Source organism: Nonomuraea sp. NPDC050394, assembly GCF_044459065.1.
In the GTDB taxonomy this organism is placed as follows: Bacteria; Actinomycetota; Actinomycetes; order Streptosporangiales; family Streptosporangiaceae; genus Nonomuraea.
Window position 1 is genome coordinate 277,264 of record NZ_JBITIO010000004.1, and the last position, 57,671, is coordinate 334,934.

Consider the following 57,671-nt stretch of genomic DNA (forward strand, 5'->3'; position numbering starts at 1 on the left):
CCGCGACGTGGGAGCAGGGAGAGGACGGCGAAGACCACGACGGCCAGCGCGCTGCCCAGGGCGGCGAACCACCCGTACTGCAACACCGGCTCGATCGCCAGGAATCCGCCCAGGTCAACCGAGATCCGGTCTCCCGCGCCCTGCGGGTCGGCCACGAACAACACGAGAACGGCCGCCGCCACCGCGCCGGGAATCGCCGCCAGCCCGGCCCACGGCCGGCGTCCCGTCATCAGCCCGGCCACCCCGAACCCGCCCGCGACCAGCCCGGCGATCAGGGTGTAGACGCCGAATCCGTCGTCGATGCCGCGCACGGTCCTGACGACGCCCGCGCCGATCAGGTCGCTGCGCGCCGAGAGCCCAGCCCAGGGCAGGATCGCGCAGACCACCAGCAACGCCCCTGCCGCGACGACGGCGAGCGCGTATCCCCTGCGTGCCTTGCGTCCGGGCCTGCCCGACACCCGCGGCGATAGGTAGTCGCCCACCCGATCACCATAAGCCCGCCCGGCGTCCCGCACCACAACCCCGCCGGGGGCTCAGTCGAAGAAGCCCAGCCTGCGCAACTGCTTCGGGTCGCGCTGCCAGTCCTTGGCGACGCTGATGCGCAGGTCGAGGTAGACGCGGGTGCCGAGCAGCGCCTCGATCTGCTTGCGGGCCCTGGTGCCCACGTCGCGCAGCCGTTCCCCCTTGTGGCCGATGATGATGGCCTTCTGCGAGGGACGCTCGACGAACAGGTGCGCGTAGATGTCGAGCAGGTCGTCGCGGCCCTCGCGGGGCAGCATCTCGTCGACCACGACGGCGATCGAGTGGGGCAGCTCGTCGCGTACCCCTTCCAGCGCCGCCTCCCTGATCAGCTCGCCGACCAGGACCTGCTCGGGCTCGTCGGTGAGGCGGCCGTCCTCGTACAGGGGCGGCGACTCGGGCATGTGCCGGACGAGCACGTCGGCCAGCGTGCCGAGGTTGTCGCCGGAGGTCGCGGAGACCGGGACGATGTCGGCGAACTCCCCCAGCTCAGAGACGGCCAGCAACTGCTCGGCGATCTGTTCCTTGGAGGCCAGGTCGCACTTGGTGACCACGGCCACGACGGGCGTCTTCTTCACCGCGGCGAGCTTCTCGGCGATGAAGCGGTCGCCCTTGCCGATCGCGTCACCGGCGGGCACGCAGAAGCCGATGACGTCCACCTCGGTGAGCGTGGACAGCACCAGGCTGTCGAGGCGCTCGCCGAGCAGGGTGCGCGGGCGGTGCAGGCCCGGAGTGTCGACGATGATCAACTGGGCGTCGGGCCGGTGGACGATGCCCCGGATGACGCGCCGGGTGGTCTGCGGCTTGGACGAGGTGATGGCCACCTTGGTACCGACCAGGGCGTTCATCAGCGTGGACTTGCCGACGTTCGGCCTCCCCACGAAGCAGGCGAAACCGGCGCGATGGTTGTCTGGCGAAGTCACATAGTCGATTGTGGCCCATCAGCCACCGTGCTGCCGCCACCAGGCATACGCGTCGGGCAGCACGTGCGGCGACCACGCGGTCATGTCGAGCGCGGCGAGATCTCCGGGAAGGGCCCAGGTGAAGTCGTTGATCTCCTCCCCGTCGGGGGTGGGTGTGGCGGCTCCGGTGAGCACGCAGACGTAGGCGGCGATGACGTAGGCGACCTCGTGGCCGTTGGGGTAGTGGGTGCGGAAGTCCGGCCCGCCGTACACGCCGATCAGGCCGCGTACCGAAGCCTCCACGGACAGCTCCTCGCGCAGCTCGCGCACGACGGCGTCCTGCGGCTGCTCGTCGGGGTCGATGCCGCCGCCGGGCGTCGCCCACTTCCCGACGTCGCCGTGGCGCGCGAGCAGCAGCCGCCCCTCCGCGTCGAACACGCAGGCCGTCACCGAGGGCAGCACCAGCAACCGCCCGCCCACCGCGGCCCTGAGCTCGGCCAGGAACGGCGACATCGCCATGTCAGCCCCTCAGCCCCTCAGCCGGCCGTCGGGACCGGCCACGAGCAGCTTGCCGCCCAGCTCGCCGACCACCGCGGCGTCCGCCTCGCTCGGGCCCTCGCCCTCGGTGACCAGCGCGGCGGCCTCCAGGCTCCGCGCGCCGCTGGAGATCGCCATGGCCGCCGCGACCTGCACGGCGGAGAGCGTGAGCGCGTCGAGCGCGACGTTGGTGGCCGAGTAGGTGCGTCCGGTCTCGTCGCGTACGGCGGCGCCTTCACGCGAGCCGTTGCGCGCCCTGGCCGACCGCGCCAGCGTGATGATCTTGCTGTCTTCGGGATCGAGAGTCACGGAAGACTAGGTTAGGCCCTGGCCATCCCGAGCACCGACTGCGCCAGTTGTTGCGTGCGTTTTGGATCGACCCGCTTGAGCCCGGTGTGCACCAGTGACACCAGCGTGTCCCCTTCGCGTACGAGCAACACGTTCAGCGCGTACGGATATCCGTTGAGCCGCCCCGCCAGCTCCGCCGCCACCGCCTCGTCGCCCATGCCGCCGACCGGCAGCGTACGCAGCCGCAGGTCGGTCCCGGCACCGGCGTTCACCGCATGGCACTCCCGCAGCGCCTTGCCGAGGTCGTCGATGTGCCACTCGGCCTCCGCCCCCGCGTACCGCGCCAGCGCCACCCCGGCCGTCTCCCCCAGCGCGTTGCCGGGATAGCTGGCCGCCGCCTGCGCGGTGAGCGCCCGCCGCGGCGCCTTCCCCGCCACAGGGTCGAGTACGGCACGGCAGTTCCGGTCACGGGCGGCGAACGGAACCTTCCACGCCTCCTGCGGCCGTGGCGAGAATCCGTCGGGCAGCTTGGGATCCTTGTTCAGGATCTCCTTGAGCCGCTCCTGCGCCCGCATGTCGAACTGCGCGTCGACGGTGCCGCCCCCGCACGCGGTCAGCCCCGCCATGAGCAGGGCGCCGGCGATGATCCACACTCCGCGTTCCATGTTCCCCCCGGAGTGCGATCTCCCCGGAACACGAATGCGGCAATCCACCGGAGAAGCCAACAACCGGTCAGATGCCTATGGAAACGCTTAAGGGTGCTCTCGCCCGGTTTATCGGACGAGAACACCCTTTACGCCGAGCAACGTCGCGATCGGCTAGCTGACCGAGACGTTGCCGTCCCCCCAGGGGCTACCTCGCGCCGCGAACCCCACCCGGCGTCCGGATCACCCCTCTGCGACACCCACCGCACTGGGCGTCTGTGAATAGATTGCGGCACCTCGCTTGCATTTCGCTTGTAGAACACTTAATACGACTTTGTACGACTTCCCGTGGCCCCTCACCTGCGAAAACCCCACCCGACGCGCACCGGGCCCCCACCCGGCTTGCATCGCCGAGGCGGCGGCCCCCGTGCGGGGCGATGCCGAAGGGGCAACACCCCGGAGCCGCGACCCCAGGCGGCCCGCACGCCCGGCAGGCCTCAACCCCGACGGGCAGGCGGCTCCGAGGCCCACGAGCGCTGCCGAGGCGGACCACCTACCGCCCTGGCAACCCCTCCTGGTGGCATCGACCAGGAGGGCGCAACCCATCGGGTGGAGGGCGCCCACAGGCGGGCCCGGCGCCCGTGCACGAGGAGGTGAGGTCAGTCCTGTTCGGCGGAGGCGGGAATGGGTTCGTCGGATTCGGGGCGGGCGCGGCGTACCACCACCGTGCTGATGCGGTTGCGGCGCCCGGCCAGGCTCTCGGCGGTCAGCTCCAGCCCCGCCACCCGCGCCTGCGACCCCGCGATGGGAACCCGCCCCAGCGCGTGCGCCAGCAGTCCGCCCACCGTCTCGACGTCGTCGACCTCGATCTCGGTGTCGAACAGCTCGCCCAGCTCGTCCACCGGCATCCGCGCCGTCACCCGCATCGCGCCGTCGGACATGGCCTCGACCCGGGGCGCCTCCTGGTCGTACTCGTCGGTGATCTCGCCGACGATCTCCTCCAGGACGTCCTCGATGGTGACCAGCCCGGCGGTCCCGCCGTACTCGTCGATGACGATGGCCAGGTGGATCTGGCGCGCCTGCATCTCGCGCAGCAACTGGTCGATCGGCTTGCTCTCCGGCACGTACGTGGCCGGCCGCATGATGGACTCGACCTTCTCCGTGCCCTCGCCGCTCTCGTGCACGCGCCGGGTGATGTCCTTGAGGTACGCGATGCCGATCACGTCGTCCTCGTTCTCCCCCACGACCGGGATGCGCGAGAACCCGCTGCGCAGGTGGAGCGAGAGCGCCCGGTCGAGCGTCTTGCCGCGTTCGATGAACACCATGTCGGTACGCGGCACCATGACCTCGCGCACCAGCGTGTCACCCAGCTCGAAGACCGAGTGGATCATCTCCCGCTCGTCCGGCTCGATGACCCGCCGCTCCTCGGCCAGGTCGACCAGGTCGCGCAACTCCGCCTCGGAGGTGAACGGGCCCTCGCGGAAGCCCTTGCCGGGCGTGAGCGCGTTGCCGAGCAGGATGAGCAGCTTGGGCAGCGGACCGAAGATCTTGGTGAGGCCGTAGACGACGGGGGCTCCGGCCAGCGCGATCGGCTCCGCGTGCTGACGGCCCAGCGTACGGGGAGAGACTCCGACGATCACGTAGCTGACCACGATCATGACGGCGGCGGCGCTCACGTAAGCCCAGCCCTGATCGCCCTGAACGTCGATGAACAGCAACGTCACGATCACCGTGGCGACCAGCTCGCAGCTCAGCCTGAGCAGGAGCAGCAGGTTGAGCGAGCCGGACGGGTCGGTGACGATGTCCTGCAGGCGCTTGGACCCTCTCCTGCCCTCGCGCACGAACTCCTCTGCCCGCACCCGGGAGATGCGGGTCAGCGCCGTCTCCGCACTGGCGATCAGGCCGGCGATCACCACGAGGAGGATGGCCAGAGGCAACCAGGCGTTCACCGCGGGGAGCGCACCTCTTTCCACGACGCGAGAAGCTGGGCCTGCAGCCCGAACATCTCCTTGTGCTCCTCAGGCTCGGCGTGATCGTAGCCGAGCAGGTGGAGGATGCCGTGGGTGCACAGCAGCTCCAGCTCGTCGGCGGCGCTGTGGCCGGCCTCGGCGGCCTGCCTGGCCGCGACGGGCGGGCACAGCACGACGTCGCCGAGCAGGCCGGGCTCCGCCGGGCCCTCGGAGTCGCCGCGGGCACCGCCGCCGGGACGCAGTTCGTCCATCGGGAAGGCGAGCACGTCGGTGGGACCCGGCTCGCCCATCCACTTCTCGTGGAGGTCGGCCATGGTGTTCTCGTCCACGATGAGGAGGGACAGCTCGGCGAGCGGGTGGATGCCCATCTCGCCGAGCACGTGGGTGGCGAGGGCGACGAGCGTCTCCTCGTCGACCCCGTCCCCCGACTCGTTGTTGATCTCGATGCTCACGCGCCCTCCTTCGCCGGGCGCGCGAGCGCGAGATCCGGTAGCTCTCTCATCGCCTGGGCCCCCGCTGCTGCTGCTTGACGGACTTCAGCTCCTGCTGCTTCAGCACGTCGTAGCGGCCGTAGGCGTCGACGATGTCGCTGACGAGCCGGTGGCGCACCACGTCGACGCTGGTCAGCGTCGCGAAGTGGATGTCGCGGATGTCCGAGAGGATGCCCTGCACGACGCGCAGGCCGCTCTCGGTGCCGGAGGGGAGGTCGACCTGCGTGACGTCGCCCGTCACCACGATCTTGGAGCCGAAGCCCAGCCGGGTGAGGAACATCTTCATCTGCTCGGGCGAGGTGTTCTGCGCCTCGTCGAGGATGATGAAGGCGTCGTTGAGTGTACGGCCGCGCATGTACGCCAGCGGCGCGACCTCGATCGTGCCCGCGGCCATGAGCTTGGGGATCGTCTCGGGGTCGAGCATGTCGTGCAGCGCGTCGTAGAGCGGCCGGAGATAGGGGTCGATCTTCTCGTAGAGCGTGCCGGGCAGGAAGCCCAGCCGCTCCCCCGCCTCGACCGCCGGCCGGGTGAGGATGATCCGGTTGACCTTCTTCTCCTGAAGCGCGCGGACCGCCTTGGCCATCGCCAGGTAGGTCTTGCCCGTGCCGGCGGGGCCGATGCCGAACACGACCGTGTGCTTGTCGATGGCGTCGACGTAGCGCTTCTGGTTGGCCGTCTTGGGGCGGATGGTCCGCCCCCTGGAGGACAGGATGTCGAGCGACAGCACCTCTGCGGGCCGCTCGGAGGTCATCTTCATCATCGCGATGCTCCGCTCGACGGCGTCGGGCGAGAGCTCGCCGCCGTTGCGCAGCACCTCGACCAGCTCCTCGAACAGGCGCACGACGGCGCCGCTCTCGTCGGGGGTACCGGTGATGGTGATCTCGTTGCCCCGGACGTGGATGTCGGCCCGGAAGGCGCCCTCGATGACGCGCAGCAGCTCGTCACGGGAGCCCAGGAGGCTGACCATCGGGTATTCGTCCGGGATCAGCACCTTGGCCTGAGTGCGCGAGGGAGGTGCCGTGCGTCGGGATTCGTGTAGTTCGGACATGGGTCAGGCCCTCGGGCCTGATGCCTCCCGGTCTTAATTCGGGTGTACTTCTCTGGCCCCATGGTAGCCGGGAGTGGCCCGCGCGCTCGCGTCAATATCAGCCGGGAGGCCAGGTCAGGTTGCGCCCCCCGAGAACATGCGCGTGCACGTGGAAGACGGTCTGCCCCGCGCCGGCCCCGGTATTGAACACCACGCGGTACCCGGTTTCGGCCACCCCTTCCTGTACGGCCACCGCGTGGGCGGCCTTCAGCACGTCGTCGGCCAGCCCGTCGTCGGCCACGGCCAGCGCCGCGGCGTCGGAGTGGTGCTCCTTGGGGATCACGAGCACGTGCGTGGGCGCCTGCGGGTTGATGTCACGGAAGGCGAGGGTACGGTCACTCTCGTGGACGACGTCGGCCGGGATCTCCTTGGCCACGATCTTGCAGAAGAGGCAGTCGGTCACGGGAGTAGCCTATCGAGGCGACCCGTTGCCAATCGGTAATCCTGCGTACCGTGCGCCGGAAGATCCGCGCGGTTAGGGTGTGTGTGCGACACTTCAGCACAAAAGACGATTCAGGCTCGGGCGAGGCCACCTGGCGAGGACACGACTGGGTAATGCACCCCAAGGAACCGGGAAAACCTCAAGAACCGGAAGAGCGTAAACCCGCAGGGAAGGCCGAGCGTCCCATTGATGTGACCACCGAAACCCTTCTGGCCGACAGGTCGCTGGGGGCGGTGCCGGTCGGATGGGACGCCGACGTGGCCGTTACCGCGCTGTACAGTGCGCACTTCCGGTCATTGGTTCGTCTCGCCGTGTTGCTCGTGCGCGACATAGCAACCGCGGAGGAAGTCGTGCAGGACGCGTTCGTCGCCATCCATGGCGCCTGGCGCAGACTGCGTGACCCCGACAAGGCACTCGCCTACCTGCGGCAGTCTGTCGTCAACCGGTCCCGTTCCGTTCTGCGTCACCGAGCCGTCGTGGAGAAGTACGCACCCAAGGGCCTGCCAGACGCCCCGAGCGCCGAGAACGGCGCCATCGGCGAGCTGGAGCGCTCCGCTGTCATCGAGGCATTACGCGCGCTGCCGACCCGGCAGAGAGAGGCCCTTGTCCTTCGTTACTACGGAGATCTGTCCGAGGCTGAGATCGCCCATGCCATGGGCATCAGCAAGGGCGCGGTCAAGAGCCACACCGCCCGTGGCATGGCCGCCTTGCGATCCGTCCTGGAGAAGATGTCATGACCCAGCCGCCCGACGAGTACGGCGACATTCTGCGCCGCGTGCTCCGCGCGGAGGCGGACGCGGTCGTGCCGTCTCCGGAAGGTCTGGAGATCATCCGCGGCCGCATCGAGCGGCGGGGCGTGCGCAGCGTGTTGTGGTGGCGCATCGGCGCCGCCACGGTCAGTGCCGTACTGGTCGCGGGCACCGTCGTCATGGTGGTTCCTTCACTCAGGGAACGGGTCATCACCCCCACTCAGATCCAGCCGGTGGAGGACTCGACGGTCCCGCCGGACAACTCCTCCACCAACCGCCCGCAGGACAAGCCCAGCCCGAGCAGGTCAGAGCCGGCGATCCTGCCGGCCGACCCGACGCCCACGCCGACGTCGCCCGGTCAGGCCACCGAGTCGGCCAAGTCGACGGCGAAGCCGTCCCCCAGCGGCAGCGTCACCCCGACGCCGACGCCGTGCCCGTCCACTCCGGAAGAGGAGGCCGCCCCGCGCGAGGACTGCCCCACGGCGTCCGCCAGTCCCACGCCCTCCGGCCCCACCGACACGCCCATCCCGTCCGGCAGCTGCCCGCCGGAGGAGTGCCCGCCGGACGACCAGGCGCCCGCGCCACCCACCGACCTGACGACGCCGCTGACCTCCAACCAGGTGAACTGAGGTCTCACCAGCGCCCGGTGCGCGACATCAGCACCGCCGCCGCGGCCACTCCCGCGGTCGAGGTCCGCAGCACCGTAGACCCCATCAGCGCCGGTACGGCTCCCGCCGTCACAAACCCGGCCAGCTCGCCTTCCGAGATCCCGCCCTCGGGCCCGACCACGAGCACGATCTCCCCGCCGGCGGGCAGGCTCACCCGCGACAGCGGCTCCGCCGCCTCCTCATGCAGGACGAGCGCCAGCGCCGCCCGCCCGAGCAACGCCTCCACCTGAGCGGTGGAGGCCAGATCGGCCACCTCGGCCCCGTGGAAGCGCCGTGCCTGCTTGCCCGCCTCCCGCGCGGTGGCGCGCCACTTTCCGAGCGCCTTGGCGACCTTGTCGCCCTTCCACTGGGTGATGCTGCGCGCGGCCGCCCAGGGCACGATGCGGTCGACACCGGCCTCGGTCATCATCTCGACGGCCAGCTCGCCCCTGTCGCCCTTGGGCAGCCCCTGGACCACGACCACGCGCGGCGCCGGGGCCGGGACCTCGTAACGCTTGAGCACGTCGAGCAGCAGCCGGTCCTTGAGCGCCTCGCGCACGACGCACTCGGCCACCGCTCCGTCGCCGTCGGTGAGGTCGACCCGCTCACCTGCCCGCAGCCGCCTGACGGCCGCCGCGTGGCGGCCCTCCGGGCCGTCGAGCACCGTCTCGTCGCCGCCGAACGTCTCGCGCCCGGCCAGGAACACCGGAACGCTCATGGCCGCCTCCGCTCGCCGTACAAGGAGGTCAGCGGCCGTTGAAGGCGTCTCGCAGGCGGGAGAAGAAGCCCTGCTGACCCGGCGCGAACTTGCCGGGCGGGCGCTCCTCCCCACGCAGCTTCGACAGCTCGCGCAGCAGCTCCTCCTGGGCCGGGTCGAGGCGGCCCGGCGTCTCCACGTTGACGTGGATGAGCAGGTCGCCGCGGCCGGAGTCGTTGAGGCGCTGCACGCCGCGACCGTACATGGAGATCACCTGGCCGGACTGCGTGCCGGGCCGGACGTCGACCTCCTCCGCGCCGTCGAGCGTCTCCACCGTCAGCACGGTGCCGAGGGCGGCGGCGGTCATCGGGATCTGGACGGTGCAGTGGAGGTCGTCACCGCGCCGCTCGAAGATCTCGTGCGGCCGCTCGACGATCTCCAGGAAGAGGTCTCCGGGCGGGCCGCCGCCGGGGCCGACCTCGCCCTCACCGGCCAGCTGGATGTGGGTGCCGTCCTCGACGCCCGCGGGGATGCGGACCTTGATCGTACGGCGGGTGCGCACCCGGCCGTCGCCCGCGCACTCCTGGCACGGGTTGCGGATGATGGAGCCGAAGCCCTGGCACTGGGGGCACGGCCGCGAGGTCATGACCTGGCCCAGGAAGGACCGGGTGACCTGGGAGACCTCGCCCCGGCCGCCGCACATGTCACACGTGTCGGGGTGGGTGCCCGGCGCCGCGCCGGCGCCCTGGCAGACCTCGCAGACCACGGCCGTGTCGACGACCAGTTCGCGCGTGGTGCCGAACGCCGTCTCGCGCAGGTCCAGCTCGACGCGGATGGTGGCGTTGCGCCCCCTCCTGGCCCGCGAGCGGGGGCCGCGCCCGCCGCCCGCCGAACCGAAGAAGGCGTCCATGATGTCGCTGAAGGGGAAGCCCGCACCGAAACCGGCCGCTCCGGCGCCCGCGCCGGCGGTGGCGAAGGGGTCGGCGCCCAGGTCGTACATCTGGCGCTTCTGCGGGTCCGACAGCACCTCGTACGCCTGCGTGATCTCCTTGAAACGCTCCTGCGTCGCGGGATCGGGGTTCACGTCAGGGTGCAGCTCACGGGCCAGCCGGCGATAGGCCTTCTTGACCTCGTCCTGACTGGCGTCACGGCGCACCCCGAGGGTGCTGTAGTAGTCGCTGTTTGCCACTTATCGACCTCTTAAGAAGCAGCCAGGATCTGGCTGACGTAGCGTGCCACTGCGCGCACGGCGCCCATGGTCACCGGGTAGTCCATCCTCGTGGGGCCGAGGACGCCCAGCCGGGCCAGTTGGTTGTCGCCAGAACCGTATCCGGTGGCGACGATGGACGTACCGTGGAGATAGGGGTTTTCCGCTCCGATGCGCACGGTGAGCGCGGTCGGGGTGTCCGTTGTCGTCTCGCCGAGCAGGCGCATGAGCACGACCTGCTCTTCCAGCGCTTCGAGGACGTCGCGCAGGCCGATGGTGAAGTCGGCGCCGGCCAGGTTGGCCGCGCCGGCGAAAACGATCTTCTCGTCGTGCCGTTCGACGAGCGTCTCCAGCAGGACCGACAGAATCGTCGCGACGACCGGCCGGTCCTCCACCGGAAGCCGTTCCGGCAGATCGGCCACCAGGTCGGGCACCTCGGCCAGCCCGCACCCGTCGAGACAGGCGTTGAGCACGGCGCGCAGGTGCGCGATCCGGGGATCCTCGATGACCTCGGGCAGCTCGACGACGCGCTGCTCGACCCGGCCCGTGTTGGTGATCAGCACGAGCATGATCCGCCGCTCGCTCAGCGGCACGAGCTCGACGTGACGCACGCTGGAGCGCGTCAGCGTCGGATACTGCACCACCGCGACCTGCCTGGTCAGCTGCGCGAGCAGCCGCACCGTGCGGGTCACCACGTCGTCGAGGTCGACCGCGCCGGCCAGGAACGTCTCGATGGCCCTGCGCTCGGCCGTGGACAGCGGCTTGATCTGCGAGAGCCGGTCGACGAAGAGCCGGTAGCCCTTGTCCGTCGGCACCCGGCCCGCGCTGGTGTGCGGCTGGGTGATGTACCCCTCCTCCTCCAGCGCGGCCATGTCGTTGCGCACCGTGGCCGGGGAGACCTTGAGGTTGTGACGCTCGGCCAGCGCCTTGGAGCCCACCGGTTCGTTGGTGGACACGTAGTCCTCGACAATCGCACGGAGGACCGCGAGCTTCCTGTCGTCGAGCACGTGTGCACCTCCTACCTCTTCCCTTGGGAAACACCAGGTCTGGCACTCGGTGTTCCCGAGTGCCAAGTGTACGGCTCTCACCCACAAGGTGCGATAACCCACGTGCTAGCGGACGGCAAGCCGGTACGGCCACACTTGCGGGTATGAGTGATGATTTCCGGCAGGGTGGAGGATGGCAGCCTCCTCAGCAGCCTCCGTACGAGCCTCCGCCGCAGGGCGGGCCCCCGTACGGCCCCCCGCCGCAGAGCGGTCCCCAGTACGGGCCTCCGGGCGGCCCGCCGTACGGCCAGCAGCCGTCGGGCCCCCAGCAGGGCCAGCCGCCCTCAGGCCCGCAGTACGGCCAGCCGCCCTCAGATCCGCCGTACGGCCAGCCGCCGTCAGGCCCCCAGTACGGCCAGCCGCCGTCGGGCCCCCAGTACGGCCAGCAACCCCCGTATGGCCAGCCCTCCTTCGGCCAGCAGCCCCAGTACGGCCAGCAGCAGTTCGGCCAGCCCCCGTACGGCGCCCCCCAGTTCCCCCCGCAGGTGGACGGCAAGCGGCTGCGCCCGCCGCTGTGGCAGATCGCCGCGGCCTGGGGCGTGGCCGTGGTGTTCGTGATCGCCGGCATCGCGCTGTTCGCGGGCGGCGTGACGAGCGGCGTGAGCGGCGCCGCCCCGAGCAAGACGTTCCAGCCCGGCCAGCCCGCCACGGTCACCATCGACCCGGCCGACCGGCCCGCGCTCTACCTGTCGCGCGGCACCCAGGTCAGCTGGGAGTGCCAGATCAACGGCAACGCCAAGCTCGTCACCACTCCCGTGAACCAGACCGTCGAGCTCAACGGCACGAGCTGGGAGCTGATCGCGCTGGTCAACGCCCCGGCCGCCGGTGACTACCAGATCAGCTGCACGATCGAACCCGACGCGCAGACCCGCTTCGGCGTCGGCAAGGACCTGGCCTCTGCGGCCGGCGGCATCATGGGCGGCGTGGCCGCGCTGTTCATCCTGCCCGCGGTCGGCGTGCTCATCGCGGTGGTGTGGACGGTCATCGTGCTGGTGCGCCGCAGCGGCCACCGCAAGCGCCTCGCGATGGGCGGGTGATTTGCTACGGTCCCCGTGTGTACGACGGTGATGTGCTCGCGGGGAACTGGCGGCGTCCGGGCAAGGGCAAGATCCCTCAGGTCCCGGCGGATCTCGACCTGGTCGTGGAGGACGCCGGCAGCGGCTTCTGCGGCGCCGTGGTGGCCTGCGACAAGGAGGCCGTCACGCTGGAGGACCGCTTCGGCAAGCGCCGCCTGTTCCCGCTCGCGCCCGCGGCGTTCCTGCTGGAGGGCCGGCCGGTGACGCTGGTGCGGCCGGTCGCCCCGGCGGCGGGCGGGACGAGGCGCAGCGCGTCGGGCTCGATCGCCGTCGAGGGCCTGCGTGCCCGCGTGGCCCGCGAGAGCCGCATCTACGTCGAGGGCGTGCACGACGCCGCCCTCGTGGAGAAGATCTGGGGCCATGACCTGCGGGTCGAGGGCGTGGTCGTGGAGTACCTGGAGGGCGTGGACGACCTGCCCGCCATCGTCGCGGAGTTCGGCCCGTCCACCGGCAGGCGGCTCGGGGTCCTGGTGGACCACCTGGTGCCCGGTTCCAAGGAGAGCCGGATCGCCGCCCAGGTCAGCTCGCCCGACGTGCTGATCGTCGGGCACCCGTACATCGACATCTGGCAGGCGGTGAAGCCGTCCGTCCTGCGGATCCCGGGCTGGCCGGACGTGCCGCGCGGGGTGCCGTGGAAGGAGGGCGTGATCGCCGCCCTGGGCTGGGGCATGGAGCCCGCCGCGGCGTGGCGGCGCATCCTGGGCGCCGTCTCGACCTTTTCCGACCTCGAGCCCGAGCTTCTCGGCCGGGTCGAGGAGCTGATCGACTTCGTCACGGAGGCATCATGAGCCAGGACCACCCCCAGCCTGACGACGACTCCACCCGCCGGGTGGAGCGCTCCGACATTCCCGACTACAACCAGCCGCCCTCGGGAGGCTACGGTCAACAACCCTCAAGCGGGTACGGCCAGCAACCTCCGGGCGGATACGGTCAACAGCCCTCAAGCGAGTACGGCCAGCAGCCCCCGAGCGGATACGGCCAGCAACCTCCGAGCGGGTACGGCCAGCAGCCGTCGGGCGGATACGTCCCACCTCCCTCGGGTGGCTACGGCCAGCAGCCGTCAGGCGGGTACAGCCAGCAGCCGCCCTCCGCCACCTACCCCTACGGGCAGCAGCCATCGGGCCCCCAGGGCTACGGCCACCCCCAGCAGCCCCCGCCCGGCTACGGCTACGCGGTGGCCCCCCAGCCCCACACCCCCGGCATGTACGGCCCGCGCCCCGGCACCGACGACACCACGATGGCGATGTTGTCCCACCTGCTGGGCCTGCTGGTCTCCTGGATCGGCCCGCTCATCATCTACCTGATGAAGAAGGACGAGTCCCCCTACGTCCGTGACCAGGCGGCCGAGGCGCTGAACTTCCAGATCACGATGTTCATCGGCTACGTGGTCTCCTTCATCCTGACGATCGTCATCATCGGCTTCCTGCTGCTGCCGGTGGTCTGGATCGTCTCGCTGATCTTCCACATCCAGGCGGCCATCGCCACCAACAAGGGCGAGAACTACCGCTACCCGATCAGCATCCGCATGATCAAGTAATACGGAGAATCACGGTTCGATCACTCTCCGGAATGATCCCAGCTCCCCGGGTGACGATGGACGGGTCACTCACGGGGAGGTCATGGTGCACGAGCGCCTGCGCAACACCACCAGATACCTTGCGGCCGCCGCCTACCTGGATCCCGGCTTCCGCGACCGGGCGCTGTACGCGCTGATCGAGCGCCGCCACCACGCGGTGGCGCCCTCGGTCGGCGGGTTCGACCTGGGCCCCGTGCTGCGGCACTGCCTCTACTCGCGGTCGCTGCTGACCGTCAGGGAGGCCGCGGTCACGGTGATGCTGCTGCTCGCGCTGCTGTTCAACTTCGAGGCCACGACGCCGTGGCTCATGGTCCTGGGCGTGCTGGCGGCCTTCGCCTCGGGCGGCTTCGGCAGCCTGGGGCAGCGCAGGCGGCTGAGCCCCGCCCTCGTGGCCGGTCTGGTCATCGGCTTCTTCGCCCTGGTGGTCGTGCCCGCGCTGCTGCTGACCAAGTACTTCGGCGCGAGCGGCTCGGGGATCGAGGAGGACGACGGCTCCGGCTGGATGGCTCCCCTGATGCTCGTGGCCGCCATCGCCACCGTGCTGGCCTACCGGGTACGCGTCTACCGGATCCTGTCGGAGCGGCTGCGGCCGGGCGCGGGCCGTACCGGAGCGGAGGCGGGGCCTCGGATGACGGAGGTCAAGCTCGCGCAGCACGGCAACCTGACGCTCTACTCCGGCGAGAACCCGTTCGTCGGCGCGGGCGAGCTCGTGCGGGCCTGGACGATCGCGGCCGAGCTCGACCGGCGCACCGGCGACGCGGGCCGGGCGCCGGCCATGGTGGACGCGGTGGACCTGCACGAGTTCGTCGGCGAGCGGCTCGGCCAGATGCGCACGGCCGCCGAACCCGCCATGCCCGTCCACCTGGACATCCTCGACCACGTGATCGCGCAGGGCCGCCTCAACCAGCTCCACGGCGAGCACCCGCTGCTGCACGGCACCCGGCCCCGCTACCAGCTCAGCGACCGGGAGCTCCAGGCGGTGATCCGCAACCCGCAGTCGGGCGCCCGCCACTACCGGTGGATCGTGGTCGGCACCAGCGGCGAGGCCGTCACCGACGTCGAGGGCGAGGAGGTGCTGCCCGCCGAGGACCGCGACACCACCGTGTCGATCTTCATCCACCTGGCCGTCGAGGGCCGGATGCTCTACACCGAGTTCATCGTGACGGCGCTGCCGCCCGTGCGCGGCGCCTATCGGGCGGTGGACGAGCTGCCCAGGGAGGCCGGCGCGGCGCTCGTGCTGGCGGCGCTCAGCCGCGCCCCGCTCGCGCTGGCCCGCGACGTCGTCGGCGCGCCCGCCCGGCTGCTGCGGCGGATCTTCATGGCGATGCGGCTGCCCGAGGACCCGGACAAGTTTGTGGTCTACGACTACGGAGCCAGGATCAGCCTGCGCGAGGCGGGTGCCGAGCCGCACATCAACACCTTCCTCGAAGGGCTGGACGCGTTCAAGTACGCCAAGCTCGTGGAGGAGCGGCTGAACAACGCGGTGCTGGACTTCCTGGAGCAGCGCGGCGTGGACACCGCCGCGTACCGGCAGCAGATCGCCGCCGTCATCAACAACGGCACGGTGGTCAACGGCGGCACGTTCAACGGGACCAACGTCGGCGGCCAGGGCGCGCAGTTCGCCGCGCCGGCGGGCAAGGGGGCCGCGTGAGCACGCCCGAACCGCCGGCGCCCAACTACGGGACCGTCGTCAGCGGCGGCACGTTCACCGCGAGCAACATCGGCGGGCAGGGCTCGGTCTTCCAGCCCGGCCAGGCGCGCCCGGTCCCTCGGGACGAGCTGGGGCGGCTGCGGAGCCAGGTGGAGGCGCTCCTGGCCCTCGTGGAGACGCACGCGGCCGAGCTGCCACAGGCCCGGCAGGCCCGCCGTGACCTGGAGGAGGTGCTGGCCGAGGCCGAGGCCGAACCCGGGGAGCGCGACCCGGCCCGGGTCGCGGCCGCCCTCGACCGGCTCGGCACCCGCCTGGCGCCCGTCACGGCCCTCGCCGCCGCGCTGGGCCCGATCGCCGACCTGGTCGCCGCCCTCCTGTGACGAAGGTCAGGACGACGGTCAGAGCGTGAGGTCGCGGATCAGGGCGTCGGCGAGCAGGCGGCCGCGCAGGGTCAGCACCATGCGGCCCGCCTTGAACGCCTCCTGCTCCAGCAGCCCGTCCCCCACGGCCCTGGCCACGGCGAGCCTCGCGCCGGGCGCCACGTCGCCCAGCGGGTAGCCGGTGATCAGCCGCAGCTCCAGCATCAGCCGCTCCACCTCGCGGTCGGCGTCCTCCAGCACCTCCCTGGCGTGTGCCGGGGAGAGGCCCTGGGCGAGCCGCTGCGCGTAGGCGGCCGGGTGCTTGACGTTCCACCAGCGGGTGCCGCCCACGTGGCTGTGCGCCCCCGGCCCGACGGCCCACCAGTCGCCGCCGGTCCAGTAGAGCAGGTTGTGCCGGCACCGGCCGGCCTCGGAGCCGGCCCAGTTGGAAACCTCGTACCAGGAGTACCCGGCCTTCGCCAGCAGCTCGTCGGCGATCAGGTAGCGGTCGGCGGCCACGTCGTCGTCGGGCATCGGCAGCTCGCCGCGCCTGATGCGGGCCGCCAGCCGCGTGCCCTCCTCGACGATGAGCGAGTACGCGGAGACGTGGTCGGGCCCGGCGGCGATCGCCGCCTCCAGCGACGCCCGCCAGTCGTCGTCGCTCTCTCCCGGAGTGCTGTAGATGAGGTCGAGGTTGACGTGCGCGAACCCGGCCTGCCGGGCCTCACGTACGGCTTGCGCCGCCCGCCCCGGCGTATGGTGCCGGTCGAGCACCTTCAGCACGTGCTCCTTGGCCGACTGCATGCCGAAGCTGATCCGGTTGAAGCCGCCCGCGCGCAGCTCGGCCAGATAGCCGGGGTCGACGGACTCGGGGTTGGCCTCGGTCGTGACCTCCGCGCCGGGGCGCAGGCCGAACTCCTCGTCGATTGCCGCCAGGATGCGGGCCAGGTCGCCGGCGGGCAGCAGGGTGGGCGTGCCACCGCCGAAGAACACCGTCTCGACGGGCAGGTCGGCCGTGCCGAGCACGCGGCGCGCGAGCCGTACCTCGTCGATGGCGGTGTCGGCGTAGTCCCGGTGCGAAGCGCCGGGGCCCAGCTCGGCGGCGGTGTAGGTGTTGAAGTCGCAGTAGCCGCAGCGCGTGACGCAGAACGGGACGTGCACGTAGAAACCGAACGGGCGCTCACCGAGGCCGCGCAGGGCGCTCTCGGGCAGCTCTCCGGACGGGGGCGCGGGATCGCCGTCGGGCAGGGTGGATGGCACCCCTCCAGTCTGCCTTCTGCCATTGACTGCCCGATCACACCGTCCTACTGTCAGGTCATCTTAAAGGAAAGTTTCCTATCAATTCAGGAGACGCCGCGTGAAGAAAGTCCTGCTCGCTCTCACCCTCTTACTCGGTATGACGGTGGTGTCGGCCCCGGCAGAGGCCCACGGTTCCGACTACAAGAGAGTCGCCTACTTCGTCCAGTGGGGCGTCTATGGCCGCAACTACCACGTCAAGGACATGGAGACCAGCGGGGCCGCCCGCAAGCTCACCCACATCAACTACGCCTTCGGGTTCGTGAACCAGCAGGCCGAGTGCTACTCCGCCGACGCCTGGGCCGACTGGCAGCGTCCCGTGCCCGCCGAGCAGAGCGTGGACGGCGTGGCCGACGCGCCCGGCCAGGCACTCAACGGCAACCTCAACCAGCTCAAGAAGCTCAAGGCCAAGTACCCCAAGCTCAAGGTCCTGATCTCACTGGGCGGCTGGACCGGCTCCAAGTACTTCTCCGACGCCGTCCTCACCGCCGAATCGCGCAGCAAGCTCGCCAAGTCCTGCATCGACCTGTGGCTGCGCGGCAACCTGCCCGGCCTGGCCGACGGCACGGGCGCCGGCGTCTTCGACGGCATCGACCTCGACTGGGAGTGGCCCGGCTACCCCGGTGCCCCCGGCAACGTCGTGCGTCCCGAGGACAAGCAGAACTTCACCGCCTTCGTCGCCGAGCTCAGGTCGCAGATGAACGCTTACAAGCGGTCCGCCCTGATCACGGCCTTCCTGCCCGCCGCCACCCGCGTCATCGACGCCGGCCTCGAAGTGCGCAAGGTCTTCCGCAACCTGGACTACGCCACCATCCAGGGCTATGACCTGCACGGCCCGTGGGACAAGATCACCGGCCACCACTCCAACCTCTTCAACGACCGCCGCGACCCCAACGAGATCCGCGAAAGCCTCGACCAGACGGTCAACTACTACCTGGAGCGCGGCGCACCGATCCGCAAGCTCGTCGCCGGCGTGCCCGCCTATGGCAAGGGCTGGACCGGCGTGCCCGCGGGCCCGGCCAAGGACGGCGTCTACCAGCCCGCCACCGGCGCCGCCCCCGGTAAGTGGGAGGCGGGCTCCGAGGACTACAAGGACATCCTCGCCAAGCCCGGCAAGCGCTACCGCGACGTCAGGACCGGCGCCGTGTGGCTGTACGACGGCAACGAGTTCTGGACCTACGACGACCCGATCGTGATGCTGCAGAAGGCCGCCTACATCCGGCACAAGGGCCTGGGCGGCTACATGATGTGGTCCATCGACGGTGACGACGCCAAGGCCTCGCTCACCTCCGCCCTGTACAGGGTTCTGCGCTAGAAGTCGGACGGCGCACGGGCCGCACCAGCGGGGGGCTGCCCGTGCGCCGCCCCCCGCAGGTTGGCCGGCCCGTCAGCGCAGGAGGCGTTCCGCGCGCCGGTCCCAGTAGGAGCCGTGGCCGGGGAAGGCCAGGATGCGGGTCAGGACGTCCTTGTCGCCGTGGTAGGCCAGCACGGACTCGGCGATCGTGACGCTCCCCTCCGGGCGGGCCACGATCTCGACCGGGTCGCCCACGCCCAGCTCGCCCGTCTCCACCACGCTCAGGTACGCGCCCACCCGGCCGGCGTCGGTGAAGCGCTTGAGCCAGCCCGGCTCGTCCATCCAGTTGCGGAACACCACGCACGGAATGCGCGGCCCGCTCACCTCCAGCAACGCCGTGCCGACCCGCCAGCGCTCGCCCAGCACCGCCCCCGACACGTCGACCCCGGACGTGGTGAGGTTCTCGCCGAACTGGCCGTCGCGCAGCTCCCGCCCCAGCTCCCCCTCCCACCAGTCATAGTCTTCGCGGGCATAGGAGTAGACGGCGTGCGTGGGCGCGCCGTGGTTGGGCTGGTCGGCCCGCTCGTCGCCCTCCAGCCCGTTCTGCCGAACGCCGACCCGGCGTGTGACCGCCTTCTTGTCGATGGCGGTGCGCCCCAGCTTGCCCGCCCACTCGGCGTCGACCGCCCGCCCCACGTTCACTGAGATCAGCCGCATGGCTCCGACGGTAACCGACCCCGCGAGGCGGGGGCACACGCGGTCACCGGCTCAGCCTCAGGTCGGCCAGCTGTAACAACGTCGACAGCGCCGCCTCCCGCGCCTCCTCATCGTCACCCTCCTCGCCGAAGCACTCCGCGGCCACGTCGAGCACCGCCCGGACCACCGCCGCGTCCGGATAGGGCACCTCAACCCCCACCGTGCCGTCGGCGGCCACCTCGGCCGGGCGCAGATGCAGGCGGAGCAGCCGCCGCGTCTCCTCCGCGATCGCGACACCCAGCAGGGCCGCCCTCTCATACCGCTCAGCAGCGATCACGACACTCCTCCTATCGCACTCATGTTCGAGATTCGAAAGGCTAGAGTGCGGCACCGACAAAAATGCCGCGCCGGGTAGGGTCGAACGGTGTGCGATCCCCTCGTGACCACTGTCCGCCTGACCGTCGAACTCGGCGGCAACCCCGTCCTCACCGGCCACGACCTGGTCGTACGACCAGGTGAGCTGGTCGCGGTCGTGGGCGAGAACGGGTCGGGCAAGTCCACACTGCTGCGCTGCCTGGCCGGTCTCCAGCCGCCGACGAGCGGGAAGGTCACGGTCTTCGGTGCGCCTCCGGCCGACGTGGCGGCGTTCTGGCGGCGGGTGGCGGTGACGGGGGACGAACCGGCCTGGTATCCGGGTCTTACCGCCCGGGAGCACCTTGAGCTGGTGCTGGCCGTACACGATGGGCCGCGCATGAGCGTGGAGCGGGCGCTGGAGCTGTTCGACCTCGGTCCGCGCGCGGACGCCGTCCCGCTCAACCTCTCCACGGGCCAGCGCCAGCGTCTCGCCCTGGCCGCGGCCCTGGTACGGCCCAGCCGCCTCCTGCTGCTCGACGAGCCGGAACGCGGCCTGGACACCGCCTTCCGCGAGCGCCTGGGCACCCTGCTGCTGGAGTACACGGCCGGCGGCGGCACCGTCATCATGGCCACCCACGACCCCGCCCTCGCCGCCCGCGCCCGCCACGTGTCCCTCGCGGCCCGGGTGGGCGGACGATGACCGCGATCCGTGAGATCAGGGCGCTCGTCCGGACCAGGTCCGGGCGGCGGCGGAGCCTGAGCGACCGGTACGCGGCGCTGTTCGGGCTGGCGATGGGCTGCGCGATGCTGGCCCAGCCCGTCTCGGCCGCGTTCGAGTCGATGGCCGCGCCCCCGCCGCCGGAGCAGGTGGGCGCCGGGCTGGCGCTGGTGACGCTCGTGCTCGCGGGCTTCCTGTGGGCGGCGCGCACGATCGGTCCCGTCGTGGTTTCGGCGGCGGACGCGGCCTGGCTGCTGCTGTCCCCGCTGGACCGGCGCGGCGTGCTGGGACGTTCCGCGCGGACGCTGCTGCTGGTCAGCCTCGTGGTCGGCGCCGGTCTCGGGCTGGCGGCCCTGGCGGCGACCGGCGCGCCCGACCTCCTCGTCTGGCGGCTGGCCGGCGCGCTCGTGGCGGTCGTCTCGGTGAGCGCGGGCGGGATGGCGATGGCCGTGCTGGCCCAGACGTCCGACCCGTGGGACCTCGCGCTGCGGGCGGTGATCGCCGCGCTGGTACTGACCGCGGTCGTCCTGATGCTGGTGGCGGGCCACCACGTGCCGGCGGCCGCGCCCGCCTGGTCGGCCGTTCCCGCCCTTGTCTCCGCCTTCCTGGTACGGCGGGCCCGGTCGGCCCTCGGCCGTATCCCCGCCCACCGCCTGCTGTCGTCGTCGGCCAGGGCCGGCCATCTGGCCAACGCCACCGTGAGCCTGGATCCGAGCCTGCTGAGCTGGCTCGCCGAGGACAACCACTGGCGTGGCGCCCGCCTGCGCAGCAGGCCGTGGCCCGGCCTGCCCGCGGTGTTCGCGCCCGCGTGGCAGGAGGTGCTGCGGCTGGCGCGGCGGCCGGCGCGGCTGGCCGTACTGGCGGGCTCGACGGCGGTGCCCGCGCTGATGGCCCGGGCGGCGGGAAGCGACGCGGTCGCGCTGGTGGCGGTGCTCGTACTGGGCGGCGGGCTGGCCGCGGCGGCCTCCGCGGTGTCGGGGGCGCGCTGGGACGCCGACAACCCGGCGCTGGCCCGCCTGCTGGCGCTGCCGGGGCGTGGGCTGCTGGCGGCGCGGGCGGTGCTTCCCGCGGTGCTGGCGGCCGCGTGGATGGGGGCGGCGCTGGCGCTGTTGCCCGGATCGGCGGGGGCGCTGCCGTGGTTCGCGCCGCTGGCGGCGCCCGCGCTGGCCGCCGCGGCGTTGCGGATGGCCAGGCGGGCTCCGGTGAACCATGCGATGCCGATCCTCGACACGGGGGCGGGCGCGATTCCGACCGGGCCGCTGTTCTGGGGGCTGACCGGGGTCGATCTGGCGGTCATCGGCTGCTTTCCGATGGCGATCGCCCTGGTGACGGGGTTCTCCGGCGTGCTGCTCGCCGTACAGGCCGTCGTGGGCGCGGCGGTGCTCGCGGGCTATGTGAGCCGCCAGCATCGCTAGGCAATCGATAGCGATCGCAGTACGATTGCGGGTATGGACGTCCCACGGGCGCAGGCCGCGCTCCGGCAGATCGCCAAAGGGTTCGAGGAACTCGCCACCGCCCTGGGCGGCCCCGAGGAGCCCGACGAGCCGGAGCGCACCGCGCGCGTCATCGCCGAGTGGGGGCGCAGGGGGCTGACGAAGCAGGAGGCGTCGGCGCTGTTCAGGAAGCACGGCTTCGCCCCGCAGACCACCGGCGGCTGGGCCCGCGGCGACTGGATCGCGATCGGCGAGGACGGCCTGCGCTACCTCACCGGGCGATCACACGACTGGCTGGAGGAACGGCCATGAGCTTCGCGGTACGCATCGCCGTACGCGGATATGAACTCGACACGCAGGGCCACGTGAACGGCGCCGTCTACCACCAGTACGGCGACCACGCGCGATGGGAGTGCCTGCGCGCGGCCGGGATCACCGTCGAGGACCTGCTCGCGTCGGGCGTGGGGCCGATCACGCTCGAGAACACCATCCGATACCACCGTGAACTACGCGGCGGTGACGAGGTCGAGGTGAGCTGCGGGTTCGAGTGGGGCGCGGGCAAGACGTTCAGGGTCGTGCAGGAGTACCGGCACAGGGACGGCGGACTGGCGGCCGAGCTGACCAGCGTCGGCGGGCTCCTCGACCTGCGGGAGCGCCGCCTCGTGCCGGACCCGGCCGCGCACTGGCGGGCGCTGGCGTCAGAGCCCGCATTGCTCGGGCTCTGAGCGCCGGTCGTGTCCGCTATTTCTTGGGCTTGTCCGCGGCGCCGGAGTCGGTCGACAGGGCGGCCACGAAGGCCTCCTGCGGCACCTCGACCCGGCCGACCATCTTCATCCGCTTCTTGCCTTCCTTCTGCTTCTCCAGCAGCTTGCGCTTGCGGCTGATGTCACCGCCGTAGCACTTGGCGAGGACGTCCTTGCGGATCGCGCGGATGTTCTCGCGGGCGATCACCCGGGCGCCGATGGCCGCCTGGATCGGCACCTCGAACTGCTGCCTCGGGATGAGCTCGCGCAGCTTCTTGGCCATGTCGACGCCGTAGGCGTAGGCCTTGTCCTTGTGCACGATCGCGCTGAAGGCGTCGACCGGCTCACCCTGCAGCAGGATGTCGACCTTGACCAGCTCCGCCTCCTGCTCGCCCGCAGGCTCGTAGTCGAGCGAGGCGTAGCCGCGGGTGCGGGACTTCAGCTGGTCGAAGAAGTCGAAGATGATCTCGCCAAGCGGCAGCGTGTAGCGGATCTCGACGCGGTCCTCCGACAGGTAGTCCATGCCCAGCAGGTTGCCGCGCCGGCCCTGGCAGATCTCCATGATCGCGCCGATGAACTCGGCCGGGGCTAGGATCGTCGACTTCGTCACCGGCTCGAAGACCTTGTCGATCTTGCCGCCGGTCGGGAACTCCGACGGGTTGGTGACGGTCAGCTCCTTGCCGTCCTCCATCTCGACCCGGTAGACCACGTTGGGCGCCGTGGAGATCAGCGACAGGCCGAACTCGCGCTCCAGCCGCTCGCGGATGATCTCCATGTGGAGCAGGCCGAGGAAGCCGACGCGGAAGCCGAAGCCCAGCGCGGCCGACGTCTCCGGCTCGTAGATCAGGGAGGCGTCGTTGAGCTGCAGCTTGTCGAGCGCCTCGCGCAGTTCCGGGTACTCGTCGCCGTCGATCGGGTAAAGCCCGGAGAACACCATGGGCCGCGGGTGGTCGTAGCCGGCCAGCATCTCCTTCGCGCCGTGCACGGCCGAGGTGACGGTGTCGCCGACCCGTGACTGGCGCACGTCCTTCACGCCGGTGATCAGGTAGCCGACCTCGCCGACGCCGAGGCCCTTGTCGGCCACCTTCGGCTCGGGGGAGATGACACCGATCTCCAGCGTCTCGTGGGTGGCCTGCGTGGACATCATGGTGATGCGCTCGCGCTTGCCGAGGTGGCCGTCGAAGACGCGTACGTAGGTGACGACGCCCCGGTAGGTGTCGTACACCGAGTCGAAGATCAGCGCGCGGGCGGGCGCGTCGGCGGCGCCCACGGGCGGCGGGACCGTCGCCACGACGTGGTCGAGCAGCTCGCGCACGCCCTCGCCGGTCTTGCCGGAGACCCGCAGCACGTCCGACGGGTCGCAGCCGATCAGGCCCGCGATCTCCTCGGCGAACTTCTCCGGCTGGGCGGCCGGAAGGTCGATCTTGTTGAGGACCGGGATGATGTCCAGGTCGTTGTTCATCGCGAGGTAGAGGTTCGCGAGCGTCTGCGCCTCGATGCCCTGGGCGGCGTCGACCAGCAGGATCGCGCCCTCACACGCCTGCAGCGACCGGGACACCTCATAGGTGAAGTCGACGTGGCCGGGCGTGTCGATCATGTTGAGCACGTGCCCGTCCCACGGCAGCCGCACCGCCTGGGACTTGATCGTGATGCCGCGCTCGCGCTCGATGTCCATCCTGTCGAGGTACTGAGCACGCATCGAACGGTCGTCGACCACACCGGTGATCTGCAGCATGCGATCGGCAAGCGTGGACTTGCCGTGGTCGATATGCGCGATGATGCAGAAGTTGCGGATCAACGCGGGGTCGGTCTGGCCAGGCTGATTGCGCACCGAAGTCCGTTTCGACAGGGTTGAGGTCAAGCGTCTTTCATGGTGACATGCCCGGGTGATTGCCCGAACCGTCATCCGCCGCGGCCTGCGCGTGCTCGCGCTTGCCTTGGCCATCGTGGTCGTGCTGGTCGGCGTGGTCGCCGCAGCGTTCCGGGTCCAGTTTACCGGCGAGCCCGCGGACTGGGCCAAGAGCACCGGTAACGACGCTCTGTGGATGGGCCACATGTGGGTGGACGGCCGCCGCACGGAGCAGGACGTCAAGAATCTGGCGGTACGGCTGCGCAGTACCGGCATCAAGGACCTGTACGTCCACAGCGGCCCCTTCAAGCGCGACGGAACCCTCGACATGAGCGCCATCTCCACCGCCAGGAGCTTCGTGGCCTGGGCGCACGAACATCTGCCCGGCGTCAGGGTCTCGGCCTGGCTCGGTCAGAAGGTGGACGGCTTCCTCGACCTCCGCTCCCCCGCCACCAGGCAGAACATCCTCACCAGCGTCACCGCCATCATCGCCCTCGGCTACGACGGCATTCACTACAACTTCGAGCCGATCAGCTCCGACGACGGCGACTTCCTCGACCTGCTCGACCGGACCCGGCCGCTGACCGAACTTCTTTCGACGTCCACGCCGCAGATCGAGCCCTACCCCCTCATGCGGCCGGTGACCAGGGTCTTCCTGGACCATGACAAGTATTGGTCCCAGGGTTACTTCGGCGAGGTGACCCGGCGGGTCGACCAGGTGGCCGTCATGGCCTACGACTCGGGCATGCCCCTCACCTCCCTGTACGGCGGGCATGCCGTACGGCAGGCCAAGCTCGCACTCGACCTCGTGCCCGACACCAAGACCGTGCTGCTCGGCGCGCCCGCCTACCACGACCACGGCATACCCTGGGGCGACTCCGCCGAGAGCGTGGCCGACGCGGCACTGGCCGCCCGCCTGGCCATCACCGACCGGGGACCGCGCGATCGATACGGGCTGGCCATGTATGTAGACTTCGCGGCGACGGAGGAGGACTGGCGCGAGTACACCACGGAGTGGCTACGCTCGGAGTCGTTGATTTGAGCGGCGACCTGAGTTATTGGTAGCCTGTTCAACTGCGTGTGGCGCGCCCTCTCTCGAGCCCGCGCGCCCCATCCATCACCAGATTCTCACCGAGGCTTCTTCGTGGCGAACATCAAGTCCCAGATCAAGCGCAACAAGCAGAACGAGAAGGCTCGTCTGCGCAACAAGGCCGTCAAGTCGTCCCTGAAGACCGCGGTTCGCAGGTTCCGCGAGGCCGCCGAGCAGGGCAACGTCGAGGAGGCCGCGGCAGCTCAGCGTGTGGCTTCCCGCCAGCTCGACAAGGCAGTGAGCAAGGGCGTCATCCACAAGAACCAGGCCGCGAACCGCAAGTCGGCGATCGCCAAGCAGGCCGCCGCGCTGTCCGCCAAGTAGCCTGACGCTTTCCTGGACGCCGTGCCCCCGGGTAGGGGTGCGGCGTTTCCGCGTACCTGAAAGGCATCGTCTTTCACAGGGGCGCGCTTCGCGCGTCCGGGATTCCAGGCGCTCTTCCAGTCGAGCCACGGGCTCGACCCCTGCTCGGCCTCGGCCGCTCGGGCTGACTTCCTGAGTCCCACCCCTTGCCCGACCAAGTGGTCAGCCAGTTGGATCCCACCCCGCTTCGCCTACCGGAAGGCAGTAGGCCAGGGTATCGGTCCGGCAGGGCGGCGATAGCTGGATCTGCGGTCAGGGCGGCAGATCCCGAAACTCGCCGTCGGCGAGGCACACTTCCTGGAGCCGTCAAAGCCAGGTCCTCACCCGAGCCAAGCGCCCTGTGCGCCGCGAGAGATGATCGACAGCCGGTTCAGCCGATGTGCGGAGATCCGCCGGCAAGCCCGCAGTCGATCCGCAAGCGGATAGCGGGATGGATGCCGTACCCGGCGAGCTTCTCCGCCGCCACCCACCGCACCTCCTGCGCCTCCGCCGGCTCCGGCCGGATCTCCCCTCCAACGACATGGGCCCACAGACACACATTGATCGGCTGACGCACCTCGTCGACCTCGCTGCCCTTCATGTAGACGATCACATGGTCCGGCGTCGAGAACACGCCGACGAGACCGACGATCTCGATGTCGAGGCCCGTCTCTTCCTTGCACTCTCGAACACCCGCCGCCGCGACCGTCACGCTGGCTTTCCGCTGGCAACGTCCGCGAGACCGGTCTAACGTCCCTGGTAGGAGCCGCGTACCAGCTCTCACGCGAGCAGATCCTGCCCGCGGTCACCGCCACCGGAACGTGGCCGTGCGAACCGAACTGCAACCCGGGCTGCGCTCCCGGCATGCAGAAGCCGGACAACTGCAATCCGAAAGGCAGTTGCAATCCCAGCAAGCCACCCGACCCCCAGTGCACTCCCACGTTCAAATGCGCGCCTACGAAGAAGAAATAGGAGCGGCTCGTGCCCAAGGCCACTTCCGTGAACCTACCCGGCCGCAGCTCCCATCTCTCTGCGGGCCGCAGCCGCCCCCCACTGGCCCGCGGGGGACGGGTGCGGTGGTCTCCCCGGCGGGGACACCCCTCAGTGGAAGCCGGACCCGATCAGGTCGTGGAGCCGCCGGGTCACCGGATCGTGCGGGCGGGCGGCGAAGGTTATGCGTAGCCAGCCGTCGGCGTCGATCTGGAGGAGGTCGTCGCGGATGGACGGGTCCGCGCCGCGTTCCAGGAGCAGGCGGATCACGGGCAGGCGGCCGCCCGGGATGGCCCAGTGCAGGCCGGTGCGTCCGAGGTAGGGCGCCACGTCCGGATGGACGCCGCGGTCCAGGAACCAGCGCACGACCTCGATCCGGCCGTGCTGGCAGGCATGAACGAACGCCTCTCCCACGATCTCCTCCGGATCGTCGGCCGGCGGCAGCCGGGAGGGGAAGCCGGCGCCGGTGTCGGCGAGGTCGGGACGCGCCGGCGCCGCGTCCGGCCGGAGCGTGCCGTCCGCGTCGAAGCAGGCCCGCACCAGGTCCAGCCGGCCGCACGCGGCGTACGTCCAGAGCGCCCGCGGCACGATCGCGTGTACGGCGAGCAGGTCGACGACCTCCGTGTTGCCGTGATAGACGGCGTTCTCCAGCGGGGTGACGCCCAAGGCCCGGGTGCCGGGGTCGGCGCCGGCGTCGAGCAGCAGGCGCACGTAGCCGGCCCGGTTGAAGCGGGCGGCCCAGGTGAGCGGGCGGTTCAGGTCGGTGGCCCTGCGGAGCAGGACGGCGACCGCGGCGCGGGGCACACCGAGTTCCCGGCCGAGCCGGACACCGGGGATCATCTCGGAGCGGGCGAGCATGTGCAGCAGGGTGTCGGCGTGCTCGGGGGGCAGGTTGTCCAGCCGGTCGGTGTCGCCGGCCAGCAGGGCTTCGGCCTCGCGGCGCAGCCGCAGCCGTCGGGTGCGGCGTTCGCCGAGATCGCGGCGGGACTTCTCGGTGAACGACACGAGCTCCTGCCAGGTCGGGAGGCCGAGCTCGCGCGCGATGATCAGCCGCGCGTCGCGGAGCGCGGCGGTCGCCGCGGAGGCCGCGGTGGCGTGCCGTGGCACGTGGGCCCGCAGCCGCCGCAGCGCGCCGGGATCGCCGCGGCGCAGCTCGGCGAGGAGGGTGCCGGCCATCGAGGCGTAGATCCCCGGACTGACCCCCATGAGGCGGGAGACCGGCCGATCCCGTGTGGTGCCGCGGCTTTCGAGGTGGGCGCGGAACTCGGCCCAGGTCCGGAACCCGTGTTCCTGAGCGAGCACGTACTGGGCATCGCTGAGCAGGAATCGTTGACCGGCTCGGCCGCCCAGCACGTCGGCGGCCCGGGCCCCGGCCGCGGCATCGCCCGCCGCGTACGCGTGACGCAGGTGTTTGGCCTGCTTGCGGTAGTACTCAACGTTCGGATGAGCCGGCAGCTCGAAATGACGATCGGACATCGCAACCTCCATCGTCGCCGAGGTCCGCTGGCCCGGCCGGAAGAGGTTGACCTTGTCGAGTGCGTTGAGGTGGGAAAATCCCTGCCCGCGGACTGGCAGCGCCCTCGTACGCTCGTTTCAGAGTAGTCCAAAAACCGGTTGTTCTCTCCCGAGGGAGCCCCGCACAATCACGGTCGTGATCTTAGGGTCGTATCCGCACGTATTGCCCGCGCCGACGAACCCTCCTGGCTCCGTTGCCGGGTCCTGGCCTTTCTGGGCACCGCCTACTTCGACGACGTCGCCCCGGCGAAGCCCGCGATCACGGCTCCCGGCTTCGAGCTGGTCGTGGCCGACCGGCACGACACCGTCCTCGGCCTGATGGACGTCGCCGTACGAGGTGAGCTGGCGACCATCGAGACCGTCGCGGTCCACCCTGACCATCAGCACGTGGGTATCGGCCGCGCGCTGCTCGAACAGGCCATGACGCGCGTCCGTGCCCTGTCCGCGGTGACCACGCTCGACGCCTGGACGCGGGACGACCCGGATGCCCTGCGCTGGTACCGGGCGATGGGCTTCCGCGAGAGCGACCGGTACCTGCACGTCTACGCGACGGCCGGCGAGCCGGAACGCGCGCTCACCGGCGCTCGGCCGGGCCTGTACCCGGTGTCGGTGTTCCTCCACGCCGGCCTCGCCGAGGAGGAGCGGCTGCGTCGCGAGTTCGCCCGGGTTCACGTCTGCCGGCGCTTCTCCATCGCGCTCTGACCCGGACCGGCCGATTCCAGTTCCGCCGCCCGGCGGAGGTCCTTGGGGCGGCCGATGGCGCGGCGCATCCGGATCAGGTCCTCTCGGCAGGCGTAGTGAACCTCCAGTCCCCCCGGGCCGGCGGCGGTGATCGCGCGGCCGAGGAACTCCCCCACGTGAAGGCCGCCCCAGGGCAGCGCCGGGGTGCAGCAGTCGCCGCCGGCCCCGGGCGAGGTGAACTCGACCTTGGGACGGAGAAAGGACTCCGGGCGAAGGGGTACGGCGTCGCCCGCCTCGTCCACCAGCCGGGCGTGGACGGCGGTGAAGGCGGCCGCCAAGGCCGGGGCGTGCGCCGGTAGGCCGTCCCAGAGCAGGTCCAGGTCGCCGGTCAGCTCGGTGGATCCGTGCATGATGCCGGCGACCTGCCCGATCACCACGGCCCGGACGCCGTGGTGGTGAAGGGCTTCGAGCAGCGGGAACGGGTCGAAGCCGAGGGCGCCGTCCGTGCCGATCGTGCCGACGTCGTCGTCGGCGTCCTGATGGCCCAGCCCGGTGCCCGCCCGGTTCAGGGCCAGCTCGCGGGTACGCCGGGCGGCGGCGCGCAGACGCTCCAAAGGCTCGTTGATCATTCGGGCATCCAACACCTGGGCCCGATGAATGTCACGATTTCCGCATCACATGGGAATCTCGGGTGGATCACCATTGAGCCCGCCGCCATTGCCCGCCCACATCGCGCCCCTGATGGTGGACCCATGCGGGGGCTGTTTGTCATCAGGCGGGCGTCGAGCGAGCCCCTGCTCCTGCTGGCCGCCTTCTTCTCCATCCTCCTGGCCACCACCACGCTGGTGGCCCTGACGATGTACGCCTCCACGATCACCGAGGCGGGCGTGCGCCGTACCATGGCCACCGCCGCGATTCCGGACAAGGCGGCGGTCCTGTCCGCCCCGGTGACGAAAGAGAACTTCCGCCAGATCGACACCATGGTGCGTGACCAGGTCAAGCGGGCCTACCAGGGCCTGCCCACGGCGGTCACGGCCACGGCCAGGTCGGCCACGTACGTGGCGCCGGGCCAGCTCGGCCGCAGGACGCCGGAGCTGTTCACCTTCGGCCTGTACGAGGATCTGGGCAGACACGCCAAGCTGGTCGCGGGGTCCTGGCCGCGGCAGGCGACCCTGGTGGAGGCGGCGGTCTCGCAGCCGGTCGCGACCGCGCTCGGGCTGGCTCCCGGCCGGACGTTCACCACCCGGGGACGGGTGGACAAGGCGCCGGCCACCGTCCGCGTCTCCGGGATCTTCCAGCTCGACGACCCGTTCGGGGAGCGGTGGTTCGCCGAGCCGCTGCTGGTGCGCGGGGCCGAGGTGGGCAACTACACCACGTACGGCCCGCTGGTGGTGGCACGCGAGACGTTCCTGGAGCGGTTCGCCGACCACGTCACCGTCACCTGGCTGGCGGTGCCGGACCTGCGGGGGCTCCGGCCCGACCGGCTCGCCGCGCTGGCGGCCGACGTCGCCGGGACGAAGGAACGCCTGGCTCGTGCGGGCTGCGTCAACTGCGGCGCCACCTCCCGCCTGCCCGACGTCATCGCCCAGCTCGACACCGCCGCGCTGGTGGCGCGGTCGACCATGCTCATCCCGGTGCTCCAGCTCGTCCTGCTGGCGGGCTACGCGCTGATGCTGACCGCTCGCCTGCTGGCCGATCACCGGCGCATGGAGGCGGCGCTGCTGCGGGCCCGGGGTGCGGGCGGCGTGCGGCTGGCGGTGCTCACGGGCGCGGAGGCGTCACTGGTGGCGGTCCCGTGCGCGGTGGCGGCGCCGTTCCTCGCACCCATGCTGCTCGAAGCGGCGGGCGCGGGGGCGTCGGGGGTTCGGGCCGGGCAGGGGGCTTTCGCGGTGGCGGCGCTCGTCGCGGGCGCCTGTGCGGTACTGCTGGCGCTGCCCGCCCTGGCCGGGGCCCGCCGTACCTATGTCGAGACGCAGACCGGCCGCGCCCGCGGAGGGCTGGTGCAGCGGGCCGGGGCCGACCTGGTGCTGGTGGCGGTGGCGGCGCTGGCGATCTGGCAGCTCCGGCACTACGGGGCGCCGGTGACGGCCACCGCGGCGGGCGGGCTGGGGGTCGATCCGCTGATCGTCTCCGGTCCGGCGCTGGCGTTGCTGACCGGAGGGCTGGTGAGCCTGCGGCTGGTGCCGCTGGTTTCCGGGGTCGCCGAACGGCTCGCCACCCGGCGGACGGGTCTGGCCCCCGCGCTGGGGGCGATGCAGGTGAGCAGGCGGCCACTGCGGTACGCGGGCCCGGCCCTGCTGCTGACCATGGCCGTGGCGATCGGCGGCCTGTCGCTGGCCACCGCGGCCACCTGGCGGGCCTCCCAGGACGACCAGGCCACCCACCAGACCGGTGCGGACCTGCGTATCTCCGACCCGCCCGAGAACCGCGAGCTCGGCGTCCTCGGCCGCGGCGGCGCGTTCGCCGCGCTGCCGGGCGTGAGCGCGATCAGCCCGGTCTACCGGGGCAGCGCCGACGTCGGCGGCGCGGACGTCACGATGCTCGGTGTGGACGCGGCCACGATCGGTGACATCCTGCGCCTGCGCGCCGACCTGTCCGCCGACCGGGTGCCGGACATGGCGAAACGGCTGCTCGCCGGACGTCCCGACCTCCCGGTGATCCCGTTGACGGGCGACCTGCTCCGGCTCGGCGTCCGGCTGGAAGCGGAGGAGCCGGTGCAGGTCAGGGTCAGCGTCGTGGACGGGCTCGGCGTCTGGCGAGAGCTCGTACTCGGACCGCTGGAGCCGGGCACGCGCACGCTGGAGATCGACCCACGCCCGCTCTACGGCCGCACGGGCACGGCGGGCACGCTCTCTCTGCGCGGACTCACCTTCGAGCTGCCGGTCCCGGCCCGCGCGGGCGCCACCAGGATCACCGTCACCGGCCTGAACGTCCCGACCGGCGCCGAGTGGGTCCACGCCATCCAGCGCCCCGGCCGCCTGCGCGACGAGAAGCTCGTCACGGTCCCCGGCGGCTTCACCGTGGAGGTGCCCGCGCCCCCACCCGCCGACGCCCCCACCGACCCCCAGCCCCTGGTCGTGACCCTCGGTCCCGGCGACCTGACGGCCTCGCCGAGCGATCGGCGCCACCCGCTGCCCGTCGTCGTGTCGCGGGACCTGGCCGCCATCATGAAGGCGCGCGTGGGCCAGGTCACCGCGGTGGCGATCGAGGGCCGCAACACCGCGGTGCGCGTGGCGGGCATCGTGGACGCGCTGCCTTCGACGGCCGCCGGGCGGCCCGCCGTACTCCTGGACCTGCCCACGGCGCAGGCCCGTGACCAGGCGTGGGCGCTGCCGCCGAAGCCCGTCACCGAGTGGTGGGCCGCGGCGCGCGGCGGCGACACCGCGCCCGCGGTGGAGCGGTTGCGTCGCACGCCCGCGTGGGGCGCGAGCGTGGTGGATCTGCCGTCGCAGGCGGCGAAGCTGCGTGACGACCCGCTGGCGGCGGGGCTGGAGGGGGCGCTGACGCTCGGGTTCGCGGCGGCGCTGGCGTTCGCGGTGCTCGGGTTCCTGGTGAGCGCGGCCGTGGCGGCGCGCGAGCGGGCCGGTGAGCTGGCGATCCTGCGGGCGCTGGGGATGAGCGGGCGGCAGATGTTCTGGTTGCTGGCGGTGGAGCAGGCGTTCGTGATCGGGCTGGCGATGGGGGCGGGGATCGGGCTGGCGGTCGTGGTGGGGTACCTGGTGGTGCCGCACATCGTGCTGACCGGGCAGGCGGCGGCCGTGGTGCCCGCCGTGACGCCGGTCTTCCCATGGGCGGCCACGCTGGCGATGGCGGCGGCGGTCTGCGTGGTGTTGTTCGGCGTGGTCGCGGGGCTGGCGGGGAGCCTGCGCCGCCGGGCGCCGCTGGTCAGGGAGGACCTGTGAACCCGCTGCGCCTGGCCAGGACGCACGCCGGGGCGCTGGCCGTGCTCGCCGCCCTGGTGGCCGCGGCGGCGCTGCTGGTGGCGGCGCTGCCGAAGACGATGGAGGCGGCCTACGACCGGGCGTTCGCGCACTCGGTGGGCTCCGCGTCCGCCGACTGGACCGACCTGACGGTCGAGTACTCCACCCAGGACGATCCGCCCGAGCACCGCACCGCCGCGGACTTCGCGCGCCGCGACGCGCGGCTGCGCGAGATCCTGCCGCCGGTCCTGCGCCGGTTGGTGGGCCCCGGCCATCAGCGGGCCTCCACGTTCAACCTGCCCGTGATGAAGGGGCCGGCGGCGGACGGCCCGCTGTTCGTGGACCCGACCTGGGTCTCCGGGGTCGAGCAGCGCATCCGCTACGTGGCCGGACGGCCTCCCGGCGCGTCGGACGGCAGGCGTTTCGAGCTCGCGATCGTCAGGTCGGCCGCCGAGGCGATGAACATCCGGGTCGGCACCCGGCTGCGGCTCGGCACCGTCGGCGTCATCGACGCGACCGTCACCGGCCTGTTCGACGTCGTGGACCCCGGCGACCGCTTCTGGGACCACAACCGGGCCGTGCGCGCGGTCAACCGCGTGCCGATCCCCGGCAGCGACATCTACGAACTGCACGTCAACGCGCTCATCTCACCGGAGAGCCTGCCGGTGCTCGGCGGCGGGGAGCGGCAGATCCACTACGCCTGGGTGATCCCTGTCGACACCGCCAAGGCCACCGCGCGGGAGGCGCCCGCGCTGCCCGCGGCGATCGCCGAGTACGAGCGGCTGGCCGGCGTCGAGGCCGCCGACCCGTGGAACCGCTTCGTCCTCATCACCCGGCTGCCGGAACTGCTCGGCAGGTTCCTGGGCGAGCTGGCCACCGCGCAGACCGTGATGACCGTGGTGCTGGGCGGGCTGCTGGCGGTCTCGCTGTGCGTGGTGCTGCTGGCCGTACAGCTGATGGTGGAGCGGACGGACCGGGCGCTGGCGCTCGCGCGGGCGCGCGGCGGGTCGCTGCGGCAGGTCGCGGGCGCGGGGACGGGCCTGGTGGCGCTGGGCGCGCTGCCCGCCGCGCTGGCCGGATACGGGCTGTCCTACGCCGTGCCCGGCCCGCTCACGCCGGTCGTGCACGCCGGTCCCGCGCTGATCGCCGCCGCCGTGGTGGCGGGTGCGGCGGCGCTGCTCGCGGTCCGGCACCGCGCGCCCCTGCACGAGCGCCGCGCCGACGTCGTGGCGGCCCGGCTGTCACCGGCGCGGATCACCGTGGAGGCCGCGGTGGTGGCGCTGGCGCTCGGCGGCGCGTTCCTGCTGCGCCTGCGCGGGCTGGCGGTCGGGGACCCGTTCCTGGTGCTGGTGCCGTTCGGGCTGACGGTGGCGGTCGCGGTGATCACCGTGCGCTGCTATCCCTTCCCCCTCCGCCTCCTGGTACGGCTGGCCGCACGCCGTCGCCGGGCGGTGCCGTTCCTGGGCCTGACGCTGGCGGCCAGGGCCCGCTCGTTCTCGGTGCTGCCGGTGCTGGTGCTGCTGCCCGCGCTGGCCGTGTCGGTCTTCTCCGCGGTGGTCGCCTCGGGCATCTCGTCCGCCCAGGAGCACGTGGCGTGGAACGAGGTCGGCGCCCACGCCCGCCTGCAGGCCTCCGGCGCGTTCTCACCGGAGGCGGTCGAGCGGGTGCGCCGGGTCCCGGGGGTGCGGCGGGTGGTGCCGGCGCAGATCGCGACCGTGCGGATCGCCGAGCGCCATCCCACGCTGGTGGCCATCGACCTGGAGGCCTACCGCGCGATCGTGGCGGGCACGCCGCTCAGGCCGCCGGGCCCGCTGCGCGACGGTCCGGGGATCCCCGCCCTGGTGCCGCCCGACCAGGTGGGCGCCGAGCTCACGATGACGTGGAACCAGCAGGTGAAGCTGCGGCCCCAGGGCTCGGTGACCGCCTTCCCCGGGCTGGGCGGCCTGCGGGAGTTCGTGGTGACGCCGCTGGACGTGCGGGCGCGGATGGGCCGCGAGGTGGAGATCACCACGTTGTTCGTCGAGGGCGACGGCGTGGCGGCGGCGGACCTGGCGCAAGCGGCCGGCGCGGGCGTGCGGGTGCGCACGTTCGGCGACGCCCTGCGGGCGATCGAGGACGAGCCGCTGACGGCGACGGTCCAGGTGGTCTTCCGCGTGGTGACGCTGGCGCTGGGCGGCTACGCGCTGGCGGCGGTGGTGCTGGCGCTGGTGGTGGGCGCGCGGGAGCGGGCGCGGGCGCTGTCGTTCCTGCGTACGCTCGGGCTGTCGGCGGGCCAGGCGCGGCGGCTGACGGTCCTGGAGGTCACGCCGATGATCCTGCTGACGGCGCTGGCCGGTCTGGGGCTGGGTCTCGGGCTGGAGCCCGCGCTGGGTCCGGCGATCGACCTGTCGGCGTACGCGGGCGGGGCCGCGGTGGCGGGGACCGAGGCGTGGTGGCCGCTGCTGCTGGCGGCGACGCTGGCCCTGGTGTCGATTTTGGGGGTTTACGTCCACATCTGGCTGGGCCGCCGAGCTGCCGTGGGCGCGATACTTCGCGTGAATGAGTAACAGCGTCCAGGTCCTGTGCGATTTGTGTCACAGTTTCGATATCACATGCGCATCGCCGCAGCGTATCGGGTGCGCATCCCTTGTGAAGATCACCTTGCTCTCGACTCCGCCGATCCTCAAAAGTTCACTAAACGGGTGAAGGGGGTCATATGCGGGGGCCGTTGATCGTCAAGCGGGCGTTCAGTGAGCCGCTCCTTCTCCTCGCCGCCCTCGGCTCCATCCTGCTGGCCACCACCACGCTCGTGGCGCTGACCATGTACGCCTCGTCCATCGCCGACGTCGGCGTCCGGCGCACCATGGAGACGGCCTCCTTCGGCAGCACCGCCGTCACGGTGACCGTGCCGGTCAAGGGCGAGACCTTCCCGAAGCTGGACCAGGTCATCCGCGAGCAGGTGGGCAAGCTCTTCACCGGGGTGCCGACGGCGATCGGCGCCAGCTTCCACTCCGACTCCTTCGCCATGCCAGGCCAGGAGCGCAAGGAACGCCCGGAACTGCTCAGGTTCGGCAGCTACGACGGCCTCGACCGGCACGCCAAGCTCGTCTCCGGCGCCTGGCCGCGCGACGGCGCGCAGCCGCTGGAGGCCGTCGTCTCGCTGCCCGCCGCCTCGGCCACCTCGTTCAAGGTCGGCCAAGTCATCACCACCCAGGGCCGCGTGGACAAGAAGACCCGCCAGGTGAAGATCGTCGGCGTCTTCCAGCTCGACGACCCCTTCGGCGACCGCTGGAGCGGCGAACCCCTGCTCAGCCGCGGCGTCGAGACCGGCTCCTACACCACCTACGGCCCGCTCATGGTCGGCCGCGACACCTTCCTCACCCACTTCGCCACCACCGTCAGCACCACCTGGACCGCGCTGCCCGACCTGCGGCAGGTCTCCCCCGAGCAACTGCGCCCGCTGGCCGACGGCGTCAGCGGCCTGCGCGAGCGGCTCCGCTCGAACGGCTGCTCCGAATGCACCGCCATCAGCCGGCTCAACGGCGTGCTCACCCAGCTCGACACCGCCGCCCTGGTCTCGCGCTCGACCATGCTCATCCCGGTGCTGCAACTGCTGCTCCTGGCCGCGTACGCGCTCATGCTCACCGCCCGCCTGCTGGCCGACCACCGGCGCATGGAGGTCGCGCTCCTGCGCTCGCGCGGCGCCGGGACCTGGCGCCTGGCCTCCCTGGCCGGCGGCGAGGCGCTGCTGGTGGCCGTTCCGTGCGCGGTCATCGCGCCGTTCCTCGGCCCGCCGCTGCTGGCCGCGGTCAACACGCTGCCGTGGATCCAGGCCTCGGGTGTACGGCTGGCCCCCGTCGCCGACCTCGGCACGTTCCTGGTCTCCACCTCGGTGGCGCTCGTGTCGGCGGTGCTCCTGGCGCTGCCCGCCCTCGCCGGCGCCCGCCGTACCTATGTGGAGGAACAGTCGGCACGCGGCCGAAGCGGCGCGCGCGGCCTGATCGAGCGCGCGGGCGCGGACCTGGCGCTGCTGGTCGTGGCCGGGCTGGCGATCTGGCAGCTGCAGCACTACGGCGCGCCGGTGACCTCGACCACCACCGGCGAGCTGGGCATCGACCCGCTGATCATCTCCGGCCCCGCGCTGGCGCTGCTCACCGGCGGCATGCTCGGCCTGCGCCTGGTCCCCCGCATCTCCAAGATCGCCGAACGGTTCACCACCAAGCGCGCCAGTCTCGCGCCCGCGCTGGGCGCCTGGCAGGTGGCCAGGCGGCCGCTGCGCTACTCGGGACCGGCGCTGCTGCTGACCATGGCGATCGCCATCGGCATCGTCTCGATGGCCACCGCCTCCACCTGGCGCGCCTCGCAGAGCGACCAGGCCCGCCACCAGGCCGGCGCGGACCTGCGGCTGACCGGGCCACCGGACGGCGGCGAACTCGGCACCCTCGGCAGGGGCACCGCCTTCAGCACGCTGCCCGGCGTACGGGCCGCCGCCCCCGCCTACCGGGGACGCGCCGACGTCGACAACGCCTTCGTCAGCCTGATCGCCATCGACGCCGCCAAGCTCGGCCAGGTCTTCCAGCTGCGCTCCGACCTGTCCGCCCAGACGGTCGCCGAGCTCGGCGCCGGGCTGACCGCCGGCCGGCCCAAGACCGCGCCGGTGACGCTGCCCGGCACCCCGCGCACGCTCACCGTGGACGTCCAGGCGCCCTTCGGAGCCGTCCCCCTGCAGGTCGTGCTCTCCGACGCGCTCGGCGTACGCCACGCGCTGCCGGTCGAGGCGGTCGCCAAGACCGTACGGCAGGCCACCCTCGACCTCACCGCCCTGACCGGGCGCGGCGGGAAGGTCAGCTACCCGCTGGCCGTCGAGGGCTTCATCTCCGGGGTCAGCGAGACCGACCGCGAGGCCCGCGTGCTCGCGCTGCGCGCCGACGGCCAGGAGGTGAGCGTGCCCGGCGGCCTGCGCTGGGCGGGCGCGGACCCGGCCAGCCGGGAAGGGCTGTTCACCATCGAGTCCGGCCGCGAGGGCGCGGTCGTGATGCCGGCGCCGCCGGGCGTGGACGCGGACAAGATGCTGCTGCCTCCGCGCGCGGCCGGCGCCACGGTCAACGCGCCGCTGCCCGTCGTGCTCACCGCGGACCTGGCCGCCGCGCTCAAGCTGACCGTGGGCCAGGTCGCGCCGATCACCTTCGAGCGGCAGGTCATCGAGGTCAAGCTGACCGGCGTCGTGGAGCGCATGCCCACGACCACGCCGGAGCAGCCGGCCGTACTCGTGGATCTGAAGACCTTGCAGGACCGCACGCTCAGCGCGGGCGAGCTCCCGCTGCCGGCGACCGAATGGTGGCTGAACACCGGCGGCTCGTCCACCGCCGCGTACGAGAAGATCAGGACCAACCCCGTCTGGAACGTCACCGCGCTCGACCAGCGGCGCCTGGCGACGGAGCTGCGTAACGACCCGCTGGGCAGCGGCCTGCAGGGGGCGCTGATCCTCGGATTCCTGGCGGCGCTGGTCTTCGCGGCGCTCGGCTTCCTGGTCAACGCGGCGGTGGCGGCGCGTGAGCGGATGTCGGAGTTCACCATCCTGCGCGCGCTCGGCGTGAGCTTCCGTCAGGTGTTCGGGCTGCTGGCCATCGAGCAGACGTTCGTCATCGGGCTGTCGCTGGCGGCCGGGACCGGGCTGGCGGTCGCCGTCGGATACCTGGTCGTCCCGCACATCGTGCTCACCGGCCAGGCCGCGGCGGTCACGCCGGACGTGCGGCTCGACATCCCGTGGCCGGCCACGGCGGCCATGCTCGTGGTGGTGGCCGTGGTGTTGTTCGCCATCGTCGCCGGGCTGGCCCGCAGCATGCGGCGGCAGGGTCTCGGTCAAGTGCTGCGCATCGGGGAGGACCAATGAAGACCCTGCGGCTGGCTCGGGTGCATCCCGGCGCCCTCGCCATGCTCGCCGTCCTCACCCTGAGCGCCTGCCTGCTCATCGCGGGCATGCCGCGGATGATGCAGGGGGCCTTCAACCAGGCGATGGCGCAGGATCTCGACGCCGCCCCCGCGCAGCAGGCCGACCTGACCGCGCTCGCCACCTCCCACGGGATCCGGCAGGACATCGACTCCGTCGAGCAGTTCGAGCGCTGGGACGTGGAGCTGCGCAAACTGGTCCCGGCCGGGCTGCGGACGGTCGTGCGCCCTCCCGGGGCGGGCACCTCGCACATGAGCGCCAAGACCTCGCGCACCCCGGTGCACAACAGCGGCGGCATGAGCTACATCAACCTGGCCTGGCTGTCCGACGCCGACCGGCACGTGCGGTGGACCGAGGGACGGGCGCCCGGCAAGCCCTCGACCATGCGCTTCAAGAACACCGACATTCCCCTGTTCGAGGTCGGCGTCGTCGCCGACGCGGCCAAGAAGATGGGGCTCACGATCGGCGCCCGGCAGATCATCGGCGAGAGCGACTACGCCGCGATCAAGGTCGTCGGCATCTTCACGGCGGTCAACCCGGGCGACCGCTGGTGGAGTCACAACGGCGACGCGCTCAACGTCAACGAGGTGCAGCCGCCGGGCAAACTGGACCTCGAGAAGTCCATCACCGCGCTCATCCCCGCCGCGGCGCTGACCGTGCTGAGCGGCGAGACCCGCCAGCTCGACTACCGCTGGGTCCTGTCCGTCGACACCGCCGCCCTCGGCAGGCTCGACCCCGTCGCGGTGCAGGCCGCCATCAGGGAGTACGACAAGGCGCTCGCGCTCAACGCCAAGGGCGACTTCGCCCACCGCCTCGACACCCAGCTCGCCAACCTCATCGCCGCCTTCCTCACCAAGCTGGCCACCGCCCAGACGATCATGTACCTGGCGCTGGGCGGCCTGCTCATGGTCGCGCTCGGCGTCATCGTGCTCGGCGTTCAGCTCGTGCTCGACCGCATCGACCAGGCGCTCGGCCTGATGCGGGCGCGCGGCGGCGCGCTGCGCCAGATCATCGCGACCGCGGGCGGGCTCACCGCCGCCGCCCTGCTGCCGGCCGTCCTCGCCGGGTACGGCCTGGCCTACCTCGTACCGGGACCCGCCGTCGCGCTCGTACACGTCGGCCCCGCGCTGCTGCTGCTCACCGGCATCGGCTACGCCTGTGCCCGAGCCGCCCTGGAGCACCGCGCGCCGCTGAACGAGCGGCGCGGCGACGTGGCCACCGCCAAGCCGTCGGCCAAGCGGATCACACTGGAAGTCCTGGTCATCGGGCTCGCCCTGGTCGGCGCGTACCTGATCCGCACCCGCGGGCTCACCACCGACGTGGCCACGCAGGGACAGGACCCGTTCCTGCTGTTCGTCCCGATCGCGCTGACGCTGGCCGCCGCGCTGATCACCCTGCGCTGCTACCCCTATCCCCTGCGCCTCATCGTACGGCTGGCGGCACGGGCCCGGCCCGCCGTACCTTTCCTCGGCCTGACCAGGGCGGCCCGCGCCCGCTCCTTCAGCGTGCTGCCGGTCCTGATCCTGCTGCCCGCGCTGGCCGTGTCGGTGTTCGCCTCGCTGATCTCCAGCGGCATCGTCCGCACCCAGGAGGTCGCCGTGTGGCAGAAGGCCGGCGCCCCGATCCGCGTCGAGTACTCCGGCATCTTCACCGACGAGGCCATCGCCCAGATCGGCAGGACACCCGGCGTCGGCCAGGTCGTCCCCGCGCAACTGGGGAAGGTACAGATCGGGTTCACCGCCGAACGGGCCGACATCCTCGCCGTCGACCTGGCCGCGTGGAGCGAACTCATCGCCGGCACTCCGATCACCCTGCCCGCCCAGCCCGGCGGAGACGGCATCCCCGCGCTCGTCTCGCCCGCCATGAAGGGCCGCGGCACCATCGACATCGGCTGGCAGAACCGGATGAAGGTCCGCGAGGCCGGCGTCATCGAGAAAGTGCCCGGGTTCTTCAGCCAGGGCCGCTTCCTCGTCGTGCCGCTGGACGCCAACCGGCGGGCCGGCACCCGCGTCAACGTCAACACCCTGCTCATCAGCGGCAGCGCCGACCCGGCCCAGGTGCGGGCGGAGGCCGTCAAGGCGGTCTCGGCCGCGATCAAGGGCGGCGACAGCGCCAAGCTGATCACCGTGGCCGGCGCCGCCGAGGCCCGCGCGGCCATCACCGGTGACGCGCTGACCGGCACCGTTCTGGCCATCTTGCGGATCGTGACCGTGGCGCTCGCGGCGTACGCGCTGGTCGCGGTCGTGGTGACCCTCCTGATCAGCGCGGCGGAGCGGGCCGCGGCCCTGTCGTTCCTGCGTACGCTGGGGTTGTCGGCACGCCAGGCACAGGGGCTGACCGTCCTGGAGATCTCCCCGATGATCGTGCTGACCTCGCTGGCCGGGCTCGCGCTCGGCCTCGTCCTGCCCGCCGCGCTCGGCCCCGGCGTCGATCTGTCGGCCTACACCGGCGACCTCGACGTCCAGAGCTACGACCTCGACCTGCTGACCCCCACGCTCCTGGCCGCCGGGCTGACCGGCGTCGCCGTACTGGGCGCCTACGCGCACACCGCCATCAGCCGTCGCCGCAGCCTCGGCTCCATACTCCGAGTGGGTGAGTGAACGTGAACCCGACCCTGTCCGAGCTGGAAGCACAGGCGAGCCAGGAGAAGGCCGCCTTCGGCGGTGACGCGCACATCGTCTGTGACAACCTCGTCCGCATCTACAAGACCGAGGGTGTGGAGGTCGTCGCCCTGCAGGGCCTGGACCTGCTCGTGCAGAAGGGCGAACTGGTCGCCATCGTCGGCGCCTCCGGCTCCGGCAAGTCGACTCTGCTGAACGTCCTGTCCGGCCTCGACGTCCCCACGGCGGGCCTGGCCAAGGTGGCCGGCACCGACCTGCTGTCCATGGCCGCCAAGGACCGGCTGCGCTACCGGCGCGAGGTCGTCGGCTTCATCTGGCAGCAGACGGCGCGCAACCTGCTGCCGTACCTGACCGCCCGGGAGAACGTCGAGCTGCCCATGAAGCTGGCCGGAAAGGCGCGCAAGGGCCGGTCCGCCGAGCTGCTGACGCTGCTCGGGGTCGACTACTGCGCCGACCGCCGGCCGTCCGAGATGTCCGGCGGCGAGCAGCAGCGCGTCGCCATCGCCGTGGCGCTGGCCAACTCCCCGCAGCTCATCCTCGCCGACGAGCCCACCGGCGAGCTCGACAGCGACACCTCCGAGGAGGTCTTCCACGCGCTGCGCAAGGCCAACCGCGAGCTCGGCGTCACCGTCGTCATCGTCACCCACGACCCGCTCGTCTCCGAGCAGGTGGACCGCACGATCGGCATCCGCGACGGCCGCACCTCCAGCGAGACGCTGCGCCGCGAGGGCGCCGAGGGTCAGATCGTCGCCGAGGAGTACGCCGTCCTCGACCGTGTCGGCCGCCTCCAGTTGCCCCGCGACTTCATGAACGCCCTGGAGCTGGAGCGGCGCGTACGGCTCGAACTCGAGTCCGACCACATCGGCGTATGGCCCGCGCGAGAGGAGAACAACGGTGAGTGAGCCCCTGGTCGTCGTCGACGGGCTGCGCAAGGTCTACCGGACGGGCCCCAAGGAGGTCGTGGCGCTGCGCGAGGTGTCCTTCCAGGCCTTCCCGGGCGAGCTGATCGCCATCCGCGGCCGGTCGGGCTCCGGCAAGACCACGCTCCTGAACCAGATCGGCGGCCTGGACCGTCCCGACGCCGGCCGGGTCGTCGTGGCGGGCGAGGAGGTCACCGCGATGAGCGAGGACGCCCTGCTGGCGCTGCGGCGCGACACCGTCGGCTTCGTCTTCCAGTCCTTCGGCCTCATCCCGGTGCTGTCGGCCGCCGAGAACGTCGGCGTGCCCATGCGCCTGGCGCGCACGCCCGTGGACGAGCGCGAGAAGCGGGTACGCATGCTGCTGGCCCTCGTCGGCCTCGAACAACACGTCAACCAGCGACCCTACGAACTGTCCGGCGGCCAGCGCCAGCGCGTCGCGATCGCGCGCTCGCTGGCCAACCGGCCGAGGCTGCTCATCGCCGACGAGCCGACCGGCCAGCTCGACTCCCAGACCGGCCGCCAGATCATGCAGCTCATCCGGGCGCTGGTACGCAGCGAGGGCGTGACGGCGCTGGTCGCCACCCACGACCCGAGCCTGATCACGCTGGCCGACCGGGTGCTGGAGATCAGCGACGGTGTGGTTCGGGAAGCGGCGCTGCTGCAGGAGTCCTGACCAGAGCGGCGAGGTTGGCCGCCATCACCAGCACCCCCGCCACCAGCAGCAGCCCCGTGCCGCCGGTCAATCCCGCCAGCGGCACCGCCACGGCCAGCCCGAACGGCCGCGACGCGAACGAGATCAGCTGGTCGAACGACCGCACCCGCCCCAGCGCCGCCTGCGGGATCTCCCCGGCCACCACCGTCTCCCACAGCGGGCTCAGCAGGCCCAGCCCGAACATCGCCACCAGATAGGCCCCCGCCAGCACCCAGACCGGGGCGGCGAACGCCAGCGCGGCCATCGGCAGCACGTACAGGGCCGCGCTCACCTGGACCACCACCAGCGGGCGGCGGATGGGCAGCCTGGGGGCGGCGAACACGCCGGCGACCAGGCCGACGGTGCCGCACTGCACGATCAGCACCCATCCGGCCTCACCGGCCAGGCCCGTGACGGCCAGCGGGCCCAGGGTCAGGAACAGTCCCGCGGCGAAGTGCCAGACGCCGTGGCCGAGCACGCTGGTCAGGAACCAGGGGCGCCGCCTGACCTCCTGCCAGCCCTCGCGCAGGTCGGCGCCGAAGGTGCGGCGATGGGCGGGGTGGGGCGGGCTCGCCGTACGGACTGAGCCGAGGGTGAGGGCCGAGCACGCGAACAGCAGCCCGGTCAGCAGCGCCGCCCAGCCGGGGCCCGCCACGAGCACCACCCCGCCCGCGAGCGCGGGCGCCGCCACCGCCGACAGGCTCGTCGCCACTCCTATGCGCGCGTTGACCCGCAGCCGGTCCCGCTCGGGCACGACCGCGGCCACCAGCCGGGGTACGGCCGGCATCCCGAACGCGATCGCCACCCCCGCCGCGGCCGAGAGTATGGCCAGATCGAGGATCCGGTTCACGCCGAGCAGCAACTCGGCACCGATGCCGACCTGCGTGAGACACCGGGCCAGATCCGCGGCCAGCGCCACCCGCTCCGGCCTCATGCGGTCGGCGAGCACCCCGCCGATCGGCAGGAACAGCAGCAGCGGGACGAGTTCGGCGGCCAGCACCAGCCCGAGGTCGGCGCCGGAGCCGGTGGTGCGCAGGACGGCGAGGGTGAGGGTGGTGGGGATCAAAGCGGTGGCGAGGGCGGACAGCGCGCGCCCGGCCAGCAGGCGGTTCGTCATGGATTCGGATGGTATTTCGCTGACGAATGTTTCGTCAACAAAATACTTAGTGGCGTATGATCCGATCGTGGAAGACTCCGTCGACCGTCACCTGGCCCGCTGGCGCGGCAAGGCTCCCTACGACGAGCTCGTCGAGGGAGTGGTGACCCGGATGCAGATGCTGGTCAAACACCTCCACCAGACGAAGGCGGCGGCGCTGGCCGAGGTGGGCATGCAGGACTTCGAGTTCGAGACGCTGCACCGGCTGGCGGCGCATTCGGGGAGCGCCACGCCTTCTGTGCTGGCGGCGGAGCTGCTGCTTTCACCGGCGGGGATGACGGGCCGGCTCGACACGCTCGAACGGTCGGGGCTTATCCGGAGGGTGCGGAGCACTGGTGACCGGCGGCGGGTGGATGTCGAGCTGACCGAGCGGGGGCGCGAGTTGTGGACCGAGGCGATGGAGATTCGGGCGGAGGTGGAGTCGGGGATGATCTCGGCGCTTCCGCTTGAGGATCGGGTGACGCTGGACGCCCTGCTGAAACAGCTCCTCCACACCGTCGAATCCCCCCGCTAACCCCCACCCCACCCGCCCTTCACGCCCACCCGCGTTCACCCCCACCCGCCTTCACCCCCACCCGCCTTCACCCCCACCCGCCTTCACCTCCGCCCGCCTTCACCTCCGCCCGCCCTCCACGCCCAGCCCGCACCTGCCTCCACCCCCATCCGCGTTCACCCCCACCCGCCCTTCACCCACGCGGCCCACGCTCACCCGCGCGCCTGGCCACACCGGCCCTTCACCACCCGGCCCGCGCCTACCCCCACCAGCCCCATGGGCCGCGTTGTCCACAGCCCCGCCTTATCCCCAGAACCCCGTTCGCCCCATCCCCCTCACCCCGCCCCGCCGTACCGTCACTGCCGTGCGCTCCCCCGATCCCACCAGCGAGCAAGCCATCGCCGAGGCGAGGCTGCGATCGATCACCCATCCCGGGACAGGCGAGCGCACCCCCAACCTTCCACCCACCTTCCAGGCATTCCGCGCAGCAGTAGCCGCCCAAGCCCCCACCCGCACAGGCGTACGCGTCCTCATAGCCATAGGTGTCCTGGCAGCAGCGGTAGCCGCGTTCACCTTCTGGCGCTCGGCCCCCGCCCCCGCCCCGCTCCCACCACCTCCGGCAGCGACCACCCCACGCCCGACCGCCTCGGTGACCATCCACGTCACCGGCAAAGTACGGACCCCAGGCGTCTACCGCCTCCCCACCGGCTCCCGCGTCACCGACGCCCTGACCGCCGCCGGGGGCCTGCGAAGAGGCACCGACCCAAGCCCCCTGAACCTGGCCCGCCGCCTGATAGACGGCGAACAGATAGCCGTAGGCACCCCCGAGGCAGCAGCGGCTCTGGCCTCTGACCCCACGGCGTCGATCGTCGACCTCAACACCGCCACCCCCATCCAACTGGAGCAGTTACCGGGCGTAGGCGAGGTCCTGGCCTCCCGCATAGCCGAGTTCCGCGACACACACGGCGGCTTCACCAGCATCGACCAGCTCAAGGAGGTGACAGGCATAGGCCCGCGCAAGTATGAAGAGCTCAGAGACCGAGTCCGCGTATAGCCCGACCGTCTTCCCCGCCCTGGCCACCTGGGCCACCGCCCTGATCCTCCTGGGCGCTCCGGCAGAGGTCGGCTTCATTTGCGCGGCAGCAGCCGCGCTGGCCACCGCCACGCTCTACGCCACACCCCCCTGGCGAGGAACCGCAGTGGCCGTAGCCGCCTGCACCGCGGCGTCAGCCGCCACCGTGGCCTTCCACACCCACGCGGTATCCACCGGCCCCATCCCAGACCTAGCCAGAAAAGGCATAACCGCAACAGCCGAGGTAGTCCTCACCAACGACCCCCGAACCCGAAAGAACCCCCGCTTCCCCGGCGAAAGCGTCGTGGCAGAAGCCCGCCTAGAACTTCTCCAAACCCCCACAACCCACCTAACCCTGAGCACCCCGGTAACCCTCTTCGCCACCGGCCCACACTGGCGAACCCTCCTCCCCAGCCAACGCCTGAGGATCACCGCCAAACTCGCCCCCGCCGACCCGGCCGACCTAACAGCCGCCCTCCTGCTGGTACAAGGGGTTCCTCGGCAACTGGGCACCCCCTCAACAATCCAAACCGCAGCCGGAGCCCTGCGCTCCGGCCTGAGAGCAGCCGCCGACCCCTTCCCCGAAGACCAACGCGGCCTGCTCCCCGCCCTGGTAGTGGGCGACACCTCCCGCATGGACCCCCAGGTAACCGCCGACTTCAAAGAAGCGGGCCTCACCCACCTGACCGCCGTATCCGGCGCCAACCTCGCCATCATCGCCGGCGCGGCCCTGGCCCTGTCCCGCCTGACAGGCCTCCCCCTACCCGTGAGAGCGATCCTGGCCGCAACCGCCATGGTCGCCTTCGCAGTAGTGGCCCGACCCTCCCCCAGCGTCCTCCGCGCCCTGGCAATGGGCCTGGCAGCCGCACTGGCCCTGGCCACGGGCCGCCCCCGCCACGGCATGGCCGCCCTGTCGATCTCCGTCCTCTTCCTGATCCTCTTCTCCCCAGACCTGGCCCGCTCCTACGGCTTCGCCCTCTCCGTAACCGCCACCGCCGGCATCCTCCTCCTGGCCCCCAAATGGCGCGACCACCTAACCCAGCCCCCACCCCATCACCCACCAACCCCACCAACCCCCGCCCCGGCCCATCCGTCCCCTACCCCCACCCCAAGCCCGGTCCGCCGCTCTCCTACCGTCGCCCCAGTGCGACCCTCGTCTGCCCTCCCCCAACACGCCACCCGAGGAAGCACACCCACAGGCCCCGGCGGCAAAGGCCACTCACAAGCAGACAACTCCACGCACCAAGCACGCGCGCACCCGACCACCACAGGACCCGTCGCCGCGCACCCCACCATCACAGAGCTCACCACCCCACGTCCCAACACCACGGCGCCCGTTGCCGCGCACCTCACCATCACAGAGCCCACGACCCCACGTCCCAACACCACGGCGCCCGTTGCCGCGCACCCCACCATCACAGAGCCCACCGCCACAGAGCCGATCGGCACCTCACGACCCCTCACCGCACGTCCAGCCGCGTCCCTCGCCCTCACCACGGAGGCCCCCCAGACCCGCAGCACACACGAGCGACACCACCCACGACCAAGATCTTCCGTGGCCCAGGCGGCAACAAGCCTCCTCAGGCCGCGGCGGGCAATGCCCAGGTGGCTGGCGGAGGCGATCGCGGTACCGGCCGCCGCGCAGTTCGCCGTGACACCCGTGCTGGTCCTGATGTCCGGCCAGGTCACCCCGGTCGCGGTGATCGCCAATCTCCTGGCCGGCCCCGCAGTGGCCCCGGCGACGCTCCTGGGTTTCGCCGCATCCGTCGTGGCCCCGATCAGCGTCGAGGCGGCACAGATCCTGCTGATCCCGGCCGGATACGCCGTGGGCTGGATCATCACCGTCGCACAGTGGGCGGCGGGCCTGCCGTTCGCCACCATCCCCTGGCCAGGCGGCCTGCTCGGCCTGGCACTCCTGGCTATGGCAGTGGCGGTCGCCGTACCCCTGCTCCGTCACCCGCGATGCCGAGCCGTCACCCTGGCCGTGCTGGCGGGCATCCTGGTCGCCGCCATAGTCCTCCCACCCGCCCTGTCCCCGTGGCCCCCGCGCCGATGGCTCATGGTGATGTGCGACGTGGGTCAGGGCGACGGCATGGCCATCGCCGCAGGCCCAGGCAGAGCAGTGGTCGTGGACACCGGCCCCGACCCAACCCCCATGGACCGCTGCCTACGCGACCTGGGCATCCGCGAGATCCCGCTGATCATCCTGACTCACCCGCATGCCGACCACACCGGCGGCCTGACCGGAGTCCTGAAGAACCGCCGCATAGGCGCCGCCCTACTGACCAACCACTCCGCCACCCCCGCCCCCATCACCCGAACCTTCGCAACCCACCACATCCCCCAATGGACAGCCACGCCCGGCACCCAATGGACCTTCGGCCCCTCCGAACTCACCGTCCTGGCCCCGCCCGCGACACCCTCAACCGCACACATCGGAACCCAAGGCAGCGAGATCAACAACACCAGCGTCGTACTCCGCGTCCGCTGGCACGCGGGCTCCATCCTCCTGAGCGGCGACATAGAAACCGAAGCCCAGGCCGACCTCCTGCGAACCGCCTCCCCCGCCGCCGACATCCTGAAGGTCCCCCACCACGGCTCCGCCCGCCAGGACCCCGCCTTCATCTCCGCGGTCGGCGCCCGAGCAGCCCTGATCAGCGTCGGCTCCGACAACACCTACGGCCACCCCGCACCGGCGACACTGGCCCTCCTCCACCGCTCCGGCACCCGCGTCTACCGAACCGACCAGTCCGGCGACCTAGCCATAACCGACCACAACGCCACTCTCGCCATCACCTCCCGCAACTAACCCCACCGCCCGTCCCCCACTCCGTCCAGCCCGCATACCCCCCGCCCGTGCCCCATGACCACCCATGCTCTTCCCTGATCTGCAACCACGTTCGTACGCGCATGTGGCAACCCATACTCCCTTTTGATCCGCAACCGAGCCCGTGCGTCGCATGTGGCCACCCATGCTCTCCCTTGATCCGCAACCACGCCGTGCGCGCATGTGGCCGCCTCTGCTCCCTTGATCCGCAACCACGCCCGTGCGCGCATGTGGCCGCGTGGGCCTTCACGGCTCGGAACCGCGTACCGCGTGCGGGCCGAAACCCCACGTCGCGCGGTGGGACATCACTCGGCTCGGCCGGGACATCGCTCGCGGCCCCAGGCGGTTCGGGTGCCGTGCGCGGTGTCCTCGGGCTTGGCTGTGGGTGGGGGTGGGGTGGCGCGTCGATCTGGTGGGTGGTGGATTGAGTTACGGGTTGTCGTTGGGACGTGGCATGCTGCTCGACATGGCCGCAACCGATCCACCACTCGTAACCCTGGTCGTAGGCGACGAGGAGCTGCTGGCTGAGCGGGCCGTTGGCGAGGTTGTCGCCATCGCGCGTGCTGCCGATGCCGGGGCGGAGGTGCACGATCTGGTCGGGTCCAAGGTGGCGCAGGGAGAGCTGACGCAGCTGGCCTCACCGTCCTTGTTCGGGGACCGGTCGGTGGTGGTGATCCGGTCGGCGCAGGATCTGGGCAAGGATGTGATCGCCGAGGTTCTGGCCTATGCGGGGCGGCCTTCCGATGACACGGTGCTGGTGCTGATGCATCCGGGCGGGGTCAAGGGGAAGGCACTGGTCGACGGGCTGAAGAAGGCTCGGGTGAACGTTGTCACCGTCAGCAAGCTCACCAAGCCCGCCGAACGGCTCGACTTCATCAAGACCGAGGTGAAACGGGCGAAGCGCGCCATCGCCGGTGACGCGGCGCAGGCACTCCTTGAGGCCGTGGGCAACGATCTTCGTGAACTGGCTGCCGCGTGTAGTCAGCTGGCGTTCGACACGCAGGAGAAGACCATCACCCTGGCGGCGGTCGCGCGCTATCACAAGGGGCGGGCTGAGGTCACCGGGTTCAACGTGGCGGACTCGGCCGTGGAGGGGCGGCTGGGGGACGCGCTGGAGCAGTTGCGCTGGGCTCTGGGCACGGGCGTGGCGCCGGTGCTGCTGGTCAGCGCGATGGCGGGCGGCCTGCGGTCGCTGGCCAAGGTGGGCGGGGCGCCCCGCAACCTTCGCGGCGGTCAGCTGGCCGGCCACCTGGGGATGCCGCCGTGGAAGGTCGATCGGGTACGCCGCCAGCTCAACGGCTGGGGGCCGGAGGGGTTGTCACGGGCGCTCCAGGCGGTTGCGGTGGCCGACGAGCAGGTCAAGGGCGGCGGCGCCGACCCGGGCTACGCGCTCGAACGCGCCGTCCAGACCATCGTGGCCAACCGCACGGGGCGCTGACACCCCCGGAAACCGCCGGTCGTGCAGGGTTCAGACGCCCAAGGACCCCACAAGGGCACCTGGGCAGACGAGCCACTGGTCAAGGACGCGGGGACAGACGAGTAACTGGCCAAAGCACTTGGACGACAGACCGGGGTTGTAGGCACGGCCAGCGGGACGACAGACGAGGTTGCAGGCCAGGGCGGCGAGACGACAGACCATCGCAGGCAAGGCAGCGGGACGGCAGAGAACCAAGCGCAGGCCGGATCGCCGCTGACGGGTAGACGCGCGTCCCCCAAGGGCACCGCGCAGACGAGCCGTCGGGCGAGGCGCGGAACAGCCGGGTTACTGGCCAAGGCAGCGGGACGGCAGACCGGGCGCAGGCGAAGGCGCCGGGACGGCGGACAGGTCGGCGGACGGGTCGTCGGGGCCTGGGGTCTGGAAGTTAGGCGGGGGTCAGGGTGATGCCGAGCATGCCGGGGCCTACGTGGGCACCCACGACGGCGCCTACCTCCACCAAGGTGAGTTCGCGCAGTCCCGGCAGGCGTTTGCGGAGGCGGTCGGCCAGGGCGTGGGCTCGGTCGGGGGCGGACAGGTGCTGGACTGCCAGGTCCACCGGTGACGAGGAGGCGGCCTCCACGGCCAGATCTTCCATGCGGGCCACCGCCCGGGTAGCCGTGCGGACCTTTTCCAGGGGCTGGATGGTGCCGTCCTTGATGTGGAGCAGGGGTTTGATCATGAGGGCCGAGCCGAACAGGGTGGCGGCGGCGCTGACCCGGCCGCTGCGGTGGAGTTGGTCGAGGGTGTCGACGTAGAAGAACGTGCGGGTGGCGGCGGCGCTGGTGCGGGCGGCTTCGGCCACCGTGGCGAGCGGGGCGCCCTGGGCGGCGGCGCGGGCGGCGGCCAGGACCGGGTATCCGAGGCCCATGGCGAGTGACCGGCTGTCCACGACCTCGACCGGTAACCCGGCGGACGAGGCGGCCAGTTCGGCGGCGCCGACGGTTCCGGACAGTTCGGCGGACAGGTGGATGGAGACGATCGCGGTATGGCCGGCCGCCGCGAGCGTGCGGTAGCAGGCGGCGAACCGTGAAGGGGACGGCTGCGAGGTCGTGACCGTGGCGAGGTCGCCGGTGAAGCCGGGTTCGTCGTGGGCTGTTCCACCCACGAGCACCGAAAGGGGGACGATCGTAACGCCTTCGACGGCGGGCAGGTAGGCGGTGGAGTCCGTGACAACGGCGACCGAAGGCGGCATACCCCGAGATTAGCTACTGAACGGGGGTGCCACCCCGCCAGACGCGGCGCGGCTTGAGTCCGAAGGACCAGGCGAAGGCGCCCTCGTGGTCGGCGTCCCACTGGACGATGTCGGCCAGGCGGCCGGGAGCGAGCACACCGCGGTCGGGCGCGCCCAGGACGGTGGCGCCACCGAGCGTCGCGGCGCGCAGGGCGTCGTTGACGCTCATGCCGAAGGCGGCGACGGCCATCGCGATGACCTGGGACATCGAGGTGATGCCGCAGTAGCCGGGGTTGTGGTCGCTGCCGAGGGCGACGATCACGCCGTGCTTGATCATCTTGCGCACCGGCGGAAGGTTGCCACGCTGGAGCGCGGTGGCCGGGCAGACGACGGCGGGCACGCCGTACCGGGAGAGGATGGCGAGGTCCTCGTCGGAGGTGTGGTGGAGTCCGTCGGCGGAGGCGCAGCCGAGTTCGGCGGCCAACTGGACGGCGCCGCGGCGGCTGAACAGGCCGGCGTGGATGCGCGGCAGCAGGCCGACGTTGCGGCCGGAGGCGAGGACCCAGCGGGATTCCTCGGTGGTGAAGTGGCCTTCGTCGCAGTAGACGTCGACACTGTCGGCTCCGGCGGCGGCCGCGTCGGCACACCAGGCGCCCACGGCCTCGACGTATTCGCGCTGGCGGCCGAAGTACTCGGGCGGAACGACGTGGGCCGCGAGGAAGGTGACGTGCACCCGCGGCATCATCGGCTCCTTCTCCAGCTCGCGCAGGAGCCGCACGTCGGCGAGTTCGCCGTCGCGCGTGAGGTGGTAGCCGGTCTTGGCCTCGACGGTGGTCGTGCCGCTGAGCAGCCAGGAGCGAAGACGCTCGCGCACGCCGTTGCAGAGGGTCCACGGGTCGGTGCCGCGGGTCACGGTGACGGTGGAGCCCACGCCGCCGCCCGCGGCGGTGATCGCCGAGGAGGTGGAGCCGCCGGTGCGGATGGCCAGTTCGGCGTAGCGGTTGCCGGCGTAGACGGGGTGGGTGTGCGCGTCGATGAGGCCGGGAGTGACGAGGGCGCCGCCGAGGTTCTCCACGTGGTCGACGTCGACGATGTCGTCGACGACGCCGGGCACGCTCTGCGGCAGGTCCGGCGCGCGGCCGACCCAGGCGATGCGGTCGTTGTGCACGAGGATGGCCGCGTTGCTCAGGACCTCGTTGCCGGTCCAGAGGCGGCCGATGTTGGTCAGCAGGCGAACGGTCACCGCATCACCGCCACGCACGGACGCGAAACAGAGCGCACGGCTCCCGCCGCGCCCACTGAGTCCAGTCCGGGTCCGGACGACATGGGGTCTCCTGCTCTCATCCGCCAATGATGTGCGGTGACCGTATCGCCGGACGCATGATCCGGCGATTTCAGTTCAGTTACGTTATTTCACAGGTCGGCCGACTGTACAGGGTTATTCGGAAGAAATCACAATCGTCACAGCGCCCCCTGCATGCGTCTCGTCCCGCAGCAGCCATCATCCGCAACCCGTGCCCTTTGCTGTCCTGAGGCTTGGCCAATGGTAGCAATCCCAGGCACATCAAGGCCACTGTCGCATTTGTCAGGATTTAAGATGTACGGCTACCGCCATACGCTGGGCATTCACCCAATCGAGATAGCGATAGCCGTACAGATGAAAATGGAGATCAGACCCGTTCGACCGGCTTGGCGACCTTCTCCAGCTCGTGGAACAGGCTCGACAGCACCCACGCGTGCAGGATCGTGCCGTCCTCGACGTGCTCGACGGAGACGACCTCGCCCTCCTCGTGGGCCCGCGAGACCAGGTCACCCCTGTCGTAGGGGACCAGCAGGCGCACCTCGTGGTCCAGGCGGGGCAGCTGCCGTTCGATGAGCTCCATGAGCTCGGGCAGGCCCGCGCCGGTCCGCGCGGAGACGACGATGCTGTTGCGCTCGCGCCGCGTGATGCGGTCGATCACTTCCTGGTCGGCGGCGTCGGCCTTGTTGATCACCACGACCTCGGCCACGTCGAGCGCGCCCTCGATGGTGGAGAAGACCTCGCGAACCGCCGCGATCTGCCCTTCGGGGTCGGGGTGCGAGCCGTCCACGACATGGAGGATCAGGTCCGCGTCGGCGACCTCCTCCAGCGTGGACCGGAACGCCTCCACCAGCTGGTGCGGCAGGTGGCGCACGAACCCGACGGTGTCGGCGATCGTGAACAGCCGCCCGTCCGGCGTGCGCGACCTGCGCACGGTCGGGTCCAGGGTGGCGAACAGCGCGTCCTCGACCAGCACGCCCGCACCGGTGATGCGGTTGAGCAGCGAGGACTTGCCCGCGTTGGTGTAGCCGGCGATGGCCACGGCCGGCACCTCGCGGCGCTGGCGCTGGTGGCGCATGACCTCGCGCGAGGTGGACATGCCGGAGATCTGCTTGCGCAGCTTCGACATCCGCTCGCGGATGCGCCGGCGGTCGAGCTCGATCTTCGTCTCACCGGGTCCGCGACCGCCGACGCCGACGCCGTTGGAGGAACGGCCGCCGACCTGACGGGACAGGTTGCCACCCCAGCCACGCAGGCGCGGCATGAGGTACTGCAACTGGGCGAGCTCGACCTGGGCCTTGCCCTCCCGGCTCTGCGCGTGCTGGGCGAAGATGTCCAGGATCAGCATCGTCCGGTCGACGACCTTCACCTTGACGACCTCTTCGAGCTCGCGCAGCTGGGCCGGGGTCAGCTCGCCGTCGCAGATCACCGTGTCCGCGCCGGAGGCGTCGACGATGTCGCGCAGCTCCAGCGCCTTGCCGGAGCCGATGTAGGTTGCCGGGTCAGGCTTCTGCCGCCGCTGGATGAGGCCCTCGAGCACCTCGGATCCCGCGGTTTCGGCCAGAAGCTTGAGCTCCAGCAGGGAGTTTTCGGCATCGCTCGACGAACCGGAGGTCCAGACGCCCACGAGGACCACCCGCTCGAGACGGAGCTGGCGGTATTCGACCTCGGTGACGTCCTGGAGTTCGGTGGAAAGGCCCGCTACGCGGCGGAGCGCGTGGCGCTCTTCGAGGTCCATCTCGCCGGTCTCGATCTGGTCGAGCGTGGTGTATTTCTGCATTCGTGTCATCTCTGTTAGGGAACGTCCGGACACCGTGGTGTCTTCCCCAGATGGTGGCACGACATCCACACCGCCATCACCTGGTTATCCGGGTACGACGTTGATGTTCCCCGATCCGGCCTCGATGGTCACGCGGTTGGCGGCGTTCGGGTCGTTGGTGACCTCGACCTTGGAGTTTCCGGAGCTGGCGTTGGTGCTGACGTTGTAGGAGCCGCCGGGCAGGGTGAGCGTGACGTCGCCGGATCCGGCTTCGAGGCTGACGTCGGCCGGCGCGCTGGCGTACTTGAGGTCGATGCTGCCGGAACCCGCGTCGGCGAGGACCTTCTTGCCGCCGAGGGAGGAGGCCTCGATGTCGCCGGAGCCGGCGGAGGCTTCGAGCTCTCCGGTGAGGTTGCGCAGCGTGATGGTGCCGGAGCCGGCGTCGGCCTTGACCTTCAGGCCCTTGGGCACTTCGATCTTGTAGCTGACGCTGCAGGAGCCGAAGCCGCCCTTGCAGTCGTACGTGACGCGCAGCGTGTCGCCCTCGACCTTGTGCTCGGCCTGTGGCTTGTTGTTGCGCCACTGGAGGGTTTCCGTGACGCGGATGCCCGACCGATCACTCTCGGTGATGACGATGTCGCCGGATCCCGAGTTGACATCCAGGAGCGCGACCTTGTCGTTGACGTCGTAGTTGACGACGCTCTCCTCGGTGGGGCCCCCAATGCTCGCCAGCCCGCAGCCGGTGAGGACGGCCGTGGAGGCCAGCAGAGCCCCCGCGAACACGATGGTTTTCATATCTCAAATCTTCCCGGCCCGGGCCCGGACCCGCATCCGGGATGCCCCCTAGCCGACCCCCGTCTTTGACCCTCGACCCCTCATGAAGTAGCTTCACTTCCATAATCCAGAACATATTTTCCACGGCATGGAAAGGGGTTTCGGCCCATGGAGATCACCGGCCCGATGCTCGACCGATTCGACGAGGTTCTTACCCCGGAGGCGCTCGACTTCGTGGCGGCGCTCCATCGGCGTTTCGACGCCCGCCGCCTGGAACTCCTGGAGGCCAGGCAGACGCGGCAGGCAGAGCTGTCGGCCGGCGGCACGCTTGACTTCCTGCCCGAGACGAAGGCGGTCAGGGAGGGCGAGTGGCAGGTCTCCGCGCCCGCCCCCGGCCTTGAGGACCGCCGCGTCGAGATCACCGGCCCGGTCGACCAGAAGATGACCATCAACGCGCTCAACTCCGGCGCCAAGGTCTGGCTGGCCGACTTCGAGGACGCCAACGCGCCGCTGTGGGACAACTGCGTCGCCGGCCAGCTCAACCTGCGCAACGCCCTCGACCGCGCCATCGACTTCGAGACCGGCGGCAAGAGCTACTCGCTCAAGCCCGACGACGAGCTGGCCACGATCGTGGTCCGCCCGCGCGGCTGGCACCTCAACGAGAAGCACGCCCTGGTCGACGGACAGGAGGTCGCCGCCTCCCTCTTCGACTTCGGCCTCTACTTCTTCCACTGCGCGCGGCGCCAGCTCGACAAGGGCAAGGGCCCGTACTTCTACCTGCCGAAGATGGAGTCCCACCTTGAGGCGCGGCTGTGGAACAACGTCTTCGTCCACGCCCAGGACGCGCTCGGCATCCCCCAGGGCACGATCCGGGCAACCGTCCTGATCGAGACGTACCCGGCCGCGTTCGAGATGGAGGAGATCCTGTACGAGCTGCGCGAGCACTCGGCCGGTCTCAACGCGGGCCGCTGGGACTACCTCTTCAGCGTGATCAAGAAGTTCCGCACGCGTGGCCGCGAATTCCTGCTGCCCGAGCGCAACGCGGTGACGATGACCGCGCCGTTCATGCGCGCGTACACCGAACTGCTGGTGCGCACCTGCCACAAGCGCGGCGCGCACGCGATCGGCGGCATGGCCGCGTTCATCCCGAGCCGCCGCGACCCCGAGGTCAACGCGGTCGCGCTGGAGAAGGTGCGCGCGGACAAGACCCGCGAGTCCGGCGACGGCTTCGACGGCTCGTGGGTGGCCCACCCCGACCTGGTGCCGATCTGCCGCGAGGTCTTCGACGGCGTGCTCGGCGAGCGTCCCAACCAGCTCGACCGCACCCGCGAGGACGTGCGGGTCAGCGCCGAGGACCTGCTCAGCGTCTCGGCCACGCCCGGCAGCATCACCGAGACCGGTCTGCGCAACAACGTGGACGTCGCCCTGCGCTACCTGGCCGCCTGGATGGGCGGGCTCGGCGCGGTCGCGATCCACAACCTCATGGAGGACGCCGCCACGGCCGAGATCTCCCGTTCGCAGATCTGGCAGTGGATCCACAACGGCATCGCGCTGGCCGACACCGGCGAGACGGTCACGAAGGAGCTGGTCGAGCGGATCATCGCCGACGAACTCGCCAAGATCGCGAAGGAGCCCGGCTACGACGCCGAGCGCTACGCCCAGGCCGAGGCGCTCTTCAAGGAGGTCGCGCTCGACGATGATTTCGCGGAGTTCCTCACACTTCCGGCTTATGCTCGCATGCCATGACCCCTTTGGCGGAGTTCATCACGGCACTGCACGGGGTGGCCTCGGGTGAGGGCGAGGTCATCACCGACCCGGTACGCCTGCGCACCTACGAGTGCGACGGCCTGACCTACCACCGGGCCACCCCCGGCGTCGTGGTGCTCGCCGAGTCCGCCACGCAGATCGCCGCGATCGTCAAACTCTGCAACAGGTACGGCGTGCCGTTCGTCGCCCGGGGATCGGGCACGGGCCTGTCCGGCGGCGCGCTGCCCAGAACCGACGGCGTGCTCATCGTCACCTCGAAGATGCGGCGCGTCCTGGAGATCGACCTGCCCAACCGGCGCGTCGTCGTCGAGCCGGGCGTCACCAACCTGGCGATCACCGAGGCGGTGCGCGGGCAGGGCTACTACTACGCCCCCGACCCCTCCAGCCAGCAGATCTGCTCCATCGGCGGCAACGTGGCCGAGAACTCGGGCGGCGCCCACTGCCTGAAGTACGGCTTCACCGTGAACCACGTCGAGGCCTGCGAGATCGTCACCCCCGACGGAGACATCGTCACCCTTGACCGGATGGATCCGGGTTACGACCTGCTCGGGGCGTTCGTGGGCTCGGAGGGCACGCTGGGCATCGCCACCAAGGTCACGGTGCGGCTCAGCCGTACCCCTGAGGCGGTGACGACGGTGCTGGCCGCCTTCGCGAGCATCGAGCAGGGCGGCCAGGCCGTGTCGGCGATCATCGGGGCGGGGATCGTTCCGGCGGCCATCGAGATGATGGACGCGCTGTCGATCGAGGCGGCCGAGGCGGCGGTGGCCTGCGCCTACCCCGAGGGGGCGGGCGCGGTGCTGATCGTGGAGCTGGACGGTCCCGCCGAGGCGGTCGAGCGGCAGTTCGCGCAGCTCACGGAGATCTGCGCGCAGGCGTTCGAACTGCGGGTGGCGGCCGATCCGGCC

General features: G+C 71.2%; 51 protein-coding genes and 1 pseudogene (2 of these 52 only partly in view). 28 read left to right on the forward strand and 24 right to left on the reverse strand.

Going from position 1 to position 57,671, the window contains the following annotated elements:
- The 9 genes from ACIBKY_RS18840 to ACIBKY_RS18880 form a co-directional block, all read right to left on the reverse strand.
- Positions 1–482 carry the 5' portion of a hypothetical protein gene (locus tag ACIBKY_RS18840; protein ID WP_397097931.1) on the reverse strand. It extends 4 nt beyond the left edge of the window, so only the first 482 of its 486 coding nucleotides appear in the window; its start codon is at positions 480–482; its stop codon lies off the left edge, out of view.
- A 51-nt stretch (positions 483–533) separates the two neighbouring features.
- Positions 534–1,442 (reverse strand): GTPase Era, encoded by a 909-nt coding sequence (era, locus tag ACIBKY_RS18845; protein ID WP_312896539.1) that lies wholly within the window; start codon positions 1,440–1,442, stop codon positions 534–536.
- Positions 1,443–1,460: 18 nt separating this feature from the next.
- Entirely contained in the window at positions 1,461–1,940 is a 480-nt protein-coding gene (locus tag ACIBKY_RS18850; RefSeq protein WP_397097932.1) for an NUDIX domain-containing protein, read from the reverse strand.
- A gap of 9 nt (positions 1,941–1,949) precedes the next feature.
- Positions 1,950–2,267 (reverse strand): cytidine deaminase, encoded by a 318-nt coding sequence (locus ACIBKY_RS18855; RefSeq protein ID WP_184966584.1) that lies wholly within the window; start codon positions 2,265–2,267, stop codon positions 1,950–1,952.
- An 11-nt stretch (positions 2,268–2,278) separates the two neighbouring features.
- The gene (locus ACIBKY_RS18860; RefSeq protein WP_397097933.1) at positions 2,279–2,911 is read right to left on the reverse strand and encodes a hypothetical protein; all 633 of its coding nucleotides are present in this window, start codon (positions 2,909–2,911) and stop codon (positions 2,279–2,281) included.
- Positions 2,912–3,549: 638 nt separating this feature from the next.
- The gene (locus ACIBKY_RS18865; RefSeq protein WP_397097934.1) at positions 3,550–4,839 is read right to left on the reverse strand and encodes a hemolysin family protein; all 1,290 of its coding nucleotides are present in this window, start codon (positions 4,837–4,839) and stop codon (positions 3,550–3,552) included.
- On the reverse strand, positions 4,836–5,312 hold the full coding sequence (gene ybeY, locus ACIBKY_RS18870) for an rRNA maturation RNase YbeY (RefSeq protein WP_397097935.1): 477 nt from the start codon (positions 5,310–5,312) through the stop codon (positions 4,836–4,838). Before ybeY ends, ACIBKY_RS18865 begins: the two co-directional genes overlap by 4 nt.
- A gap of 46 nt (positions 5,313–5,358) precedes the next feature.
- Positions 5,359–6,399: a PhoH family protein gene (locus ACIBKY_RS18875; RefSeq protein ID WP_184966592.1), complete on the reverse strand. Its 1,041-nt coding sequence runs from the start codon at positions 6,397–6,399 to the stop codon at positions 5,359–5,361.
- Between the two features lie 97 nt (positions 6,400–6,496).
- Positions 6,497–6,841 carry a histidine triad nucleotide-binding protein gene (locus ACIBKY_RS18880; protein WP_379616635.1) on the reverse strand — a complete coding sequence of 115 codons (345 nt, stop codon included), beginning with the start codon at positions 6,839–6,841 and terminating at the stop codon, positions 6,497–6,499.
- 230 nt (positions 6,842–7,071) lie between these two features.
- Here ACIBKY_RS18880 and ACIBKY_RS18885 point away from each other — a divergent pair, with 230 nt between their 5' ends.
- Both ACIBKY_RS18885 and ACIBKY_RS18890 read left to right on the forward strand, forming a co-directional pair.
- A complete protein-coding gene (locus tag ACIBKY_RS18885; protein ID WP_184967323.1) occupies positions 7,072–7,617 on the forward strand; it encodes a SigE family RNA polymerase sigma factor in 546 nt (181 codons plus the stop codon).
- Positions 7,614–8,258: a hypothetical protein gene (locus tag ACIBKY_RS18890; protein ID WP_397097936.1), complete on the forward strand. Its 645-nt coding sequence runs from the start codon at positions 7,614–7,616 to the stop codon at positions 8,256–8,258. Before ACIBKY_RS18885 ends, ACIBKY_RS18890 begins: the two co-directional genes overlap by 4 nt.
- A 4-nt stretch (positions 8,259–8,262) precedes the next feature.
- Here the strand turns inward: ACIBKY_RS18890 and ACIBKY_RS18895 are convergent, their stop codons facing one another.
- The 3 genes from ACIBKY_RS18895 to hrcA are packed head-to-tail and all read right to left on the reverse strand — an operon-like array spanning position 8,263 to position 11,187.
- Positions 8,263–8,994 (reverse strand): 16S rRNA (uracil(1498)-N(3))-methyltransferase, encoded by a 732-nt coding sequence (locus ACIBKY_RS18895; RefSeq protein WP_397097937.1) that lies wholly within the window; start codon positions 8,992–8,994, stop codon positions 8,263–8,265.
- 28 nt (positions 8,995–9,022) lie between these two features.
- Positions 9,023–10,162, reverse strand: coding sequence for a molecular chaperone DnaJ (gene dnaJ, locus ACIBKY_RS18900; protein ID WP_397097938.1), 1,140 nt, complete (start codon positions 10,160–10,162; stop codon positions 9,023–9,025).
- Positions 10,163–10,173: 11 nt separating this feature from the next.
- Positions 10,174–11,187, reverse strand: coding sequence for a heat-inducible transcriptional repressor HrcA (gene hrcA, locus ACIBKY_RS18905; protein WP_379616627.1), 1,014 nt, complete (start codon positions 11,185–11,187; stop codon positions 10,174–10,176).
- A 143-nt stretch (positions 11,188–11,330) separates the two neighbouring features.
- On the opposite strand from hrcA, the gene ACIBKY_RS18910 reads away from it, so the two are divergent.
- The 5 genes from ACIBKY_RS18910 (at position 11,331) to ACIBKY_RS18930 (ending at position 15,909) form a co-directional block, all read left to right on the forward strand.
- On the forward strand, positions 11,331–12,263 hold the full coding sequence (locus ACIBKY_RS18910) for a hypothetical protein (protein WP_397097939.1): 933 nt from the start codon (positions 11,331–11,333) through the stop codon (positions 12,261–12,263).
- Between the two features lie 17 nt (positions 12,264–12,280).
- Positions 12,281–13,090, forward strand: coding sequence for a DUF3097 domain-containing protein (locus tag ACIBKY_RS18915; protein ID WP_397097940.1), 810 nt, complete (start codon positions 12,281–12,283; stop codon positions 13,088–13,090).
- Complete coding sequence (locus ACIBKY_RS18920; protein WP_397097941.1) at positions 13,087–13,839, forward strand: DUF4870 domain-containing protein; 753 nt, start codon at positions 13,087–13,089, stop codon at positions 13,837–13,839. Before ACIBKY_RS18915 ends, ACIBKY_RS18920 begins: the two co-directional genes overlap by 4 nt.
- Positions 13,840–13,921: 82 nt before the next feature.
- Positions 13,922–15,529: a hypothetical protein gene (locus ACIBKY_RS18925; RefSeq protein ID WP_397097942.1), complete on the forward strand. Its 1,608-nt coding sequence runs from the start codon at positions 13,922–13,924 to the stop codon at positions 15,527–15,529.
- Positions 15,526–15,909 (forward strand): hypothetical protein, encoded by a 384-nt coding sequence (locus ACIBKY_RS18930; RefSeq protein WP_397097943.1) that lies wholly within the window; start codon positions 15,526–15,528, stop codon positions 15,907–15,909. Before ACIBKY_RS18925 ends, ACIBKY_RS18930 begins: the two co-directional genes overlap by 4 nt.
- Before the next feature lie 18 nt (positions 15,910–15,927).
- On the opposite strand, the gene hemW is transcribed toward ACIBKY_RS18930, so the two are convergent.
- Positions 15,928–17,148 (reverse strand): radical SAM family heme chaperone HemW, encoded by a 1,221-nt coding sequence (hemW, locus tag ACIBKY_RS18935; RefSeq protein ID WP_397097944.1) that lies wholly within the window; start codon positions 17,146–17,148, stop codon positions 15,928–15,930.
- 97 nt (positions 17,149–17,245) lie between these two features.
- Between hemW and ACIBKY_RS18940 the strand changes: the two genes are divergently transcribed.
- Positions 17,246–18,499 (forward strand): glycoside hydrolase family 18 protein, encoded by a 1,254-nt coding sequence (locus tag ACIBKY_RS18940; RefSeq protein ID WP_397097945.1) that lies wholly within the window; start codon positions 17,246–17,248, stop codon positions 18,497–18,499.
- Positions 18,500–18,571: 72 nt separating this feature from the next.
- Here the strand turns inward: ACIBKY_RS18940 and ACIBKY_RS18945 are convergent, their stop codons facing one another.
- Both ACIBKY_RS18945 and ACIBKY_RS18950 read right to left on the reverse strand, forming a co-directional pair.
- Complete coding sequence (locus ACIBKY_RS18945; RefSeq protein ID WP_397097946.1) at positions 18,572–19,195, reverse strand: MOSC domain-containing protein; 624 nt, start codon at positions 19,193–19,195, stop codon at positions 18,572–18,574.
- 43 nt (positions 19,196–19,238) lie between these two features.
- On the reverse strand, positions 19,239–19,511 hold the full coding sequence (locus ACIBKY_RS18950) for a hypothetical protein (RefSeq protein ID WP_397097947.1): 273 nt from the start codon (positions 19,509–19,511) through the stop codon (positions 19,239–19,241).
- A 102-nt stretch (positions 19,512–19,613) separates the two neighbouring features.
- Here ACIBKY_RS18950 and ACIBKY_RS18955 point away from each other — a divergent pair, with 102 nt between their 5' ends.
- The 4 genes from ACIBKY_RS18955 to ACIBKY_RS18970 are packed head-to-tail and all read left to right on the forward strand — an operon-like array spanning position 19,614 to position 22,404.
- The gene (locus ACIBKY_RS18955; RefSeq protein ID WP_397097948.1) at positions 19,614–20,228 is read left to right on the forward strand and encodes an ATP-binding cassette domain-containing protein; all 615 of its coding nucleotides are present in this window, start codon (positions 19,614–19,616) and stop codon (positions 20,226–20,228) included.
- Positions 20,225–21,661: a DUF6297 family protein gene (locus ACIBKY_RS18960; protein WP_397097949.1), complete on the forward strand. Its 1,437-nt coding sequence runs from the start codon at positions 20,225–20,227 to the stop codon at positions 21,659–21,661. The genes ACIBKY_RS18955 and ACIBKY_RS18960 overlap by 4 nt, the downstream gene beginning before the upstream one ends.
- A gap of 33 nt (positions 21,662–21,694) precedes the next feature.
- Positions 21,695–21,991 carry a hypothetical protein gene (locus ACIBKY_RS18965; protein ID WP_397097950.1) on the forward strand — a complete coding sequence of 99 codons (297 nt, stop codon included), beginning with the start codon at positions 21,695–21,697 and terminating at the stop codon, positions 21,989–21,991.
- The gene (locus ACIBKY_RS18970; RefSeq protein WP_397097951.1) at positions 21,988–22,404 is read left to right on the forward strand and encodes an acyl-CoA thioesterase; all 417 of its coding nucleotides are present in this window, start codon (positions 21,988–21,990) and stop codon (positions 22,402–22,404) included. Before ACIBKY_RS18965 ends, ACIBKY_RS18970 begins: the two co-directional genes overlap by 4 nt.
- Before the next feature lie 16 nt (positions 22,405–22,420).
- Here the strand turns inward: ACIBKY_RS18970 and lepA are convergent, their stop codons facing one another.
- Entirely contained in the window at positions 22,421–24,253 is a 1,833-nt protein-coding gene (gene lepA, locus ACIBKY_RS18975; protein ID WP_397097952.1) for a translation elongation factor 4, read from the reverse strand.
- 55 nt (positions 24,254–24,308) lie between these two features.
- Between lepA and ACIBKY_RS18980 the strand changes: the two genes are divergently transcribed.
- Together ACIBKY_RS18980 and rpsT are read left to right on the forward strand one after the other, a co-directional pair.
- Positions 24,309–25,313, forward strand: a complete 1,005-nt coding sequence (locus tag ACIBKY_RS18980; protein ID WP_397097953.1) for a hypothetical protein — start codon at positions 24,309–24,311, stop codon at positions 25,311–25,313.
- 102 nt (positions 25,314–25,415) lie between these two features.
- Positions 25,416–25,685: a 30S ribosomal protein S20 gene (gene rpsT, locus ACIBKY_RS18985; RefSeq protein WP_397097954.1), complete on the forward strand. Its 270-nt coding sequence runs from the start codon at positions 25,416–25,418 to the stop codon at positions 25,683–25,685.
- Positions 25,686–26,094: 409 nt separating this feature from the next.
- Here rpsT and ACIBKY_RS18990 read toward each other — a convergent pair whose 3' ends face one another.
- Together ACIBKY_RS18990 and ACIBKY_RS18995 are read right to left on the reverse strand one after the other, a co-directional pair.
- Complete coding sequence (locus ACIBKY_RS18990) at positions 26,095–26,415, reverse strand: NUDIX hydrolase (protein ID WP_397097955.1); 321 nt, start codon at positions 26,413–26,415, stop codon at positions 26,095–26,097.
- Between the two features lie 389 nt (positions 26,416–26,804).
- Positions 26,805–28,169, reverse strand: a complete 1,365-nt coding sequence (locus tag ACIBKY_RS18995; protein ID WP_397097956.1) for an ankyrin repeat domain-containing protein — start codon at positions 28,167–28,169, stop codon at positions 26,805–26,807.
- 138 nt (positions 28,170–28,307) lie between these two features.
- Here ACIBKY_RS18995 and ACIBKY_RS19000 point away from each other — a divergent pair, with 138 nt between their 5' ends.
- Entirely contained in the window at positions 28,308–28,910 is a 603-nt protein-coding gene (locus tag ACIBKY_RS19000; RefSeq protein ID WP_397097957.1) for a GNAT family N-acetyltransferase, read from the forward strand.
- Here ACIBKY_RS19000 and ACIBKY_RS19005 read toward each other — a convergent pair.
- Positions 28,877–29,518: a hypothetical protein gene (locus ACIBKY_RS19005; RefSeq protein ID WP_397097958.1), complete on the reverse strand. Its 642-nt coding sequence runs from the start codon at positions 29,516–29,518 to the stop codon at positions 28,877–28,879. The two genes, ACIBKY_RS19000 and ACIBKY_RS19005, sit on opposite strands and share 34 nt — an antisense overlap.
- Before the next feature lie 123 nt (positions 29,519–29,641).
- On the opposite strand from ACIBKY_RS19005, the gene ACIBKY_RS19010 reads away from it, so the two are divergent.
- The 6 genes from ACIBKY_RS19010 (at position 29,642) to ACIBKY_RS19035 (ending at position 42,952) form a co-directional block, all read left to right on the forward strand.
- Positions 29,642–32,791, forward strand: coding sequence for an FtsX-like permease family protein (locus ACIBKY_RS19010; RefSeq protein WP_397097959.1), 3,150 nt, complete (start codon positions 29,642–29,644; stop codon positions 32,789–32,791).
- A complete protein-coding gene (locus tag ACIBKY_RS19015) occupies positions 32,788–35,355 on the forward strand; it encodes an FtsX-like permease family protein (protein WP_397097960.1) in 2,568 nt (855 codons plus the stop codon). The genes ACIBKY_RS19010 and ACIBKY_RS19015 overlap by 4 nt, the downstream gene beginning before the upstream one ends.
- Before the next feature lie 149 nt (positions 35,356–35,504).
- Positions 35,505–38,681, forward strand: coding sequence for an ABC transporter permease (locus ACIBKY_RS19020; RefSeq protein ID WP_397097961.1), 3,177 nt, complete (start codon positions 35,505–35,507; stop codon positions 38,679–38,681).
- Complete coding sequence (locus ACIBKY_RS19025; protein WP_397097962.1) at positions 38,678–41,338, forward strand: hypothetical protein; 2,661 nt, start codon at positions 38,678–38,680, stop codon at positions 41,336–41,338. The genes ACIBKY_RS19020 and ACIBKY_RS19025 overlap by 4 nt, the downstream gene beginning before the upstream one ends.
- 2 nt (positions 41,339–41,340) lie before the next feature.
- Positions 41,341–42,261, forward strand: coding sequence for an ABC transporter ATP-binding protein (locus ACIBKY_RS19030; protein ID WP_397097963.1), 921 nt, complete (start codon positions 41,341–41,343; stop codon positions 42,259–42,261).
- Positions 42,254–42,952 carry an ABC transporter ATP-binding protein gene (locus ACIBKY_RS19035; protein WP_397097964.1) on the forward strand — a complete coding sequence of 233 codons (699 nt, stop codon included), beginning with the start codon at positions 42,254–42,256 and terminating at the stop codon, positions 42,950–42,952. Before ACIBKY_RS19030 ends, ACIBKY_RS19035 begins: the two co-directional genes overlap by 8 nt.
- On the opposite strand, the gene ACIBKY_RS19040 is transcribed toward ACIBKY_RS19035, so the two are convergent.
- Positions 42,906–44,087 (reverse strand): MFS transporter, encoded by a 1,182-nt coding sequence (locus tag ACIBKY_RS19040; protein WP_397097965.1) that lies wholly within the window; start codon positions 44,085–44,087, stop codon positions 42,906–42,908. The two genes, ACIBKY_RS19035 and ACIBKY_RS19040, sit on opposite strands and share 47 nt — an antisense overlap.
- Before the next feature lie 67 nt (positions 44,088–44,154).
- On the opposite strand from ACIBKY_RS19040, the gene ACIBKY_RS19045 reads away from it, so the two are divergent.
- From ACIBKY_RS19045 to holA, 5 genes and pseudogenes are all read left to right on the forward strand, one after another.
- A complete protein-coding gene (locus tag ACIBKY_RS19045) occupies positions 44,155–44,640 on the forward strand; it encodes a MarR family winged helix-turn-helix transcriptional regulator (protein ID WP_397097966.1) in 486 nt (161 codons plus the stop codon).
- A gap of 343 nt (positions 44,641–44,983) precedes the next feature.
- Complete coding sequence (locus ACIBKY_RS19050) at positions 44,984–45,673, forward strand: helix-hairpin-helix domain-containing protein (protein WP_397097967.1); 690 nt, start codon at positions 44,984–44,986, stop codon at positions 45,671–45,673.
- Positions 45,642–46,727: pseudogene (locus ACIBKY_RS19055) on the forward strand (ComEC/Rec2 family competence protein); the annotation flags it as partial. The gene ACIBKY_RS19050 and the pseudogene ACIBKY_RS19055, both read left to right, overlap by 32 nt.
- 561 nt (positions 46,728–47,288) lie before the next feature.
- Complete coding sequence (locus tag ACIBKY_RS19060) at positions 47,289–48,500, forward strand: ComEC/Rec2 family competence protein (RefSeq protein WP_397098412.1); 1,212 nt, start codon at positions 47,289–47,291, stop codon at positions 48,498–48,500.
- A 472-nt stretch (positions 48,501–48,972) separates the two neighbouring features.
- Positions 48,973–49,956, forward strand: a complete 984-nt coding sequence (holA, locus tag ACIBKY_RS19065) for a DNA polymerase III subunit delta (protein ID WP_379634148.1) — start codon at positions 48,973–48,975, stop codon at positions 49,954–49,956.
- Between the two features lie 424 nt (positions 49,957–50,380).
- Here the strand turns inward: holA and ACIBKY_RS19070 are convergent, their stop codons facing one another.
- The 4 genes from ACIBKY_RS19070 to ACIBKY_RS19085 all read right to left on the reverse strand — a co-directional run bounded on the left by ACIBKY_RS19070 (position 50,381) and on the right by ACIBKY_RS19085 (position 55,020).
- Complete coding sequence (locus tag ACIBKY_RS19070; protein ID WP_397097968.1) at positions 50,381–51,187, reverse strand: DegV family protein; 807 nt, start codon at positions 51,185–51,187, stop codon at positions 50,381–50,383.
- 13 nt (positions 51,188–51,200) lie between these two features.
- Positions 51,201–52,409, reverse strand: coding sequence for an imidazolonepropionase (gene hutI, locus ACIBKY_RS19075; protein WP_184966660.1), 1,209 nt, complete (start codon positions 52,407–52,409; stop codon positions 51,201–51,203).
- Positions 52,410–52,836: 427 nt separating this feature from the next.
- Positions 52,837–54,246 (reverse strand): GTPase HflX, encoded by a 1,410-nt coding sequence (hflX, locus tag ACIBKY_RS19080; protein WP_397098414.1) that lies wholly within the window; start codon positions 54,244–54,246, stop codon positions 52,837–52,839.
- Between the two features lie 84 nt (positions 54,247–54,330).
- Positions 54,331–55,020 carry a DUF4097 family beta strand repeat-containing protein gene (locus ACIBKY_RS19085; RefSeq protein ID WP_397097969.1) on the reverse strand — a complete coding sequence of 230 codons (690 nt, stop codon included), beginning with the start codon at positions 55,018–55,020 and terminating at the stop codon, positions 54,331–54,333.
- Positions 55,021–55,167: 147 nt separating this feature from the next.
- Between ACIBKY_RS19085 and aceB the strand changes: the two genes are divergently transcribed.
- Positions 55,168–56,745 (forward strand): malate synthase A, encoded by a 1,578-nt coding sequence (gene aceB / locus ACIBKY_RS19090; protein WP_397097970.1) that lies wholly within the window; start codon positions 55,168–55,170, stop codon positions 56,743–56,745.
- Positions 56,742–57,671 carry the 5' portion of an FAD-binding oxidoreductase gene (locus ACIBKY_RS19095; RefSeq protein WP_397097971.1) on the forward strand. It continues 519 nt past the right edge of the window, so the window shows 930 of its 1,449 coding nt (coding positions 1–930); the start codon lies at positions 56,742–56,744; its stop codon lies off the right edge, out of view. Before aceB ends, ACIBKY_RS19095 begins: the two co-directional genes overlap by 4 nt.

Bases quoted from the DNA above. Each gene is read 5' to 3' on its own strand.
- ACIBKY_RS18945 (WP_397097946.1), bottom strand. From the start codon at position 19,195: ATGCGGCTGATCTCAGTGAACGTGGGGCGGGCGGTCGACGCCGAGTGG.
- ACIBKY_RS18995 (WP_397097956.1), bottom strand. From the start codon at position 28,169: ATGTCCGATCGTCATTTCGAGCTGCCGGCTCATCCGAACGTTGAGTAC.
- ACIBKY_RS19020 (WP_397097961.1), top strand. From the start codon at position 35,505: ATGCGGGGGCCGTTGATCGTCAAGCGGGCGTTCAGTGAGCCGCTCCTT.
- ACIBKY_RS18970 (WP_397097951.1), top strand. From the start codon at position 21,988: ATGAGCTTCGCGGTACGCATCGCCGTACGCGGATATGAACTCGACACG.
- ACIBKY_RS18875 (WP_184966592.1), bottom strand. From the start codon at position 6,399: ATGTCCGAACTACACGAATCCCGACGCACGGCACCTCCCTCGCGCACT.
- ACIBKY_RS18960 (WP_397097949.1), top strand. From the start codon at position 20,225: ATGACCGCGATCCGTGAGATCAGGGCGCTCGTCCGGACCAGGTCCGGG.
- ACIBKY_RS18890 (WP_397097936.1), top strand. From the start codon at position 7,614: ATGACCCAGCCGCCCGACGAGTACGGCGACATTCTGCGCCGCGTGCTC.
- ACIBKY_RS18850 (WP_397097932.1), bottom strand. From the start codon at position 1,940: ATGGCGATGTCGCCGTTCCTGGCCGAGCTCAGGGCCGCGGTGGGCGGG.
- ACIBKY_RS19060 (WP_397098412.1), top strand. From the start codon at position 47,289: ATGCCCAGGTGGCTGGCGGAGGCGATCGCGGTACCGGCCGCCGCGCAG.
- aceB (WP_397097970.1), top strand. From the start codon at position 55,168: ATGGAGATCACCGGCCCGATGCTCGACCGATTCGACGAGGTTCTTACC.
- ACIBKY_RS19025 (WP_397097962.1), top strand. From the start codon at position 38,678: ATGAAGACCCTGCGGCTGGCTCGGGTGCATCCCGGCGCCCTCGCCATG.
- ACIBKY_RS18895 (WP_397097937.1), bottom strand. From the start codon at position 8,994: ATGAGCGTTCCGGTGTTCCTGGCCGGGCGCGAGACGTTCGGCGGCGAC.
- ACIBKY_RS18920 (WP_397097941.1), top strand. From the start codon at position 13,087: ATGAGCCAGGACCACCCCCAGCCTGACGACGACTCCACCCGCCGGGTG.
- holA (WP_379634148.1), top strand. From the start codon at position 48,973: ATGCTGCTCGACATGGCCGCAACCGATCCACCACTCGTAACCCTGGTC.
- ACIBKY_RS19085 (WP_397097969.1), bottom strand. From the start codon at position 55,020: ATGAAAACCATCGTGTTCGCGGGGGCTCTGCTGGCCTCCACGGCCGTC.
- ACIBKY_RS19040 (WP_397097965.1), bottom strand. From the start codon at position 44,087: ATGACGAACCGCCTGCTGGCCGGGCGCGCGCTGTCCGCCCTCGCCACC.
- ACIBKY_RS19010 (WP_397097959.1), top strand. From the start codon at position 29,642: ATGCGGGGGCTGTTTGTCATCAGGCGGGCGTCGAGCGAGCCCCTGCTC.
- ACIBKY_RS19070 (WP_397097968.1), bottom strand. From the start codon at position 51,187: ATGCCGCCTTCGGTCGCCGTTGTCACGGACTCCACCGCCTACCTGCCC.
- ACIBKY_RS18910 (WP_397097939.1), top strand. From the start codon at position 11,331: ATGAGTGATGATTTCCGGCAGGGTGGAGGATGGCAGCCTCCTCAGCAG.
- ACIBKY_RS18925 (WP_397097942.1), top strand. From the start codon at position 13,922: ATGGTGCACGAGCGCCTGCGCAACACCACCAGATACCTTGCGGCCGCC.
- ACIBKY_RS18860 (WP_397097933.1), bottom strand. From the start codon at position 2,911: ATGGAACGCGGAGTGTGGATCATCGCCGGCGCCCTGCTCATGGCGGGG.
- ACIBKY_RS18965 (WP_397097950.1), top strand. From the start codon at position 21,695: ATGGACGTCCCACGGGCGCAGGCCGCGCTCCGGCAGATCGCCAAAGGG.
- hflX (WP_397098414.1), bottom strand. From the start codon at position 54,246: ATGCAGAAATACACCACGCTCGACCAGATCGAGACCGGCGAGATGGAC.
- ACIBKY_RS19005 (WP_397097958.1), bottom strand. From the start codon at position 29,518: ATGATCAACGAGCCTTTGGAGCGTCTGCGCGCCGCCGCCCGGCGTACC.